55 protein-coding genes and 2 tRNA genes are annotated in these 43,105 nt (G+C 61.3%); 29 read left to right on the top strand and 28 right to left on the bottom strand.

Annotated features, from left to right (window positions below; all coding sequences use genetic code 11):
* Positions 1-123 precede the first annotated feature (123 nt).
* The gene (locus tag EGH25_RS11425) at positions 124-1,266 is read left to right on the top strand and encodes an acyl-CoA dehydrogenase family protein (RefSeq protein ID WP_266088687.1); all 1,143 of its coding nucleotides are present in this window, start codon (positions 124-126) and stop codon (positions 1,264-1,266) included.
* A 13-nt stretch (positions 1,267-1,279) separates the two neighbouring features.
* On the opposite strand, the gene EGH25_RS11420 is transcribed toward EGH25_RS11425, so the two are convergent.
* Both EGH25_RS11420 and EGH25_RS11415 read right to left on the bottom strand, forming a co-directional pair.
* On the bottom strand, positions 1,280-1,621 hold the full coding sequence (locus EGH25_RS11420; RefSeq protein WP_266088685.1) for a hypothetical protein: 342 nt from the start codon (positions 1,619-1,621) through the stop codon (positions 1,280-1,282).
* Complete coding sequence (locus EGH25_RS11415) at positions 1,621-2,517, bottom strand: HFX_2341 family transcriptional regulator domain-containing protein (protein ID WP_266088683.1); 897 nt, start codon at positions 2,515-2,517, stop codon at positions 1,621-1,623. Before EGH25_RS11415 ends, EGH25_RS11420 begins: the two co-directional genes overlap by 1 nt.
* A 96-nt stretch (positions 2,518-2,613) precedes the next feature.
* On the opposite strand from EGH25_RS11415, the gene EGH25_RS11410 reads away from it, so the two are divergent.
* Positions 2,614-3,093, top strand: coding sequence for an SRPBCC family protein (locus EGH25_RS11410; protein WP_266088681.1), 480 nt, complete (start codon positions 2,614-2,616; stop codon positions 3,091-3,093).
* Here EGH25_RS11410 and EGH25_RS11405 read toward each other — a convergent pair.
* Genes EGH25_RS11405 through EGH25_RS11395 form a run of 3 tightly spaced genes read right to left on the bottom strand, consistent with a single transcriptional unit; the run spans position 3,082 to position 5,659 of the window.
* A complete protein-coding gene (locus EGH25_RS11405; protein WP_266088679.1) occupies positions 3,082-4,320 on the bottom strand; it encodes an FAD-dependent oxidoreductase in 1,239 nt (412 codons plus the stop codon). The genes EGH25_RS11410 and EGH25_RS11405 overlap by 12 nt on opposite strands.
* Positions 4,320-4,973, bottom strand: a complete 654-nt coding sequence (gene ribB, locus EGH25_RS11400) for a 3,4-dihydroxy-2-butanone-4-phosphate synthase (protein ID WP_266088677.1) — start codon at positions 4,971-4,973, stop codon at positions 4,320-4,322. The genes EGH25_RS11405 and ribB overlap by 1 nt, the downstream gene beginning before the upstream one ends.
* Positions 4,970-5,659 carry a DUF120 domain-containing protein gene (locus EGH25_RS11395; protein ID WP_266088675.1) on the bottom strand — a complete coding sequence of 230 codons (690 nt, stop codon included), beginning with the start codon at positions 5,657-5,659 and terminating at the stop codon, positions 4,970-4,972. The genes ribB and EGH25_RS11395 overlap by 4 nt, the downstream gene beginning before the upstream one ends.
* 87 nt (positions 5,660-5,746) lie before the next feature.
* Here EGH25_RS11395 and EGH25_RS11390 point away from each other — a divergent pair.
* Both EGH25_RS11390 and EGH25_RS11385 read left to right on the top strand, forming a co-directional pair.
* Positions 5,747-5,821: transfer RNA gene (locus tag EGH25_RS11390), tRNA-Lys, on the top strand.
* 153 nt (positions 5,822-5,974) lie between these two features.
* Positions 5,975-7,690, top strand: a complete 1,716-nt coding sequence (locus EGH25_RS11385) for an acyl-CoA dehydrogenase family protein (RefSeq protein WP_266088673.1) — start codon at positions 5,975-5,977, stop codon at positions 7,688-7,690.
* On the opposite strand, the gene EGH25_RS11380 is transcribed toward EGH25_RS11385, so the two are convergent.
* Genes EGH25_RS11380 through EGH25_RS11365 form a run of 4 tightly spaced genes read right to left on the bottom strand, consistent with a single transcriptional unit; the run spans position 7,685 to position 10,039 of the window.
* Positions 7,685-7,897 (bottom strand): KEOPS complex subunit Pcc1, encoded by a 213-nt coding sequence (locus tag EGH25_RS11380; protein WP_266088671.1) that lies wholly within the window; start codon positions 7,895-7,897, stop codon positions 7,685-7,687. The two genes, EGH25_RS11385 and EGH25_RS11380, sit on opposite strands and share 6 nt — an antisense overlap.
* Positions 7,894-9,003: a DHH family phosphoesterase gene (locus EGH25_RS11375; RefSeq protein WP_266088669.1), complete on the bottom strand. Its 1,110-nt coding sequence runs from the start codon at positions 9,001-9,003 to the stop codon at positions 7,894-7,896. Before EGH25_RS11375 ends, EGH25_RS11380 begins: the two co-directional genes overlap by 4 nt.
* 3 nt (positions 9,004-9,006) lie before the next feature.
* Complete coding sequence (locus EGH25_RS11370; RefSeq protein ID WP_266088667.1) at positions 9,007-9,471, bottom strand: 30S ribosomal protein S15; 465 nt, start codon at positions 9,469-9,471, stop codon at positions 9,007-9,009.
* A 25-nt stretch (positions 9,472-9,496) separates the two neighbouring features.
* Positions 9,497-10,039, bottom strand: coding sequence for an XTP/dITP diphosphatase (locus tag EGH25_RS11365; protein ID WP_266088665.1), 543 nt, complete (start codon positions 10,037-10,039; stop codon positions 9,497-9,499).
* 64 nt (positions 10,040-10,103) lie between these two features.
* Here EGH25_RS11365 and EGH25_RS11360 point away from each other — a divergent pair, with 64 nt between their 5' ends.
* The 4 genes from EGH25_RS11360 (at position 10,104) to EGH25_RS11345 (ending at position 14,345) form a co-directional block, all read left to right on the top strand.
* Positions 10,104-10,385 (top strand): ribonuclease P protein component 4, encoded by a 282-nt coding sequence (locus tag EGH25_RS11360; protein WP_266088663.1) that lies wholly within the window; start codon positions 10,104-10,106, stop codon positions 10,383-10,385.
* A 65-nt stretch (positions 10,386-10,450) separates the two neighbouring features.
* The gene (locus EGH25_RS11355; RefSeq protein WP_266088661.1) at positions 10,451-12,502 is read left to right on the top strand and encodes a thioredoxin domain-containing protein; all 2,052 of its coding nucleotides are present in this window, start codon (positions 10,451-10,453) and stop codon (positions 12,500-12,502) included.
* Between the two features lie 31 nt (positions 12,503-12,533).
* The gene (locus EGH25_RS11350) at positions 12,534-13,121 is read left to right on the top strand and encodes a NifU family protein (protein ID WP_266088659.1); all 588 of its coding nucleotides are present in this window, start codon (positions 12,534-12,536) and stop codon (positions 13,119-13,121) included.
* Between the two features lie 36 nt (positions 13,122-13,157).
* Positions 13,158-14,345, top strand: coding sequence for a HEAT repeat domain-containing protein (locus EGH25_RS11345; RefSeq protein ID WP_266088657.1), 1,188 nt, complete (start codon positions 13,158-13,160; stop codon positions 14,343-14,345).
* Between the two features lie 73 nt (positions 14,346-14,418).
* Here the strand turns inward: EGH25_RS11345 and EGH25_RS11340 are convergent.
* A tRNA-Leu gene (locus EGH25_RS11340) sits at positions 14,419-14,503 on the bottom strand.
* A 55-nt stretch (positions 14,504-14,558) separates the two neighbouring features.
* Positions 14,559-14,975 carry a DUF4870 domain-containing protein gene (locus tag EGH25_RS11335; RefSeq protein WP_266088655.1) on the bottom strand — a complete coding sequence of 139 codons (417 nt, stop codon included), beginning with the start codon at positions 14,973-14,975 and terminating at the stop codon, positions 14,559-14,561.
* Positions 14,976-15,065: 90 nt separating this feature from the next.
* Between EGH25_RS11335 and EGH25_RS11330 the strand changes: the two genes are divergently transcribed.
* Positions 15,066-15,224 (top strand): hypothetical protein, encoded by a 159-nt coding sequence (locus EGH25_RS11330; RefSeq protein WP_266088653.1) that lies wholly within the window; start codon positions 15,066-15,068, stop codon positions 15,222-15,224.
* Between the two features lie 7 nt (positions 15,225-15,231).
* Here the strand turns inward: EGH25_RS11330 and purF are convergent, their stop codons facing one another.
* Genes purF through EGH25_RS11315 form a run of 3 tightly spaced genes read right to left on the bottom strand, consistent with a single transcriptional unit; the run spans position 15,232 to position 17,519 of the window.
* Positions 15,232-16,638, bottom strand: coding sequence for an amidophosphoribosyltransferase (purF, locus tag EGH25_RS11325; RefSeq protein WP_266088651.1), 1,407 nt, complete (start codon positions 16,636-16,638; stop codon positions 15,232-15,234).
* A 9-nt stretch (positions 16,639-16,647) separates the two neighbouring features.
* Positions 16,648-16,824 (bottom strand): 50S ribosomal protein L37e, encoded by a 177-nt coding sequence (locus tag EGH25_RS11320; protein WP_266088649.1) that lies wholly within the window; start codon positions 16,822-16,824, stop codon positions 16,648-16,650.
* 59 nt (positions 16,825-16,883) lie between these two features.
* The gene (locus tag EGH25_RS11315) at positions 16,884-17,519 is read right to left on the bottom strand and encodes an IS6 family transposase (protein ID WP_266088647.1); all 636 of its coding nucleotides are present in this window, start codon (positions 17,517-17,519) and stop codon (positions 16,884-16,886) included.
* Positions 17,520-17,628: 109 nt separating this feature from the next.
* On the opposite strand from EGH25_RS11315, the gene EGH25_RS11310 reads away from it, so the two are divergent.
* Together EGH25_RS11310 and EGH25_RS11305 are read left to right on the top strand one after the other, a co-directional pair.
* Positions 17,629-18,108 (top strand): RNA-binding protein, encoded by a 480-nt coding sequence (locus EGH25_RS11310; protein ID WP_266088645.1) that lies wholly within the window; start codon positions 17,629-17,631, stop codon positions 18,106-18,108.
* Positions 18,109-18,164: 56 nt separating this feature from the next.
* Entirely contained in the window at positions 18,165-18,527 is a 363-nt protein-coding gene (locus EGH25_RS11305; RefSeq protein ID WP_266088643.1) for a cell division protein SepF, read from the top strand.
* Between the two features lie 18 nt (positions 18,528-18,545).
* Here the strand turns inward: EGH25_RS11305 and EGH25_RS11300 are convergent, their stop codons facing one another.
* Both EGH25_RS11300 and EGH25_RS12380 read right to left on the bottom strand, forming a co-directional pair.
* Positions 18,546-18,872, bottom strand: a complete 327-nt coding sequence (locus tag EGH25_RS11300) for a YccF domain-containing protein (RefSeq protein WP_476729816.1) — start codon at positions 18,870-18,872, stop codon at positions 18,546-18,548.
* Entirely contained in the window at positions 18,754-19,161 is a 408-nt protein-coding gene (locus EGH25_RS12380) for a DUF8138 family protein (RefSeq protein ID WP_476729815.1), read from the bottom strand. Before EGH25_RS12380 ends, EGH25_RS11300 begins: the two co-directional genes overlap by 119 nt.
* Here EGH25_RS12380 and EGH25_RS11295 point away from each other — a divergent pair.
* Genes EGH25_RS11295 through EGH25_RS11275 form a run of 5 tightly spaced genes read left to right on the top strand, consistent with a single transcriptional unit; the run spans position 19,058 to position 23,272 of the window.
* On the top strand, positions 19,058-19,528 hold the full coding sequence (locus EGH25_RS11295) for a multiprotein bridging factor aMBF1 (RefSeq protein WP_476729814.1): 471 nt from the start codon (positions 19,058-19,060) through the stop codon (positions 19,526-19,528). The two genes, EGH25_RS12380 and EGH25_RS11295, sit on opposite strands and share 104 nt — an antisense overlap.
* A complete protein-coding gene (gene tpiA, locus EGH25_RS11290; RefSeq protein ID WP_266088638.1) occupies positions 19,528-20,175 on the top strand; it encodes a triose-phosphate isomerase in 648 nt (215 codons plus the stop codon). Before EGH25_RS11295 ends, tpiA begins: the two co-directional genes overlap by 1 nt.
* 54 nt (positions 20,176-20,229) lie before the next feature.
* Positions 20,230-21,114 (top strand): aspartate carbamoyltransferase, encoded by an 885-nt coding sequence (gene pyrB / locus EGH25_RS11285; protein ID WP_266088636.1) that lies wholly within the window; start codon positions 20,230-20,232, stop codon positions 21,112-21,114.
* Entirely contained in the window at positions 21,115-21,564 is a 450-nt protein-coding gene (gene pyrI, locus EGH25_RS11280) for an aspartate carbamoyltransferase regulatory subunit (protein WP_266088634.1), read from the top strand.
* Between the two features lie 49 nt (positions 21,565-21,613).
* On the top strand, positions 21,614-23,272 hold the full coding sequence (locus tag EGH25_RS11275; RefSeq protein WP_266088632.1) for a COG1361 S-layer family protein: 1,659 nt from the start codon (positions 21,614-21,616) through the stop codon (positions 23,270-23,272).
* Here the strand turns inward: EGH25_RS11275 and EGH25_RS11270 are convergent.
* Entirely contained in the window at positions 23,259-23,474 is a 216-nt protein-coding gene (locus tag EGH25_RS11270) for a hypothetical protein (protein ID WP_266088630.1), read from the bottom strand. The genes EGH25_RS11275 and EGH25_RS11270 overlap by 14 nt on opposite strands.
* A gap of 36 nt (positions 23,475-23,510) precedes the next feature.
* A complete protein-coding gene (locus EGH25_RS11265) occupies positions 23,511-24,203 on the bottom strand; it encodes a YqjF family protein (protein ID WP_266088689.1) in 693 nt (230 codons plus the stop codon).
* 81 nt (positions 24,204-24,284) lie between these two features.
* On the opposite strand from EGH25_RS11265, the gene EGH25_RS11260 reads away from it, so the two are divergent.
* From EGH25_RS11260 to EGH25_RS11250, 3 genes are all read left to right on the top strand, one after another.
* Entirely contained in the window at positions 24,285-25,001 is a 717-nt protein-coding gene (locus EGH25_RS11260) for a hypothetical protein (protein ID WP_266088628.1), read from the top strand.
* A gap of 146 nt (positions 25,002-25,147) precedes the next feature.
* The gene (locus EGH25_RS11255) at positions 25,148-26,719 is read left to right on the top strand and encodes a GTPBP1 family GTP-binding protein (protein ID WP_266088626.1); all 1,572 of its coding nucleotides are present in this window, start codon (positions 25,148-25,150) and stop codon (positions 26,717-26,719) included.
* Between the two features lie 54 nt (positions 26,720-26,773).
* On the top strand, positions 26,774-26,911 hold the full coding sequence (locus EGH25_RS11250; RefSeq protein WP_266088624.1) for a hypothetical protein: 138 nt from the start codon (positions 26,774-26,776) through the stop codon (positions 26,909-26,911).
* Here EGH25_RS11250 and EGH25_RS11245 read toward each other — a convergent pair whose 3' ends face one another.
* From EGH25_RS11245 to EGH25_RS11210, 8 genes are all read right to left on the bottom strand, one after another.
* Positions 26,912-28,096 (bottom strand): CBS domain-containing protein, encoded by a 1,185-nt coding sequence (locus EGH25_RS11245; protein WP_266088622.1) that lies wholly within the window; start codon positions 28,094-28,096, stop codon positions 26,912-26,914. It abuts the gene before it with no gap.
* A gap of 48 nt (positions 28,097-28,144) precedes the next feature.
* Positions 28,145-28,990, bottom strand: coding sequence for a CPBP family intramembrane glutamic endopeptidase (locus tag EGH25_RS11240; protein ID WP_266088620.1), 846 nt, complete (start codon positions 28,988-28,990; stop codon positions 28,145-28,147).
* A 94-nt stretch (positions 28,991-29,084) separates the two neighbouring features.
* Positions 29,085-30,323 (bottom strand): glucose-6-phosphate isomerase, encoded by a 1,239-nt coding sequence (locus EGH25_RS11235; protein WP_266088618.1) that lies wholly within the window; start codon positions 30,321-30,323, stop codon positions 29,085-29,087.
* On the bottom strand, positions 30,320-31,291 hold the full coding sequence (locus tag EGH25_RS11230) for a homoserine dehydrogenase (RefSeq protein WP_266088616.1): 972 nt from the start codon (positions 31,289-31,291) through the stop codon (positions 30,320-30,322). The genes EGH25_RS11235 and EGH25_RS11230 overlap by 4 nt, the downstream gene beginning before the upstream one ends.
* Positions 31,292-31,792, bottom strand: coding sequence for an amino acid-binding protein (locus tag EGH25_RS11225; RefSeq protein ID WP_266088614.1), 501 nt, complete (start codon positions 31,790-31,792; stop codon positions 31,292-31,294).
* A 49-nt stretch (positions 31,793-31,841) separates the two neighbouring features.
* Positions 31,842-32,546: a DNA repair and recombination protein RadB gene (gene radB / locus EGH25_RS11220; protein ID WP_266088612.1), complete on the bottom strand. Its 705-nt coding sequence runs from the start codon at positions 32,544-32,546 to the stop codon at positions 31,842-31,844.
* Entirely contained in the window at positions 32,543-33,160 is a 618-nt protein-coding gene (locus EGH25_RS11215) for an orotate phosphoribosyltransferase-like protein (RefSeq protein WP_266088610.1), read from the bottom strand. The genes radB and EGH25_RS11215 overlap by 4 nt, the downstream gene beginning before the upstream one ends.
* 44 nt (positions 33,161-33,204) lie before the next feature.
* Positions 33,205-33,813: a cyclase family protein gene (locus EGH25_RS11210; RefSeq protein WP_266088608.1), complete on the bottom strand. Its 609-nt coding sequence runs from the start codon at positions 33,811-33,813 to the stop codon at positions 33,205-33,207.
* Positions 33,814-33,901: 88 nt separating this feature from the next.
* Here EGH25_RS11210 and EGH25_RS11205 point away from each other — a divergent pair, with 88 nt between their 5' ends.
* Both EGH25_RS11205 and cofC read left to right on the top strand, forming a co-directional pair.
* Positions 33,902-34,900: a PLP-dependent cysteine synthase family protein gene (locus EGH25_RS11205; RefSeq protein WP_266088606.1), complete on the top strand. Its 999-nt coding sequence runs from the start codon at positions 33,902-33,904 to the stop codon at positions 34,898-34,900.
* The gene (cofC, locus tag EGH25_RS11200) at positions 34,897-35,526 is read left to right on the top strand and encodes a 2-phospho-L-lactate guanylyltransferase (protein ID WP_266088604.1); all 630 of its coding nucleotides are present in this window, start codon (positions 34,897-34,899) and stop codon (positions 35,524-35,526) included. Before EGH25_RS11205 ends, cofC begins: the two co-directional genes overlap by 4 nt.
* Positions 35,527-35,565: 39 nt before the next feature.
* On the opposite strand, the gene EGH25_RS11195 is transcribed toward cofC, so the two are convergent.
* The gene (locus EGH25_RS11195; RefSeq protein ID WP_266088602.1) at positions 35,566-36,120 is read right to left on the bottom strand and encodes a UbiX family flavin prenyltransferase; all 555 of its coding nucleotides are present in this window, start codon (positions 36,118-36,120) and stop codon (positions 35,566-35,568) included.
* A 58-nt stretch (positions 36,121-36,178) separates the two neighbouring features.
* Between EGH25_RS11195 and cofG the strand changes: the two genes are divergently transcribed.
* The 4 genes from cofG to EGH25_RS11175 all read left to right on the top strand — a co-directional run bounded on the left by cofG (position 36,179) and on the right by EGH25_RS11175 (position 39,405).
* Positions 36,179-37,222 carry a 7,8-didemethyl-8-hydroxy-5-deazariboflavin synthase subunit CofG gene (cofG, locus tag EGH25_RS11190; protein WP_266088600.1) on the top strand — a complete coding sequence of 348 codons (1,044 nt, stop codon included), beginning with the start codon at positions 36,179-36,181 and terminating at the stop codon, positions 37,220-37,222.
* A gap of 22 nt (positions 37,223-37,244) precedes the next feature.
* Positions 37,245-37,562: a 2Fe-2S iron-sulfur cluster-binding protein gene (locus tag EGH25_RS11185; RefSeq protein ID WP_266088598.1), complete on the top strand. Its 318-nt coding sequence runs from the start codon at positions 37,245-37,247 to the stop codon at positions 37,560-37,562.
* On the top strand, positions 37,562-38,632 hold the full coding sequence (locus EGH25_RS11180) for a DHH family phosphoesterase (RefSeq protein WP_266088596.1): 1,071 nt from the start codon (positions 37,562-37,564) through the stop codon (positions 38,630-38,632). The genes EGH25_RS11185 and EGH25_RS11180 overlap by 1 nt, the downstream gene beginning before the upstream one ends.
* A gap of 251 nt (positions 38,633-38,883) precedes the next feature.
* On the top strand, positions 38,884-39,405 hold the full coding sequence (locus tag EGH25_RS11175) for a hypothetical protein (RefSeq protein WP_266088594.1): 522 nt from the start codon (positions 38,884-38,886) through the stop codon (positions 39,403-39,405).
* Here EGH25_RS11175 and EGH25_RS11170 read toward each other — a convergent pair.
* Complete coding sequence (locus EGH25_RS11170) at positions 39,402-40,355, bottom strand: DNA-methyltransferase (protein WP_266088592.1); 954 nt, start codon at positions 40,353-40,355, stop codon at positions 39,402-39,404. The two genes, EGH25_RS11175 and EGH25_RS11170, sit on opposite strands and share 4 nt — an antisense overlap.
* 119 nt (positions 40,356-40,474) lie before the next feature.
* Between EGH25_RS11170 and EGH25_RS11165 the strand changes: the two genes are divergently transcribed.
* The 4 genes from EGH25_RS11165 (at position 40,475) to EGH25_RS11150 (ending at position 43,096) form a co-directional block, all read left to right on the top strand.
* Entirely contained in the window at positions 40,475-40,750 is a 276-nt protein-coding gene (locus tag EGH25_RS11165; protein ID WP_266088590.1) for a helix-turn-helix domain-containing protein, read from the top strand.
* Positions 40,751-40,805: 55 nt separating this feature from the next.
* Positions 40,806-41,609: an acetoacetate decarboxylase family protein gene (locus EGH25_RS11160; RefSeq protein WP_266088588.1), complete on the top strand. Its 804-nt coding sequence runs from the start codon at positions 40,806-40,808 to the stop codon at positions 41,607-41,609.
* Positions 41,597-42,877 (top strand): acyl-CoA dehydrogenase family protein, encoded by a 1,281-nt coding sequence (locus EGH25_RS12180; RefSeq protein WP_266088586.1) that lies wholly within the window; start codon positions 41,597-41,599, stop codon positions 42,875-42,877. The genes EGH25_RS11160 and EGH25_RS12180 overlap by 13 nt, the downstream gene beginning before the upstream one ends.
* Before the next feature lie 66 nt (positions 42,878-42,943).
* Positions 42,944-43,096: a hypothetical protein gene (locus EGH25_RS11150; RefSeq protein WP_266088584.1), complete on the top strand. Its 153-nt coding sequence runs from the start codon at positions 42,944-42,946 to the stop codon at positions 43,094-43,096.
* Positions 43,097-43,105: the final 9 nt, after the last annotated feature.

Below are 43,105 nucleotides of genomic sequence, written 5' to 3'. Positions count from 1 at the left end.
ACGCTCACGCTCAAACAGCCGACGACTGGCTTAGGTCGTTCAGCTTCGCTTGGAATATGCTTATCTGAACACTACCATGATGACAGGCACAACCCATTTGCGGTTCGTCCACGCATACAGACTATGGTCGACTTTTCGCTCAACGAAGAACAGCGTATGATACGCGACTCGGCGCGCGAGTTTGCGGAGAACGAGGTCAGACCGCGCGCCCGTGAGGCGGAGGAAAGCGGGGACTGGCCCAGAGATGTCTGGGAGAAAGCCGTCGAGACGGGGTTCGTGGGCGCTGAGATACCTGAGGAATACGGCGGCGCGGGCATGGGAAGCGTCGAGAGATGCATCATGTGCGAGGAGGTCGCGCGCGTCGACGCGGGTATGCTCGCCGCCATAGGGACGGAGTTCGGCTCGCGTATGGTAGCCGAGTACGGAACGGAGGAGCAGAAGGAACGTATACTGCCGGGCATCACGAGCGGCGAACTCATCGGGGCTATGGCGAACACGGAGCCGGCGCACGGAAGCGACGCCGCGAGCATAGAGACGAGCGCGACGAAGGAGGGTGACGGGTACGTAATCGACGGCGTCAAGACGTTCGTTACGAACGCACCTATCGCCGACTACGCGCTCACGATGTGCCGTACGGGCGACGACGACAGCGGACACTCGGGTATCTCGGCGTTCATCGTGGAGACCGACCGCGACGGCTGGAGCATAGATACGGAGTTCGAAAAGACGGGCTGGAACGCCTCGCCGACGGCGCAGGTGCGTTACGACAACGTCCGTGTGCCCGAAGAAAACCTCGTCGGACACGAGAACTACGGCTTCTACCAGCTTATGGAGTTCTTCGAGAAAGAGCGCGTCGGTATAGCGGCACAGGCGCTGGGTATAGCACAGGGATGTCTCGACGAGTCGACCGACCGTGTCGAGGAACGCGAGCAGTTCGACAGAAAGCTTTCGAAGTTTCAGGCGGTACAGCACAAGGTCGCGGATATGGCTGTCAAGGTTGAGAACGCGCGCCGTCTCACGTACGACGCCGCGTCGCGCCTCGATCAGGGTGAGAAGCCGACCAAGCTCGCATCCATGGCGAAGCTGTACGCGAGTGAAGCCGCGGAGGAGGTGGCGAGCGACGCCGTACAGGTACACGGCGGCTACGGCTGGACGCGTGACGCCCCTGTCGAGCGCCAGTACAGGCATACTAAGATCTACCAGATAGGCGAGGGGACGAGCGAGATACAGCGCAACATCATAGCGGGTGAGCTACTCGATCTTTAGGTTCGTACGATCCCTAACCGTGTGACGCCTCTTCCTCTTCGCGGCGCAGATGGGCGCGGTAGACCACCGCCGCACCTACAAGCCCTAGAAACGGTGTTTCGGGTACCGCGTTGACACCGCCGACGTACACCGCGTATAACATCCATCCAACAGAGACGTATACCGTAGCTAACGAACCCCCTTTCGAAGCGGTCTTCCGCGCAACGACCGACGTACCCGCGGAGAGGAAGGCGACGGCTACCGCTGTACGAACCAAGCTCGAAAACACGCCTGCTTCGCCCAGAACGAGCGTTGTAGCCCCCTGAGAGATTATGAGCATTCCGCCCGCGAGCCGTTCGAAGTTAGACGACGGCATCAGAGGGTGCCACCGCCTTCGTCATTCGTGCTACCGTCATGCGCTCTGACCCACAGCCTACCGAGATGTGACAGACGCGTCTCGTGGCTCCTACCGCTCTCCGTCTGCTCGACGTACCCCTTTTCGTGGAGCGAACGTACGTCGTAGATAACCTTCGACCGGAGCGAGTCGGTGTTTTCGCGTCCGGTGTGCTCGGCGACGACATCGGCGAGTTCGCTCACCGAGTCTACCACGCCGGTGTCGGCGAGGACGCGGAGTAGTGTACGTTCGAACCCTTTTAGCTCCGCGGGCGGTGTGATAGGCATCTCTATGACGTGCGAACCGTTAAATTCGCGCGCCCCGACCGTCGTACCGCGTTCCTCGAACTCGCGGAGGAGTTCGTTCGCGCGCGAGTAACGTTCGTCGAGTTCGCGCTCCGCGGCGTCGGTAAGCCCTTCGTCCTTGAGACGCCGCATGAGACGGACGAGTTCGTCAACCTCCTCGGCGAGTTCTGTTTCTAGGTACCGCTCAGGAGCTGTGTAGTAGGCGAGTATGCTACCGCGCGCCTCCTCGTCCTCGACGACGACGTGCTGTGCGGCGTTCGTGAACGCGAAAGAGACGGGGCGCGGCATGGCGCTGACGTTGACACGTACCTCGTTGCCGTCGTCGCGTTCGTCGCGCAGGACGCCGTAAGCGGTGGCGAAAACGCCGTCGTAGTCGTACACGTCGTCTACCTTGACCGTCGTCGTCTCGGCGTCGAAAAGAGACGCGAACTCCTCGCGTAGCTTACGTGCCACGTCTGATGAGCCACGCGAGCCTTCGAGAAGAACGGCGCGGTCGACATCGACCTTGTCGCGGACGAGAGGCGCGATAAGACGGTCGTAGTCGAATCCGACGGGTACGACGTGTGTCTTCATCGTTCTTGGGTGAACGTCCGTAACGTAAAACCTTCCGGACGTGGCTCCGAAGACCGACGCCGACGGAGTTTTGAGGAGCGCGACCGTACCTTCACCATGTCTACGTTCACGTACGAAAGCCGTGTCGATGCGCCTCTTGACGAAGTCTGGGAGTTCCACTCCACGACGGACGGTCTCGTAGAACTCACGCCGGGATGGATGAACCTCACCGTCGAGGAGACACGGGATCCTGACGGAAAGCCGAACCCCGACGTTCTCGAAAAGGGCGCGGAGGTCGATGTCTCGGTGAAGCCTCTCGGCGTCCTGCCGCGCGTGACGTGGCGCTCAGTCATACTCGAACGCGACCGCGACGACGGACGTGCGTACTTCGTCGACAGGATGGAGAACGGACCGTTCAAGAGCTGGGAGCACACCCACGGTTTCGAGGGGGACGGTGACGGTACCGTCGTACGTGACACCGTCGAGTACGCGTTGCCTCTCTGGATGCTCGGACGCGCGGGTTCACCCGCCTTCCGTCTGAACGCGCGTCTAATGTTCCGTTACAGGCACCGACGGACGCGCGAACTACTCGGATGAACCGACGGCTTCTGCGGCGCGCCGTCCGCTCAGCATAGCGCCGTTTATGGACGAGTCCTCGGTGTAGTCGCCCGCGAGTAGGACGTTACCCTCGGGAGCTTCGTTCGACGGTAACGAGGCGCGAAACCCCGGCGGTTGGTCGAACTGGGCGAACCCGATCGTGTCGACGTGTACGCGTTCGGCTTCGGTGTCGAAGCCCCACCGTCCAAGAGCGGCACTCATCCCTTCGTCGAGCGCTCCCGTGTCGTCACGCGTTCCGAGCCACGTCGCGCTTACCATCGGCGTACCCTGCGGCGCGTGCTCCGGCGCTATCTCCGAAACGGGCGCTATATGGCTCGGTTCGCCGTCGCGTCTGTCGGCGTTGAGAACGAGCTTCATTCCTACGTCGAGAGGCTCGTCGAGGACGTAGTAAGCCGTCGTGCACCCCCTACCACCGTCGGGTGTCGGGACGCCCGTGAGACGTTCCGCCGTCTGCGGGTCGGTGGCGACGACAGCGGTGTCGTACTCTTCCGAACCGCCCGACTCAACACCGACGGCGTCGCCCTTCGCCGTGACCTCCTCGACGCGCGTGCCCGTCACGAAACGCGCGCCCGCGTCACGCGCATCGTCGGCAAGCTGGTGGGTTATCGCCCCCATTCCCTGAGCAGGTACGACGGTACGTCCGCGCGACAGGCACGAGAACGTGAACTCGAAGACCGACGAAGAGGTTTCGAGCGAACGGTCGAGCGTTATACCCCCGTAGAAAGGCTCCGCGAAACGTTCGATGAAATGTGACGAGAAGCCGCGGTCGCGGAGGTACTCACGTACTGTCTCGTCCTCGCCACCGAAGAGTTCGTCGCGTGACCTCCGGCTTAGGGTAGTACGGAGACGCAGGACGCGTAGCTTGTCCGCGAACGTGGCGTCGTTGCTGAGCAGGGAGGCGACGGCGTCGCGCGGCGCACGGAGTGGATCGGCGAGCGTCGACAAGCCGTCGTCGGACGCTATACGCGCGCCGGGTGAGTAGTCGCGGAGGTCGAGTGCGTCGTAGTCGAGGTAACGGCGCGCCTCCGGGTAGGCGGTGAAAAGAACCTGAAAGCCGCGGTCGAAGACGTAGCCGTCGCTGTCTGTCGAACGGACGCGTCCGCCCACCTCGTCACGTCTCTCGTACACCGTAACGTCGTGTTCGGGCGCGAGTTCGACCGCCGTCGTCAGACCCGCGAGACCCGCGCCTACGATCGCTACGCGCATCAGTGAACCAGACGCGCGAAGCCTTCGCCGGTAAGGAACGCGAGGTCGTTCTCGTCGGCGTACCTGCGCGCGTCGTCGACCGTCATGGCGTCGCCCGTCTCGTCGTCGAGCATCTCACAGACCACCGTCGCGGGTACCTCCCCGGCTTCGTCGGCGAGCGCGAGGCTCATCTCCGTATGCCCCTGTCTACCGTCGAGCAGATCGTCGTGTCCACGTAGCACCGCGACGTGTCCGGGTGCGCGGAACTCCGACGGGAAGTCAAAGACACCGCCCGCGAGAACCGTCTCGACGGCGTCGGCGATACGGCGTACGGTCTTCGCGCGGTCGTTGTCGGTCACACCCGTACGCGTCGAACGGTGGTTTACCCATGTCGAGAACGACGACCGGTCGTCGTATCCGAGGTCGGCGTCGACGAGACGTTCGTCGCCCGCCTTTGCGAGCTTGTCGCTCATGTATCCGAGACCGAGTCGGCGTGCGGCGTCGGGATGGACGGCGACGCATACCAAGCCGCCCGCGTCGTTACGTAGACGGGCGACCTTGTCGTGCGTAACCTCGCCCGCCAAGTAGACCATGTCGACCTCGTTCTCCCGATCCTCAAAGTCGTGTACCAGAACCGGCTTTCCGTCGCGGAGGTCTTCGAGCGCCTCGGTCATTCGAGGGTCACCTCAACGCTCACCTCGTCGCCGTAGTCGATACCGAGCTCGTCACGTAGCTTCACGGGCGCGATGAGTTCGAGCGTGTCGTCGGGGTAGTGCGAACGGTGCGGACGTATGACGTGTCCGTCTACACCTTCGACAGAAGCCTCGTAACAAGTCACGGCTCCGAAGGTGCGATCCTCGTTCTCCCACTCGTCTATCGGTATACCGTCGGCGTTTTCGAGAGCCGAACGTCTACGTATACTCTCATCGTCAAGCGACAGGTTGAGCGTTCCCGCAAAAGGCTCGTATCCGAGACGGTCGACGAACTGCTCCACGTACCCGTCGAGTGATATGTAGTACTTCCCTTCGCCCATACCGCTTACCACCTCACCGACGAGTTCGACCGTCTCCGTACCTTCGAAGATACGCCGGTAGTCGTCGTACTCGCGCCGCAGAACCGTCTCACCGTCGCCCGTTACCTCGATCCACTGACCGTCGGAAAGCATCTCGCGTTCTATAAGACCGTCCTCCTCAAGCGCTTGGAGGCGACGCGACGCCGTCTGATCGCTCGTATCCATACGTTCCGCGAGCGCGCTACACGAGACCTTTGCGCCCGCCTCGACACCGCCTTCAAGACCCAGAATCTTGAGCGCTGTAAGCTCGTCGGGTTCGGCGCGCGCGGCGCTTTCCAGTTCTGTCATGTATAACGAAATTGGAACGCGCGCCATATCAGTCTTTTCGTACGAACCACAACGTATATACCCGCTCCGGAACCCAGAAACCGTAGAGGGCCGGTAGCTTAGTCCGGTTAAAGCACCTGGCTCTTAACCAGGTGACCGGGGGTTCAAATCCCCCCCGGCCCGTGGAGCGACGAGCGAAGTGAGGAGTGAACCGGCAGGGAGGTATTTGAATCAGAGAACGGAGTGACCGTGGTTCAAATCCCCCCGGCCCGTGGTGGATAGCTTTCCGACGTTTGTCTAAGTCAGATACATTAGTGAGCGACACGAAAAGCCGTTATGCTCAGTTACTCGGAGCACGACGAAGGTAGGGGCATGAACTACTGGGAGGTCGATCCGGCTCTGCGCGACGAAGTACAACGTGTCTACACCGACGACGAGTACCGCTGGGCGGAGGAACGTCTTTCACGGTTCGGTGAACTCGTCGGCGAACGGGTCGCCGACAACTCGGACACTATCGACGACAGCCCACCGTCGCTCGAAACCTACGACAGGTACGGCGATATCGTCAACCGCGTCGGCTACCATCCGGCTCAGAAGGAGAACGACCGTACCGCGTACGAGAACGGTGCCGTCGCCGACTCCTTCGACGCTCCGGACGGACGCGGTGAGCCTATGCCTCTCACACATTCGCTCGCTCACTACTACCTGATCTGTTACTGCGACATAGGTCTCGCGTGCTCCGTGTCGATGACAGGCGGTGCGGCTCTCGTCCTTGAACAGTGTGACGACGAAGGAAGGCACGACGGCGTCTTTGGGGATCTGACCGCGCGCGACCTCGGTGAACTCCGGCAGGGCGCTATGTTCCTTACCGAAGAGCAAGGGGGTAGCGACGTTGGCGCGAACGAGACGATCGCAGAGCCGACCGGGGAAGAAGGTGTCTACGAACTCACGGGTGAGAAATGGTTCTGCTCCAACATCGATGCGGGCGCGGCGCTCGTTCTCGCACGCCGTCCCGACGCACCCGAAGGCACCGACGGTCTGTCGCTGTTCGTGCTCAAACAGGACGACGAACTCCGTGAAAGCGGCGACGTCTACTACCGCCGTCTCAAGGACAAGTTAGGGACGAAGAGCGTACCGACCGGTGAGGTTGAGCTACGTGGCGCACGCGCCCGTCTCGTCGGCGAACCCGAACGCGGCTTCAGGTATATGACGGAGATGCTCAACTACGAACGTCTCACGAACGCCGTCGGAAGCTGTGGCACGATGGCGCGCGCACTCCTCGAATCGAAGGTACACGCCGCCGACCGCGAGGCGTTCGGGAAGCCGATAGAGCGCTATCCGCTCATGAAGAAAGACCTCGTAGACATGACGGTGACGCACGAGACAGCAACGGCTGTTTCGTTCGAGGCGGCGGACGCCCTGAACGCGTACGTACGTGACCAAGACGACGAGGCTTACCGTGCGATGCGTGTACTCGTTCCCGTTGCGAAGTACAGGACGGGCGAGGACGCCGTCGAGATGGCGTCGTACGCCATGGAGGTACTCGGCGGAAACGGCTATGTGGAGGAGTTCGTGACCGAACGTCTTCTACGTGACGTACAGGTCACGCCTATCTGGGAAGGTACGTCTAACATACTCGCACTCGACGTTCTGCGCGGTATGGCGAAGGAGGGCGCGCATACGGATATACTCGACCGTATCGACGGCTATCTCGACGAGGCGGAGCACGAAGCCGTCGCGTCCGTCGCTGAAACCGTCGCCGGAGCGCGCGACGAACTCGAAGAGGTGATGAACGACGTAGCGACGGCGGGTGTCGACAGGGCGCAGTTGCGTGCCAAAGATCTCGCCGACCTCATCTACGACGTATACGCGTCAGCGTTGCTCGTCTCCGAGGCGGAAAGGGATGCGCGTAACGGAGACGGACGTAAGGCTCTCGTCGCGCGCCGTTTCGTCGACCGGAACCTTGGAGACGGTCGGATTACCGACGATACCCCCCTGAAACGGTACGAGGAGATAGCCAAGTACGGTACGGTCGACGTTGAGGAGCTATAACGCGTCGGACAGTTCGTCGGCGACGATGAGGTTACGGAGGTAGTCGTCCGCGGTTGCGCCCGCCGACGCCACGTCGTCGCGTTCGATACGTGTCACGACGTTTCCGTCCTCGACAACCGTCTCCATCTCGTCCGTGTTGTCGGGTGCGACAGCACGCGCGACAGCACGGGCATCCCCGTGTTCGGTTTCGAGTTCTACTGTCGTCATAACGCCTTCCTAACGGCTTGGGCAAACTCCTCGTCACCAACGTCGAACGAAGCGCCTGCGCGTGACGCGTGTCCTCCGCCCGCGCCGCCGACCGTCAGCGCCGCCTCGCGCGCGACACGTTCGCAGTCGAAGCCTTCGGCGCGGAAGGAAGCCTCACCGTCGCCTACGACGACGATATCACCCGTTACCCTGTCAAGGAGAACGTCGGCGACAGCCCCCGTGTCTAACGATCCGTCCACGTACGCGAACGAGGGTGAGCCTTCTTCGATACGGGCACCGCGTACCGTCTCTATGAGGGTGGACTCGAAGGCGCGCCACACCGAACGCGCCTCGTCGATACACGACGCCGGGTCGAGACACGTCGAGAATCCGAGACCGGGCTTTCCGGAGACGGCGCACGTTTCCACGTAACGTGAAAGCTCGTGTAGCCCTACACCCGACGGCATACGGTATACGTCCCCGACGAGGTCGGCGGCTGTTTCGGCGCGGGTTCCCTCGTTCGTCAGCGCGAGAAGCACGACAGCGGTCGGCAGTTCGTCGTCACCCACCGACTCGGCGAAACGGCGCGCCTCGTCAGGACTACCAGACAGACGTGTGAAAGGACGTGTTGAGTAGGTCAGCGCCTCTGCTGCGTCGTTACCGACGAGACGTACCCCCTCGTCTCGTTCGACGCCCGCCGCGAGAGCCTCGTCCACCACGTCCGAAACCTCGCTGAGAGGAACATCGTCACCCATAGCGCCCACGAGCGCCGAGACGGGGTCGCCCGAAGACAGACGCGATGCGACACGGTGCGCGGCTATGCTCGACGACGGCGCGTCCGTGCCGACGACGACGCCGTCGAACGAGCCATGCGGGGGATGGTGGTCTATTACGACACCGTCGTCTATACCGTTGAGGTACTGAGCGCCGAGGTCGCAGAACACGTCGCCGTCGGTCGAAGCTACCTCCGACGGATCGTCGAGTGCCGTAAACCGGTATCCGATGCCCGTCTCCGTGAGAGCCGAACAGATACAAGCCGCGGACGCGACACCGTCGGCGTCAGCATGACCCACGACGCGCACGAAGCCCTTGGAGGCTAAACGGTCGACAGCCTCCTCGACGGACATCCGTCACCCAACGATACGGCGCGCCGTTTCGGGCGAGTAGGAGAACCCTTCGGGTAGCTCGTCGCCGCGGTAGTAGTCGGCGAGCCTCCGTATCTTACTTTCGACGTTCTGGAGCGCGCGTTTGTTCGACGCATCCGTGTTGTGCTCGTCGACGTGGTCGCGGAGACGAAGAGCCTTCTCCATCAGAGCCGTAAGGTCGTCGGGGTACTCCGGTGCGGCGTCTTCTTCCTCAAGTATCTCGGATATCTTCTTACCCGTGACGAGCTTGACGTCGGGTACGGGTTCGCCCTTGACGCCGCTGTCGCGTAGCTCTACACCTATCTCCGCCGCCGTAAGACCTTGCTCGGCGAGTTCGACGACGCGTTCCTCGACTGCATCGGCGTCATCGGCGCTCCACTCCGGCGGTTCATCGGTCACCGGCTTGTCCGAGGCGCTCGATCCGCGCCTCCGTGTATGCATACGTGCCATGTTACGCCGTTCTCGACCGGCGGTTTTAATCCTGTTGGTACCTGTCGGCGAAAGACTCGAACGCACGCCGTCGGTGTGAGACGGCGTTCTTCTCTTCGGGCGACATCTCGGCGAACGTACGTCCTTGGTCGTCGTCCTTGACCTCGAAGACGGGGTCGTAGCCGAATCCGCCGTCGCCACGAGGCTCCTGTGCGATACGTCCCGCTACGGTACCTTCGAACGTCCGTACGTCTTCCCCGTCGTGGTACGCAACGGCGCAGTCGAAACGCGCCGACCTGTCCTCCACGTCTTCGATAGCGCGTAGGACGCCATCGACACCGAGGGTCGAGTAGACGTACGAAGAGTAGGGTCCGGGGAAGCCGCCTACGCCTTCGATGAACAAGCCCGAGTCGTCGACGAAACAAGGCTCACCGAACTCCCCGTATGCGTCGCGGACGCCCTCCTCTGCTATCTCGACGAGCGATCCCGACTGTATCTCGGCGTAATCGTAGTCGACGCGTTCGACGTTCTCACCGAGAATCTCCTCAGCCTCGCGCGCCTTACCGGGGTTGCTCGTTACGAAAAGCATACGTGAGACGTGCGCGCCGACGGTATAAACGAAACGTAATTAGACGGGGCGACAAAGACCGCGTGTGTCGTTAGCCCGCGAACGTATCGAGCGTCTGTTCGAACTCGCCGACGAGGTTCACGGGGATGACCCCGAACGCGCGACGAGATACGTCGAGCGCGCACGCGAGATATCGACGAGCGAACGCGTCCGTATACCGTCGCATCTTAAACGCCGTTTCTGCGGTTCGTGCGGTGCCCATCTCGTTCCGGGCGACAACGCGCGTGTCCGTCTACGTCCCCAAGACGAACACGTCGTCGTGCGGTGTCTCGACTGCGGCGCGACCGAGAGGTACGGCTACGGATAAGCGTGTGACAGTACGCTCATGCGACGAGTGGGACGGTATTTAGGCGTGGAGGACGTACGGTCGGTATGACCAACCGTCTCACCGATCAGAAAAGCCCGTACCTCCAACAGCACGCCGACAACCCCGTCGACTGGCATCCGTGGGACGACCAAGCGTTTGAGGAGGCGCGCGAACGCGACGTTCCTATCTTCCTCAGCATCGGCTACTCAGCCTGCCACTGGTGTCACGTCATGGAGGAGGAGTCGTTCGAGGACGACGGGACGGCGCGTCTTCTGAACGAGGGCTTCGTCCCGATCAAGGTCGACCGCGAGGAACGTCCCGATGTCGACAGCGTCTACCAGAAGGTCTGCCAGATGACGACCGGACGCGGTGGCTGGCCCCTGTCCGCCTTCCTGACGCCCGACCGACGCCCTTTCTTCATCGGCACCTACTTCCCCGACGAACCCCGGCGCGGCACGCCGTCGTTCGACGAGGTTCTGGACTCCGTCACCGAGGCGTGGGAGGACAGACGCGACGAGATCGAGAGCCGCGCAGACGAATGGACGGAGGGTATAGAGCCGTCGGAGACGGGTGTCGGGTCGGCGAGCGACGAACCCGGCGACGACCTCATCGTAACCGCCGCGGGCGCTCTCGTCGACGAAGCCGACCGGACGTACGGCGGATTCGGTGGCGGACAGAAGTTCCCGCATCCGACGCGTCTCGACGTTCTCCTGCGCGCTCACGAACGTACCGACCGGGGCGTCTTCCTCGATGTGGCGACGGAGACGGCGGACGCGTGGGTACGCGGCGGTCTACACGACCACGTCGGCGGCGGTTTTCACAGGTACTGCACCGACGAGGACTGGACGGTGCCGCATTTCGAGAAGATGCTCTACGACAACGCAGAGATAACGCGTCTGCTTCTCGAACTCCACCGGGTTACGGACGACGAACGTTACGCCGACCCCGCGCGTCGCGCGCTCGACTTCCTCGAACGCGAGATGCGCGCGCCCGAAGGCGGCTTCTACTCCACGCTGTCGGCACAGAGCGAACGCGACGGCGAACGCGTCGAGGGCGCTTTCTACGTCTGGACACCCGACGAGGTACGTGACGCCGTCGGAGACGACGCACCGCTGTTCACCGAACGTTACGGCGTCACCGACGAGGGTAACTTTGAGGGGCGGAACGTCCTTACGGCTTCGCGTTCCGTCGAGGAGATTGCCGACGACAGGGACGAGACGGCTGGCGAGGTACGTGAGAGGCTCGAAGACGTACGCGAGAAGGCGCGCGAGGTCAGGGAGGAACGTCCGCGTCCTGACCGCGACGAGAAGATTCTCGCTTCGTGGAACGGTCTCACCGTCTCCGCCCTCGCAAACGGCAGTGTCGTACTTGACGACCGTTACGCCGAACTCGCAGACGACGCCCTGTCGTTCGTACGCGGTACTCTCTGGAACGACGGAAGGCTGTCGCGCCGTTACAAGGACGGCGAGGTGAAGGTCGACGGCTACCTCGACGACTACGCCTTCGTCGCACGCGGCGCGCTCGATCTTTTCGGCGCCACGGGCGACGCCGACGCACTCAGGTTCGCGCTCGAACTCGGAAACGTGATCCTTGACGAGTTCCTCGACGACGGAACCCTGTACTACACGCCTGAGTCGGGTGAGGAACTCGTCACGCGCCCACGCGAAACCACGGATACGTCGACGCCCGCGAGCGCGGGTGTCGCTGTCGACGTTCTCGTCGCACTGTCGTCGTTCGACGGTTCGTTCGAGGAACCGGCGCGCGAAGCCGTCGAAGCCCTCGTCCCTGAAGCCGAGCGCCGTCCCGTCGGACACGGTTCGACGGTTCTCGCCGCAAACCGTCTCGTCGATCCGTCCGAGGTCGTCCCCGTCGACGAACACGGTGCGTGGCGCGACGCACTCGCCGATACGTACACCGCGGGCGGTCTCATCGCCCCGCGTCCGCCCACCGACGAAGCTCTCGCCCATGAGTTCGGTGAACGTTTCGTAGACGCGCCCGTATGGAAAGGACGTGACGCGAGCAGTGACGGCACCGGCTACGTCTGCCGTTCGTTTACGTGTTCTCCGCCTATATCACCCGACGAACTCGAAGAGGAGTTCGCGCGCCTGCGCCCGTGAAGCTTTTAGGCTTCGGCAACGAATCTAATCTATGACGGACGAGATACAGGTAGACGTGACCCGTAAGGCGGAGGACGAGATACGAACCCTCCTCAAAGAACGCGGTATGGACGGACACGGAGTAACCGTCTCCGTCGACTACGCCGACGGTGAGGCGTCCTACGCGTTGGAGTTCTCCGCGTCCGCGGGCACCGACCAGGTAACAGTCGATGACAACGACGTACCCGTCTACGTCGAAAAGGAGTCAGCGGCGGCGGTCGACGGATGCACGCTCGACTACGTCGTGGAGAACGGACGCGCGGGGTTTAGCGTCGAGACGCCGTCGGTCGAGGACAGCGACGAGTACGACGACAGCCTCGAAGGACGTGTCCACGAGTTCCTTGACCGTAACTTCCCCCAGATACAGGGTCACGGAGGGAAGGCGGTCATAGAGGAAATCGACAAGAGCGAGGGTCGTCTCCGTCTCAGCCTCGAAGGCTCTTGCTCCGGATGCGGTATCTCCGACTCGACGATGTCGGCGATACGTAACAAGCTCCCGCGCTCCGTCGACAACGTTGAAACGGTTGAGATCGGCACCGGTGGAGACGGAACCGCGATGGAGATAGAGTCCCCGTTCTAAGGCAAGATACTTGTCACGTCCGACGGTACTCCGATCATGACCAACCCCTTGGAAGATATCGACGGCATCGGATCCACGTACGCCGACCGTCTCCGTGACGCGGGCTTCGAAAACGTCGCCGAACTCTCCGAAGCCGAACCCGGAGAAGTCTCCGAAGCCGCCGAAACGTCCGAGTCGGAAGCCGAGGACTGGATAGAACAGGCTGTCGGGATCGACGGTGAGGGGAGGGAATCGTCACCGGAGGCTGTCGAGGACGGTGATGACGCGGGGGACATGGGGGAAAAAGACGGCTCAGACGGCGAAGATGAGGAAAACGAACCGGAACAGGACGACGGAGCGGAGCAAGAGGACGATGGAGTAGAACAAGATGATGAGGCGGAGCGAGAAGACGAACCGGAGCAGGAAGACGAGACGGAAAAGACTGATGAGACGGGCGACGAAGAAGAGGATCAAGAAACCGAGGACGACGACTCTGAAGAGCCATCGGACGGAGAAGACGACGAGAAAGACGAGGCGGAAGACGACGAAGAAACGGAGGACGAAGAAGAGGAGGAGAAGACCACCAAGGACAGGCTCAAGGAACTCGGCTTCTACGACAACGACTTTACCGAGTTTCCGCCCGAACTCTCAGGTCTAAAACGTTTCAAGGCGGAGAAGAACCCCGAACCCGTAATCGAAGCGTTACGGATACAGGGCTACGACACCGTTTTCATGCGCCTCGAACTTGTAGAGGCGCTCGGACGTATCGGCGACGAATCAGCCGTCGATGTCCTTCTTGACGAGGTCAACGACAACGATACACGTATGGAGGCGATGGACGCCCTCGGACGTATCGGAAGCGAACGGGCGACCGACAAGATACTCGAACTACTCGACCCGGAGAGAAAGCTCCAGCCCCATGTGCGCGCGAAGGCGGCGGAAACAGCGGGACGTATACGCGATCCCGAAGCCGTCGACCTACTCGTCCAGACCCTCGACAGCGACTCCTCGGAGGTACGCGGAACCGCGGCTGAGGCGCTCGCGCGTATAGGAGAAGCTGAGGACGCGAACGTCACCGACAAGCTCGGAACGGTTCTTGAGGAAGAGACGGAGGAGACTGTACGTATGAGCGCCGCGCGCGCCCTGCGGTCGCTCGGTACCGACGATGCCCGCAACGTCCTTGCAGGCTACGAGAACGACAGAAACGAACTCGTCGCAGAGGCGGCATCCGCGGCTCAGTCCTGAGGATTCGGACGCGTCTCGGCTGTCGGAAAGACTGCGTTACTCCTTCGTTCACTCGTAGAACTCGTTCGCTCAGTGCGTGGGAAGGGATTTGAACCCTTGGACGTCTACACGACAGCGCCCTCAACGCTGCGCCGTTGGCCTGGCTTGGCTACCCACGCGCGTCCTGTACTATCCCAACGCGTAAGTTTAAGCTTTCGTATTCGGTGCAGTCGGTTAGACGAATTCGTACGAGAACGGATAGCTGTATGACCTCCTCTCGCTCGCCTCGATAGCCGCCTTGACCACAAAGACGAGGCTCAGCAGTACGATGGCTCCGGTAACCGTCATCAGGCTTCCGGTCACGGCGATGCCCGGGAGTGCTACGAACGCGATACCTACTAGGGTCGAGACAAACACGAGGACGGCGAGCGAGAGGACGGCTAACGTCACCGTAATCTGGAAGTTGAGTGCCTCGCGCGCGTTCGACTCGCCGAACCCACCCTCGTCATCGCCCTTCGTGAGAAGTAGAATGACGAAGGGTCCGAGAACGTTACCCAGAGGAATGACAAGCCCTGCGAACGCCGAGAGATGCGCCACCGTTCCCCATTTTCGCGCTCTCTCTGACACGTCTTCGTTCCTATCGTCTTCCATGTTTCCGCCTTCGGGCGTACCGTTTTATCTCTTTTGCAACCCGAACCGCGCAATCTATATACGGGACGCGTTCGTAACCACGTAATTGGTATGTCACTAAGCTGTACTTGCGGCGGCGAACTCAGTAAGGAGAAGAGCAAAGGGAGACTGAGCAAACAGGAGAAGTTCGTATGCACCGACTGCGGAAAGGAAGGCTGGTACGTCGAACGCCGCGACGGTAAGAGGCTGTTTATCGGCTGTGTCGGCTGAACGCGCCTCAGTCCGCGCCCGCCCTGCTACCGTCCTTCGTACGTTCACACGTCTCGCCCTCTACATCGACGGGGTAAGAACCCGTGACGCATCCGGTACACATCTCGCCTCGCGGCATGTCGAGCGCCTCCGAGATGTCGTCAACGTTCAGGTATTCGAGAGAGTCCGCGCCTATCTCATCGCGTATCTCGTCCACGTCCTTGTCGCTCGCCATGAGTTCGTCGCGCGACGCCATGTCGATACCGAGGTAGCACGGTGCGACGATAGGCGGTGAGCCGACGCGGAAATGCACCTCCGACGCGCCGCTTTCGCGCAGAAGCTTTACGAGCTGGCGCGACGTCGTGCCGCGCACTATCGAGTCGTCTATGAGCGTCACGCTCTTCCCCTCGATGTTCGAGTCCATCGTGTTGAGCTTGAGACGTACAGCCGTCTCGCGCGCGTCCTGTGTCGGCATTATGAACGTACGTCCGACGTACCTGTTCTTCATCAGCGCCTCCGAGTATTCGAGGTCGCCCGCCTCTGCGTACCCGCTTGCGAAGGCGCGTCCTGAGTCCGGAACCGGCGAGACTATATCCGTCTCGACGCCGTGGTTCTCGTACAGCAGACGTCCCATCTCGCGCCGCGCGTCGTAGACGAGGCGGTCGTCTATTGTCGAGTCGGGGCGCGAGAAGTAGACGTACTCGAAGAAGCAGTGCGCAGGAACCTCGTCGAAAAGTCGGTGTGATTCGAAACCGCCCCCGTCCTCGTCGAGCACGACGACCTCGCCGGGACGTACGTCGCGTACGAGTTCGCCGTCGAGTACGTCGATAGCCACCGACTCGGACGCGAGTATATAGCCGTCGTCGAGCTTTCCTATGCAGAGAGGACGTACGCCGAGCGGGTCGCGGACGCCCACGACACGGTCGTCGTGCATGAGGGTGAGAGAGTACGCGCCGCGTATACGTTTCATCGTACGCTTGATAGCGTCAAGCAAGCCGTCCTCTACGAGGTTAGACGCGAGTTCGTGAACCATAACCTCCGTGTCGGAGTTGGTCGAGAACGTATGTCCGCGTTCCTCGAACTCGGCGCGTACCTCGTCGGTGTTGACGAGAGTGCCGTTGTGCGCGAGCGCCAACGAACCGCGTTTCGACGTGACAGTGTACGGATGGCACGAACGTTCGTCTATTTCGCCCGCCGTCGGGTAACGCAGATGCCCGATCGATGCACGTCCCGGAAGATGTTCCACGTCATCGTCGTCGAAAACCTCCGCGACGAGACCCAGACCCTTCTCAGAATGTTGCTGGAATCCGTCGTGGGTGACTATACCCGCGCCCTCCTGCCCACGGTGCTGGAGGGCGTACATGGCGTAGTACGTCGGGAGCGCGGCGTCGCCTTCTTCGAGACTTATACCGACGACGCCGCATTTCTCCTCCATCTGTTCTGTCTAACTGTCGCCTGCTTTATTCTCCCAGCTATACGACCGTTGCTCCGAGGACTTGCCGAATCCGCAGTTGGAGCAACGTTTCTTCGTCGTGTGGTAGCTCTTCTCCCCACAACGTCTACATTTCACGTGTGTCTTCTTCTGCCTCTTGCCCTTGCTCGGTGTTCCGGTTCCAACCATCGTGTTCCCAGAGACGTTTCCCCTACCTATAACCGTTTTGTCTCCGAACCCGGTAGTGTTCAGATAAGCATATTCCAAGCGAAGCTGAACGACTTAAGCCAGTCGTCGGCTGTTCGGAGGTGAGCGTTGCTGAAGGAGTTGGAGAAGGCATTGGTACGGCGTTTTACTTCTCTGAAGACACGTTCTACGGAGTTCCGATTTCCATGTTTCGTCACCTGAAATCGGAGTGAGTGGTACCGACAGGCATCATGAAGAGAAGGTAGACCATCAACGAGAAACAGGCTCTCGTCTAGGTCATGTTTCTCGATGAGTTCCAGCGTAAAATCTTTCGCTGTATAGTGGTTTCTTGTTGGTTGAAGCTTGGTGTGGAGAACATCGTTAGTGTCGGGATCGACAGCCATATACAGCCAGTACAAGTCATCGTTGAGTCGAATCACGGTTTCGTCTACCGCAACTTGATTCGGGGCTATGTCGTCGTCAGGCTGTAAATCTGCCTTATGCACCCAGTTATGGACGGTCGAACGTACGCGCTCGACACCCAAACTTTCGAGGATAGCGACGGTATTCGATAGCGATAAGCCAGCCAAATGCATCTGAATACCGAGCTTCATAGCAAACTTGGGTGTCGCTTCTCGTTCCACAAAACCTAACTCAATCGCGTCTATATCCCTATCGAGGCGTGCGTTTTTGGACATGAACACTCAGAAAACGTCACGCCTCTATCTTCATTCATTCCTTATCTGAACACCGCCCCGAACCCCGCCGGACGGAACGTTTAACCACCTGCGTCTACCCGTCGCGTGTATGGAGATACGTTCCCGGCACCATCTGCGCGACGACGAAGCCGACGAGGTACGGCACGGTATACGCGACGCTCTCGGCGTCGCACCCTCGGAAGGCGCTAGCATAGAGGAGGCGGAGGTTGACGACGGACCCGACCTGTACCTCGTCGACGGCGAACCTCTCGTCGTACGTATCGACGGTGAATACTTCGTGACCGTACAGGGCGCTCTCGCACTCGAACCCGACGAGGCGCTCGTCACCGTTGACGCGGGCGCTGTCGAGTTCGTCACCAACGGCGCTGACGTTATGCGACCCGGGGTCGTCGAGGCGGACACCGGGATCCGGAAGGGCGATCTCGTCGTCGTCGTCGAGGAGAACCACGGAAAGCCGCTCGCGGTCGGGCACGCGCTCGCCGACGGCGACGGTATGACGGGGGACGAAGGACGTGTCGTGGAGTCCGTCTACCACGTCGGCGACGAACTCTGGGGGTTCGAGCCTTAGGACGCACGACGTACGTCTGACGAAGAGTTATTAGTCGGAACGGAGACGTTTCCGGCATGAGCATAGTAGAGAAAATTCTGGGACAGGGGAACCGGCGGACAGCCGACGAGTACGAGGAACTCGACCTCGAAAAGTATGAGGACGAGGTCGCAAGCCCGGAGGTACGCCGGCACGTACATATAGCTGAACTCCGGGGACAGGAAGGCGTCATGGATGTCAAGGATCTCGTCTACGACGGGGACATAGTCCTCGCCGACATATCGCATTTCGCGTCGAACGACAAACGTTTCGAGAGCCTCATGGAGGAGTTCCGTAAGGTTGCCGACGAGGTTGGCGGCGACATCGTCCAGAAAGGCGACGATCAGGTTATCATAACTCCGGGGAGTATCGCCGTCAGCCGCGAGAAGATTACGCGGTAAGACGGAACGGTCGTCCGCTCATATCCTGTACAGCGATGTCACGTACGGTAGCGACGAGTACATCGTAACCGCAATAGGGAAGCCGATAACCGAGGCGGTGAAGAACGCCGCGACGGTTATCCATAGAAGGCTTAGCCACCATCCGATGAGGACGAAGTAGACGGCGCGTACGGGCAGCGATGCCTGCGCCTCACCGCCGTTCATCTCGACGCGTTCGTCCGTCTGCTTAAGCGACGCAACGAAAGGCGCGTAGTTTATAAGCTTTACACCGACGGGCAGTAGGACGACGGTCACGTTGCAGAGCCACGCGACGTAAAGCAGGAGCGGCGTCGCCCAGATACCCACGAGTACGAACCAGACGGCGCGGATAAGCAGGTTTACCACGGCTGGTATCTCTGTTTCGCGGCTTAAACCGTTTTCCGTCCCCGACGAACAGCCGAAACCACTTTACGCGTCTGCGTCGTTTGTACCGACGGTGAACAATCTTGCAGTGTGAGATGTGCGGTGCCGATACCGACGACCCGACGACGATACAGACCGAGGGTACACAGCTTGAGGTATGCTCGAACTGTACGGAGTTCGGTACCGTTCTGCACGACGAGGAGCGCGAGAAGACCAACGAATCCTCCGGCACCGGAGCCTCCGACTCAGCCGGTGGCGGAGGGAAGACCAAACAGTCGCCACCCTCTTCGGGCGGCGGACCGTCGCACGACCCTCTCGACGAGATGGGGACGCTCGCGCCCGACTACGACAGCCGTGTACGTAACGCGCGCGAGAACACGGGTACGACACAGGAGGAACTCGCCGACGAACTCAACGAGAAGCTCAGCCTCATACGTAAGATAGAGCGCGGCGAGATGCGCCCCGACGAGGATGTACGTACGAAGCTCGAATCCGAACTCGGCGTCTCGCTCACAGAGGAGGTGAGCGGCGAGGACTGGGACTCCGAAGGCTCGTCGGGCGGTTACACCGTCGGCGACATAATCGAGCGTAAGGACTGATGTTCCTCCTCGTCAACCTCAAGACGTACGAGGCGGGGACAGGAGACGCCGCCGTGCGTGTCGCCGAAGCGGCGCGCGACGTTGCCGACGAGACGGGTGTGCGTGTCGCCGTCGCCCCACAGGCGGTCGACCTGCGCGCCGTCGCAGAGACGGGTGTCGAGACGTTCGCGCAGGGCGTTGACGGTATCGGATACGGAAGCAGTACGGGCGCGATACATCCCGGCGCGATCGCGCGCGCCGGTGCGACGGGGACGCTCCTCAACCATTCGGAGCGCCGTCTACGTCTCGCCGGTATCGATGACGCCCTGAACGCCGCACGCGACGTGTCGCTCGAAACCGTCGTCTGCGCCAACAACCCTGCACAGTCCGCCGCGGTTGCGGCGCTTGAACCCGACGCTGTCGCCGTCGAACCGCCGGAGCTAATCGGTACGGGAACGCCTGTAAGCAAGGCTGACCCCGATATAATCACCGACACGGTCGACCGTGTCTCTGAGGTCAGCGACACACCCGTTCTCTGCGGCGCGGGGATAACGTCGGGTGACGACGTTGAGTCGGCGCTCGAACTCGGCGCGGAGGGCGTTCTCGTTGCGAGCGGCGTCGTCAAGTCCGAGTCGCCACGCGATGCGATGCTCGATCTCGTAACCTGAGACGCGAACACAGGGTTTTTTATCGCGGCGTGCCTCCCACCGACGGATAGAGATATGGATATCATAGACACCAAGAGTATGTCGAAGGACGACATACTCCGGCTTCTTGACCGCGCCTCTACGATCGGACCGTCGGACGCGCTCAGCGGACGCGTGCTCGGTCTGCTGTTCTTCGAGCCTTCGACACGGACGCGTATGAGCTTCGACGCCGCGGTGAAACGTCTCGGCGGCGACACCGTCGACATGGGGAGTGTCGACTCTTCGAGCGTCCAGAAGGGCGAGACGCTCGCCGATACCGTGCGTGTCGTAGAGGGCTACGCCGACGCCCTCGTCCTACGCCATCCGCGTGAGGGCGCTCCCCGACTCGCATCTCAGTTTGTGGACGTTCCTGTCATAAACGCCGGCGACGGTGCCGGACACCATCCGACACAGACTCTTCTCGACCTGTATACAGTACGTGAGAACGTCGACGCGTCGCTCGGCGACCTACACGTCGGTATCATGGGTGATCTCAAGTACGGACGGACGGTTCACTCGCTCGCGCTCGCGCTGGCTAAGTTCGGCGCGCGTGTAACGTTCGTCTCGCCCCCGTCGCTCCGTGTACCCGAAAACGTACGTACAGAACTCGAACGCGCGGGCGTGGAGTTCGACGAGGTGGAGGTTATCGACGGTATTGTAGGCTCCCTCGATGTCCTGTACGCGACACGTATACAGAAGGAGCGTTTCCCTGATGAGAAGGAGTACGAGAAGGTAGCGGGCGAGTACCGCGTTACGACCGAGACGCTCGAATCCGCGCGCGACGACCTCGTTCTCATGCATCCTCTTCCGCGCGTCGACGAGATAGCGCCGGGCGTCGACGAGACGGAGCACGCCCACTACTTCGAACAGGCGCACAACGGCGTGCCGGTGCGCATGGCTGTACTCGACACGGTGATGTAGATGGAGGAGCTAAAGATACGTCCCATACGGAACGGTACGGTCGTCGACCACATACCGCGGGGACAGGCGTTGAACGTCCTGCGTGTCCTCGGAGTCGATTCGTCGACGCGCGACGTCGTTAGCGTCGCCATGAACGTCCCCAGCGACGCGATGGGACGTAAGGATATCGTCAAGGTCGAGGATACGGAGATAGACTCGACAGAGGCGGACGTCATAGCTCTCATCGCGCCCGATGCGACCGTAAACGTCGTACGTGACTACGAGGTGCGTGAGAAGTATCAGGTATCGATGCCCGACGAGATACGCGGTGTCCTGTCGTGCCCCAACCCCAACTGTATCACCAACTCGCGCGAACCCGTCGAGACCGTCTTCGACGTACGTGACGGCGAGATGCGTTGCGACTTCTGCGGAACCGTCCTCGGTGACGAGATAGCCGACCATCTTGTCTGACCGGCGTCTAAGACGAAGACCTTTTGTTGTTTTGAGGACAGTGGTAGGCATGAATAACCGTCTCGTTCTGGCGTCCCTGCTCGTAATGTCGCTCTTCGTTCTACCCGCTGTCTCGGCTCAGTCGATCAGCCAAGGTACCGATACTGCTCAGGTCACCGGAAACCCTGAGATAGAACTCGCGGCTTCCGACAACCGTATACAGACGGGGACGACACAGACGGTTACCGTACAGGTCGCAAACAGCGGCGATATCACACGCGCGGGACCGAGCGATCTTGAACGACGCGTGACGACGGCGCGTAACGTCCGTTTCGAGATCGATAACAGCCGCCTGCCCGACGGGCTGGAGATACGTTCGGGACCCGTTCTCGTGGGTTCGGTTCCCGAAGGCGGTGCCGAACCGATACGCTTCACCTTCGATATCAGCGACGAACTCGACGCGGGGACGTACCGCGTTCCTGTCACGGTTAGCTACGACTACACGCGGCTTGCGGAGCGCACCTCCGGCGGTCAGACGCGGTACAGCGACTTCTCTACCGACGAGGTGGAGTACGTAACGCTCGTCGTCGAGGACGACGCGCGTTTCTCCGTCGAAGCCGTCCGATCCGAGGTTATAGCGGGTGACAGCGCCGACTACGTTCTGCGTGTTGAGAACACGGGCGTGAAGACGGCGCGTAACCCGCGCGTAACCCTAACCGCCGACGAGACGGGCGTCTTCTTCGGCGGGTTAGAGACGAGACAGCCGACCAAGACGGTTAGCATAGCCGACAGCCTCGCGTCGGGCGAGGCTACGCGCGTCTCCGTCACCGCGGGCGCTGGTTCTGACGTTACATCAGCCTCGTACCCCGTCGACGCTACGGTTAGGTACGAGTCACCCGGCGGTGTAACGCACGAGTCGCCCGCTACGACGGTCAGCCTCGCCGTCGGTAACGAACAGGGCTTCGGCGTCAGCCAGGTGGAAAGCGGTCTACGCGTAGCCGAGGACGGCGACCTCACGGGCGTTATACGGAACAAGGGACCGCGGAACGTCTCTAACGCCGTCGTTGTCTTCGACCCCGAAACAGACAACGTCAACCCTCGCCGGACGGAGTACGCGGTCGGCAACCTGTCGGTCGGTGAGTCCGCGGGGTTCAGCTACCGTGTCGCGGTTAACGGTGAGGCGGACGGCGGACCGCGCCGTTCGTCGGTCTTCGTTGAGTACAGGGATGTTGAGGACGATAGACGTACCAGCCAGCCGGTCGATGTCCTGTACGAGGTCGCCCCCGAACGCGACGAGTTCGATCTACGTTCGGATATATCGATCCCCGCAGGCTCATCAACCGTCGCGGAGATCGAGGTAACCAACGTCAAGGGCGAAACCCTGCGTAACATACAAGCCAGAATGTTCACCGACGACCCGCTCGACAACGGCGGCGACGAGTCGTACGTCCAGAGCCTCGAACCCGGTGAGACGACGACTGTCTCCTTCGATCTGTCGGTCTCAGGCGGTGCGACGCCCAAGACGTACGCGGCGACAGTCGACTTCAGGTACGAGGACTCCCAAAACGAGTCACAGATATCCGACACCTACCGGGTTCCCGTCGAGGCTACGGCTTCGAGCGGCGGCGGAGGAGGGGGTCTGCCCGTTCTACCCGTGGTGATAGTACTCGGCGTCGCGGGTGTCGCATGGTGGAAACGCGACGCGGTACGTGACCTTATAGGTCGTTGACGAGTCTGAGAAGCTTCTTCCTGTCCTTCTCAGGTATCTCGGCGTACTGAACCGCCTCGCGCACCGTCTCGTGGTCGCTCCGCATCTTGCGCGCGAGGTTGAGCATGGCGTCTTCGTCCGGGTTCTCCTCTATCTTACGTTTCAGCTCGTTCATCTCGCTCTCCAGCCTTTCGATAGCGTCCTTTCCCTCTGTGTGTGTCATGCCTCGGCGTAAGGTGCGCTCGCGTATAAGCCTGCGTCAGACGCTCGACATACGGCGAGGAACCGACGCAGTCACGTCGATGCCTTCGCCGTACAGAAGATGGGGATCGCCGTCGGGCTTTCCGAACCCGTTCGCGTCAAACAGTGTGTTGGTTCTGAACTCGGCGTCGGCGTCGTACAGCCTCCACCGTGGATGGGATATCTCGCCGCGTACAACGCCATCGCCGGAGGCGACGAAGAAGGCGTAACGCTCCGTCAGGAACTCGGCGAGCGAACCTTCGTCGACTACGAACCCCTCTCCCTTCGGACTGTACGTTGCGTCAAACTCCGCGGACGGGGCGCGCGGATCCCTCCGTGACGAGCCGAAACGTATCTCGCCGTCCCCGGTATCGACATCCGTCTTAGCCCTGTAGTACGGCAGGTCGTAGCCGAGGCGCGCACCCGTGACGCCGAGTATATCGTCGGCGTCGAGGCTGAAGAAGTAGACGCCGCGCTCGCCGCCGACACGGACGTAGGTGCGTAGGTTGAGTTCGGCGAAGTCGAGACCGAGACACCGTGGCGTTCCGCGCGGACGTATGTTACGCATGACGAAAGGCACGACACCGAGCCATGCGGCGCCGTCGTAGGTATCAACCTCGAAGCCTCCGGGTAGGTTCGCTTCGACGGTACCGGGTTCGACCCTCCAGTGTGCGAACAGCAGATCCTCCCACCGCATCGAGAGAACGTTCATGCCGGCGTTACGTTCCGCGCACGTATCGTAGTTCCGTTCCGGCGTCAAGCCTAAGTCGGCGAGGTGCGTATCGGTTCCAAGTTGCACGAATACGACTACGAGTACGAGACGGAAGACGGTGTTCTCCGTCTGGGGGCTTACAGGAACGCGTTCAACGCGTACGTCCGGTGGAGGCTTGAGGTACACGACGGCGAAGACGAGGTCAACCGCTCAGGCGAACTCGGCGGTCTAACACGTGACGGTATGCTCGTCCTCGACATACAGGGATACGTCAGGTCGAACGGCGACGCCGAGACGGTCGCACTCCCCGACGAGGCGGTTGAAGATCTCCGCGACGACCTCTCGGAGATACGTGAGGAGATAGGCGACGAGATGACCGACGACGAGCGCGAGGCTTTTGAGGACGACAAGAAGGTCATACTCAGGGCGCGCGAGATACTCGAAGACGAAGGGACGCCCTCCGTCGACGAAACCGACGAGTACGTCTTCGTTCCCGAAACCGACGGTGACGAGGACGGTGACGAGGTTACACTCCGCGCCAAGCCGCGCGACGGTGTCGCTGAGGTCGCTGTCGAGACACGCGCGGTCGAGGGGTACGCCCCCAAGTACGACCTCGGTTCGGGGGTTCTTTCGCTACCTGCCGACGACTGGGGGATCGCGCGTGAAATACAGGTTCCCGAGGACGTTGCCGAGCCTCTGCTCGACGACCTGATGGAGCTACAGGAAGGGCTAAACGAACGGAAGGAGGCTTACCACGATGCTGTCCGTCGTGCGCGCGATGAGGTTCTCGACGGATAGCTCTCGACGGGTAACACTCAACGGGTAGCTTCCGACGGACATCCCTCAATAGACATTTCCGACGGACAGCCGCCCGAACCGACGGAAAGCTTTTGTCGTAACGGCGTCAAGTAAGACTGCGGTGAGAAACGAAAGGAAACACACGTATGCCGCCTTCTGAACTCCTCGAAATCGTCGAAGGCGGAGAGCGCGAAAACATCGAGTTCAAGGAGCGTCTCGAACCTGAGACGCATCTCGAACGCGGTAGGTTGGAGTCTCTCGCCTCCCAGATGCGTCACCGTGTCTTAACGGGCGACGGCGTCGCCGTCTACGTCGTTGGCGTCACCGACGACGGAGGGCTGAAGGGCGTGTCGGAGGAAACGTACGACGAAACCGTCGATGTTCTTTCTACGGTTGCGTCCGAGGCGGACGCCGTCGTGCGCGACGTGGAGACGCACGAACTCGAAGGCGGACGTGTCGGAGTCGTAACCGTCGGCGACGCGCGCGACGAGACGGAGCATATCGTCGTCGGTACGGCGGGGCATGTCGACCACGGGAAGAGCACCCTTGTAGGCACACTCGTCACCGGAAGCGCCGACGACGGCGACGGCGGTACCCGCGCCTACCTCGACGTTCAGCCTCATGAGATAGAGCGCGGTCTGTCCGCAGACCTGTCGTACGGCGTCTACGGGTTCGAGGACGGCGAACCCGTACGTATGAACAACCCTCTCTCCAAACGCGAGAAGTCGGATCTCGTCGGAAGCGCCGATAGACTCGTCAGCTTCGTCGACACCGTGGGACACGAACCGTGGCTACGTACGACGATACGTGGTATCGTGGGGCAGAAGCTCGACTACGGTCTCGTCGCCGTCGCCGCTGACGACGGACCCACACGTGTCACGCGTGAGCATCTCGGCGTCCTCCTCGCCACCGACCTTCCTACGATGGTCGCCATCACCAAGATCGATGCCGTTACGGACGAACGCGCCGAAGAGGTCGAGAAGGAGGTCGCACAGCTCCTGCGTAACGTAGGTAAGGTACCGTACAGCGTAGCCAACAACGGCATCGACGCGGCTGTCGAACGTCTCCCTGAGGGCGTCGTCGTGCCCGTTCTACGTACGAGCGCCGTTACGCTTGAAGGATTCGACACCGTTGATGAGATGCTGTCGCGTCTCCCCAAGACACACGACGGCGCAGGCGACTGCTTCGAGATGTACGTCGACAGGACGTACAACGTCACGGGCGTCGGCACCGTGGCAAGCGGCACCGTAAAGAACGGCACCGTTGAGGCGGGCGACACCGTCTACCTCGGACCCACTCCCGACGGTTCGTTCCGCGAGGTCGAGGTACGTTCGATAGAGATGCACTACCACCGCGTCGACCGCGCCGAACCCGGTAACATCGTCGGTATCGCTCTCAAGAACGTCGACGACGAGGACGTGGAGCGCGGTATGTTGCTCGCCTCCGAACCGCGCGAAAGCGTACGTGAGTTCCGCGCCGAGGTCATGGTGCTAAACCATCCCACACGTATACGTTCGGGGTACGAGCCTGTCGTACATCTCGAAACCGCCTCGGAGGCGGCGGTCTTCGAACCCCAAAACGGAAACGTCCTTCCGGGTGAAACCGACGACGTACGCGTCCGTTTCAAGTTCCGCCCGTACGCCGTTGAGGAAGGTCAGCGTTTCGTCTTCCGCGAAGGGAGAAGCAAGGGCGTCGGTACCGTAAAGGAGATACTGTAGGCGGATTGACGGAGTAGGATCGGATTTATTACGCCCCGGCGCGTCGGTTAAGACATGATAGGCGAAGAGATACGAACCAACGCCGACGCGCCGATACGGGAACCGTCGAAGACAGCCTACCTCTTCCTCTCCGTCGTCGTCCTCCTCATCTGGGTTGGAGGCTCCGTTGTCTCGTCGTCGCTATCCGTGTAGCTACAGGTAGCCGCCCATCTCCTTGAACATACGTTCGGCGTCCCTGTCCTGCCGGCTAACACCCTTCGATTCGAGGACACGGCGTTCGAGCTTGTCGCGTGCGATACGTAGTGCGTTCTTGGGACCGTAGCCCTCGCCCTTTACGACGAACTGTCCCTTGTTGGTGTAGATGACGACGCGCGCGAGTATCAAAGGACTGCCCCGCATCTTCTCCTTGTGGCGTTTGAGATGGACGTGTGCGTGAAGCACCTGCATCTCGGCGTACTTGTCGGCGACCTCCTCGACCATCTCGGCGACATCGTCCGCCGACATGGGTTCGAGGAACTCGACGTTCGAGATCTGAACGTCCATATGCGATTCGTCCGTCCATGTCAACGAACGTAGGACGTCCGTCTTGGTGATTATCCCCGAGGGACCGCCGTCTTCGCCCACGACGATCAGCGACGAGAAGTCGCGGTTGAGCATACGTTCGGTCGCCTCGTCGAGCGGTTCGTCCGCTGTCGTCGTCTCGACGGGCGAGTTCATAACGTCCTCCGCGGGTATGTCGAGCATCCTGTCGGCGTCGCCGTGGCGCGGACCGAAGCCGCCTTGTACACCGCCGCTGGAGTCCCTGCTCTTGCCCGTTCCACCGCCGCCCTTGTCGCGCCTCTCCTCACGTACGCTGAAACCGAGTATGTCGTACAGAGAGACGATGCCTTCGAGACCACCGTCGACGACCGGCACGCGCGAAACCGCGTTCTCACGGAATATATTGATTATACGTCCGACCGTTGTGGAGGGCGTGACGGTTATGAGATCCTGCGTGTAGACATCCTCCACAGACAGGACGTTCAGTTGCGAGTTAACGTTGCGGAGGAGGTCGTTTGCGGTTACTACGCCTACCACGTCGTTACCCTCCTCAACCGGGAGAAACTTGAAGTCGCTCTCGACCATGAGGCGCGCCGTCTCGCGCACGTCCTCGCGCCGACCGACGCGCGGCGGGTTGCCGACGAGAGAGTCCGCCTTCTCGTCAGGGTTGACGTGTGACGAGATGAGCATCCTGCGCGTTACGACGCCTCTGTATCCGTCGCCTTCGACAACCACGGCTTCTTCACCCGACTCCTGGAAGAAGCCCTTTATTTTGGAAGCCCTTGCGTCGGGTTCGAACGTCTTGTACTCCGTCGAAACTACTTCTTCTATGTCCATTGGAACACCTTTCACGAAACTTGTCGCCGTATAGTAAGTCCCTTTCGGTCAGAGGACGGCGGTCGCCTGTTCGAGTTCATCGGCGTACTGCGTCCCTATGTACGTGATACCGAACAGGACTGCGTTGTAGAATCCGTGTGCAACGATAGGGACGGCGAGGTTGTCGGTCTTCTCGTACACAGCGCCGAGTATGATAGCGAGGCTGAAAAGGACGCCGAGTGTTATAGCAAGCTGGTTCAGACCCGCGCTGAGACCGCCGTACGACGGCACGTGTACCGCCGAGAACACAACGCTTGCGACGACGACACCCCCGCGTGTGCCGAACGACTCGGTTAGCTTCGTCTGTATTACGCCGCGGAAAAGAAGCTCCTCGCACGGTCCTATGACGAGGAGCGCGAGCGGTACCATGTAGAGCGCGAGACGCGGATCCGACTCTATCTGCTGTGTCGTCGCATGATCCGCCGCCTGTTGACCCAGTGATTCGATGACGACGGTCACGGCGACCACGGCGGCTAACATGGCGAAGATGCTACCGAATGCGATACCCAGATGTTTGAGCGACGGCTTCCGTAGACGGACGTAGCCGAAGCCACGGTCGGTGATCCACAGGAAGGCGACCGCGGTTCCCGCGAGACCGCCTATCTGCAGGGGTAGCATGAGCACGATGTTTCTCGCAGTATCCGAAAGACCGAGGTCTGCGACCGCCACCACGGATATTACGATGACTGTGGCGACGAGTCCGACGCCCATGCCGCCGACGGCGAGTCCGACGGCTATCCCGAGATCCCCGAGCTTCTCCCTTCTTTCGTCCGTCAGAAAACCCTCCCTCTTCGGAGACCGTACCGCGTCCGTCTCCGTCCCGTCGTACCCGTCGGGGTTCTCGTCGTCTACCATACTGAACTCCGGGGCGATTGTGTCGTTGTACCGTCCACCTGTCTCTTTATCATCATAGCGACGACGCTGAAATGCGTCTTGTCTAAGATTGCCCCTATACCCGCAAAAGGGTTTCCTTAACCGAACCGACGACCTCACGCTCTTCGGCGCAGGAGTCGTCGCCGAGGGCACCGCGCGCCGCGCGTTTCCCCCATTCGACACCGGGCTGGTCGAACGGGTTGACGCCCGCAAGCCTTCCTGCGACGACGGTCGCTATCTCGTACGTGTACAGGAGTTCGCCAACCTCCTCCGGCGTCACGCCGTCGAGTTCGACACGTACGTTCGGCACGTCGTCGCGCACGAGGGATGCCCGTGTAGCGTCGAGTTCGGCGGAGCGGAGTTCGTCGAGCGAAACACCGTTGAGGTAGCCCTCGTCCTCGACGACGAAGCCGTCTTCGCTCCCACCGGGGTCGACGAACGTAACGAGCTTGTCCCCCGGACCGTCGACGAGTAGCTGGAGGAGCGAGTGCTGATCGGTCGCACCGACCGCACGCACCGGCGTCTGTCCGGTTCCGTCCTTGCCGAGCGACTCCGCCCATATCTGGACGTACCAGTCGGCGAAGGTTTCGAGCCTCTCGGCGTAGGGCATCATCACCGACGCGCGTACGCCGCCTTCGCCGAGGAGATGGTTCGTCGCTCCTAGGGCGCGTCCTGCGTCGTCGAGTACGCCCGCGTCCCGTTCCACCGCCCCATCTTCGCCGCCCCGGACGACCGACTCGACATCGACACCCGCGAAAGCCGCGGGCAGAAGACCGACCGTAGAGAGCGCCGAGTAACGTCCGGGAACGTCTGCGAAGGTGAATGTTGCGCGCGTATCGGCATCCCGGAGAGGTGAAGCTTCGCCGGTTGTAACGACGGTGTTCTCGGACGGCTCTACGCCCGCCTCGCGTAACGCGTCACGTACGACGGCGTAGTTAGCAACCGTCTCGGCTGTACGTCCGCTCTTCGACACGACGCTGAAGACGGTGTCCCTCAGGGGAACACTGTCGAGGAGGCGCGCCAGAGCGTCGGGGTCGACGTTGTCGACAAAGTAGACCGGCGCGTCGGGGGCGAGTGCGTCGACAACCGTCGCACCACCGAGTGAGCTACCCCCGATGCCTATGTTAACGAAAGCATCGAACCTCTCGGCGAGACGAGCGCCCGCCTCGGCTATCTCTCCGGCGTCCGTGCGTTCGGGGAGACGCGCGACGTTCTCCGGCACGTCGACCTCGTCCGCGCCGCTCTCGGCGACTTTGTCGCGTGTAAGACCGCCGTCGACGCGTTCTTCGAGGACGTTCGACAGATCTACGTTCACGACTTCCTCACGACGGCTGTGAGGTCGCTCACGAGTGCGCTTGCCGTCTCCGAACTCCCCGCGCCGTGTCCCGTTACGGTCACCTCGCCCGCGAGATCCGCATCGAAGGATACGACGTTGAGCGTCCCACCCACGTCGAGTGCGTGCCCTTCGGGTACGAGACGCGGCGCGACGCTGAGCGCGTCCTCCGAAACCTCACCGACTAACTTGACGACGTGTCCCGACTCGCGCGCGAGACGTAGCGAGTCGGGGGTTACCTCCGTGATACCGTCTACGTCAACGTCGTCGAGGGTTCTTTCACCCTCGAAAAGGACGTTCGAAAGTATGACGCATTTGAGCGCCGTGTCGATACCTTCGACATCGAAAGTCGGGTCGGACTCTGCGATACCCATGTCCTGAGCCTCGCCGAGGACGTGCTCGTAGGTCAGACCCTCTTCAAGCATACGTGTGAGTATGAAGTTGCAGGTTCCGTTGAGTATACCGCGTACCCCTGAAACGTCGTCGCCCGCGAGCGACTCGCGTACGGTGTTTATCGTCGGTATAGCTCCCCCGACGGCACCCTCCATACGTACCTCGACGCCCGCCTCGTCGGCTTTCTCCATGAGTTCGGCGTACCGCATAGCCAACGGTCCCTTGTTCGACGTTACGACGTGCGCCCCGTTGTCTATCGCCGTCATCATGTAACCGAACGCGGGTTCGGCGTCGCCGAGCGTCGTCGGGCTTGCCTCCACAAGCACGTCGTACTCGGCTTCTTCGAGAGCGCCGACCGTATCCTCGCCGTCGCCGACGACGCCTTCGTCTTCCTTACGTTTCTTGACCGAGGCGAGATCCAAGCCGTCTCCGTCTACCGCGACGGACGACGAGTCAGCGACAAGAACCACGTCAACGTCTACGGGCGCACCGCCGAGGACGGCGTCGGCGAACCCGCGTCCCACGGCACCGAATCCGACAAGGGCTACACGTACCACTCAGACCACCCCTATGGGTTGCATCTTGACGAGTTCCTTCCGGTCGCAGACACCGTCTATCGCCTCGACAGCCTGTTCAAGCTTCTCCTCACACGTCGCGTTGACGACGATACGCGCGCTCGAGGTTTCGTCGGCGTCGTCGGGCATCGCGAGCGAGAAGTCGACGATCTTGACGCCCTCGTCCTCGACGCTCTTTATAGTATCCGTGACATCCGTGCGGACGATATGCCCTACGAGTACCACGGTCATCGACTCGTGGAACTTCTCCTCACCGAACTTGGCGACACGTATGCCCATCTCCTGAAGGCTGTCGAGAACGTCCTGAAGACGCTCCTCTACGACCTCAAACGTTATCTCGACAGGGAGTGTCCCGCGCGGCGTAACCTCACCGCGCTGGTGCGTCACGCTCACTATGTTACCACCGTTGTCGGCGACGGGCTGGAGGGAGTTCAGAAGTTCCCCCGGTTCGTCGCTTAGCTCCAGCGTCATCGTAACAATCATTCTTTGGTGCGGAATGCCGCCGCGTCCATATATCGTTTTATGTATGGTCTTAGACGTCCTCGACGCCTGATCCCGTAATAACGAACTCGGCGTCGACACCTGCGGGCTTAGACGGATGTTTCTCGACGGTCGCCTTCCTCCTGTCGCTGACCGCAGACCTTTCGAGACGGAGGATTATCTTCGTCCAGTGCTCCATCGCGCGTCCGCCGAGCGGCGCTACGTCGTCTGTCGTGCTTTCGACCGCCGTGTAGATCTGGTTCGTGAGCACGACCGCCATACCGTAACGCCGCGCCATCCCGGTTAGCTGTGTAACCTGTCTCGTAAGCCTCCGTAGGGCGGACTCCTCGTCGCCGTCGTCGCGCTCGACGCGGTAGAGACCCGTCGCCGAATCGAGAACCACGAGATCCGTTTCCGCGGCGAGGTCTTCGACGTCGCGCACCGCAACCGCCTGTTCGTCGAAGCCGTAGACATCCTTGATTATGAACTCGTGCGCGCGTTCCTCTATACCGTCGCCGCCTATCTGGCGCAGACGGTCGAGGCTCAGACCTTCGGTGTCGATGTATGCGACTCCTCCGCCGTTCTCGACCGTCTCGACGGCTGTCTGCATACAGATATTCGTCTTACCCGCGCTCGGCTCGCCGTAGACCTGTGAGACGGCACCGCGCGGAAAGCCGCCGCCGAGGAGTTCGTCGAGAGCACCGCATCCCGTCGATAGGCGCGCGTCGTCGTCCGTACCGTGTTGGCGTCCTTTCATTCTACCCGGACGACCCCGACGAGCGAGTTTACCTCGACGCCGTCTATCGATGTCTTACCCGACTTGTTCGCAAGAACCGCGGCGGATACGGGCGTGCCGCCGTTCTCCTCCACGAAACGCACGGCTTCGGTCATCGTACGCCCCGTCGTGACGACGTCGTCGACGACGACGCACCGCGCACCGTCGACGCCGGCGAAGTTCCTGCTGAAGGAGCCGCTAAGCTCGTCGTAGTCGTCCTCACCCCATTTCTGCTTACGTGGCGTGTACTCGGCGAGGCGTGCGTCGAACTTCTCGGCAACGAGCGTTGCGAGCGGAACCCCTGCCTTGGCTATACCGACGACGGCGTCGGGTTCCTCGTTGAGATCCTCGGCGATAAGCTCCTTCATCGCCTCCGCGACGAGCGAGAGACGGCGCGAGCTACTACCGACCGCGGACCAGTCGAGATGTATGTCACCCGGTGCTTCGTCGCCCTCATCCGTCCCCGTGGACGAATGCGTCAGGAGCCAGTTAGCCGTCTCGCGCGAGACGTTTAGCTCGTCGGCGATCTCGCCGCTCTTGAGACCGCGCTCCTTGAGTTCGTGCGCGCTCTCCATCAGGTCGTCGACCTTCTTCATGGACGACGTACGGCGGGAGCGGTTTTGTAGCTTGCGCCTGTGGCTCAGTCGACGACGCCGGCAACCCTACACGGAGCGCCGTCGCCGTCGACGATCTTAAGCGGAAGGGCACAGCACCGAAAGCTCTCACCCGTTACAGCGCCGAGGTTGGTGAGGTTTTCGAGTAGGAGGACACCGTTGCTCAGAAGCATCTCATGTACGGGATACGGCGGTTCGTCGGGCGAAGGCGAGTCGATGCCCAGAATCCCAATCTCCGAACCGACAACCTCGTTAGCCGTCTCCTCCGACACGACGGGGAAGCCGTCGTGGTACCTCTGACCGTACCCCTCGGAATGTCCCGTTCTGAAAAGAAGTATCTCGGTATCCTCAGCTAAACAGCTCAGATCGGTCTCTATAACCTCCTGACCACGTACGTCGACCACGACGGCTTCGCCGACGAAGCTCTCAGGCGGATAGTCGTCGAGGGTTCTGCCTCCTTCGATCATATGCGCGGGCGCATCGATATGAGTACCGACGTGTGAACCGAACGCGAGGCGTTTGACCGCGTAGCCGTCGTCGTCTACGGTTGCTGTATCCTTCACCTCCGTGTCGGGGTCGTCAGGATACGTCGGCGTCCCCTCGTCCAGCGGCATCGTAAGATCTACGGTTTCCATGCCTGACGTAGACGCGGCGCTCCCGAAAAGATACCGGCGGACGACGCCGAACAGATGCTGTTTTATGAGCCGACAACGTCGTTTCCGTATGGAGGTAGACGAGGACGAGATAGGCGACACGCCCCTGATACGTCTCGAAGGGGTCGGTGAACCCGACGGCGCGAGTATCTACGCCAAGGTCGAGTGGTTCAATCTCTATTCAACGCCGTACGGCGGCGGGTCGGTCAAGTCCCGCCCTGCGCTCTACATGATAGACGAGGCGGAGCGGTCGGGCGAACTCACGGAGGACAAGACGGTTATCGAACCCACGAGCGGTAACACGGGTAGCGAGGTCGCGAAGATAGCACGGAACCGCGGCTACGACGTTACCATCGTCATGCCCGACAACGCGGGTGAGGGGAAGGTAAAGACGGTCGAGGAGACAGGGGCGACGGTCGAGTTCGTCGACGCCATGGAGGGCTACGACGCTGTCATAGAGCGCGCCGACGAGATACTCGCGTCCGACCCCGACGCCTACTACAAGCCCGACCAGTACTCGAACCCCGCCAACCCGCGTTCGCACGAGGAGACGACGGGCGTCGAGATACTCGAGCAAGCGCCCGACGTGACAGGGTTCGTCGCGGGTGTCGGAACCGGCGGGACGATCACGGGCGTCGGGCGGGCGCTTTCGGGGGAAGCGCGCACAGTCGCCGTCGAACCCGACTCGGCGATGCACGCGATCGACGGTCTCAAGTTCATGCGTGAGGGCGAGCATATCGTACCGGATATCTACGACGGCTCCGTCTTCGATGACAAGCTCTACATATCCACCGACGACGCCTACGACAACGCGCGTACGCTTAAGGAACGTTACGACGACGAGGATCCTGAGGTCGTCCATCCCGGCGCACACGACGAGGAAACCTTACGCGACGTTATGCGTGTCAACCAAGACTTCCTCACCGGCACGTCATCGGGATGTAACCTCGAAGCCGCTATACGTCTCGCCGAGTCGTACGACGACCCGTCCGAGGCGCGTATCGTCACGGTGTTCTGCGACCGCGGCGACAAGTACACGAACAACCTCTGGCGCGACTACTTCGCGTGAAGACGTACGTCCCTTTCTGCCCCGACGAGCCTAAGACGCGTCTCTCAGACGTGATGACCGAACAGGAACGCGTCGGCTTCGTCTACGCCTGTCTCGCCGATGTATGCGATTCCGTCGACACGGCTGGCGCGGAACCCGTCGTTCTCACGACCCAATCGCTCGACGGACGCGCCGGTGTCGCCGATAGATACCAAACCGTCGTGCGTGACGAACCGCTTACGCCCGTCGTAAACGCGGTTCTGACCGACGAAAAGAAGCCCGTCGCTGTCGTCGTCGCCGACCTACCTCTTGTAACGCCCGACGCCCTCCGTCGTCTGTACGAACCCGATGCAGGTTTCGTCGTCGTACCCGGACGCGGCGGGGGTACGAACGCCTTCGTGACGCGCGAAGACGGCTTCCGCGTCGACTACCACGGAACCTCCTTCGTCGACCACGTCGAACGCGCACGTAAACTCGGCTGTTCGGTTGAGGTCGTCGACTCGTTCCGTCTTTCGACCGACGCCGACGAACCCGTTGACCTCGTCGAGTCTCTGCTACACGGCGACGGAAACGCGGCGGGGTTCGTCGAAGATCGTTTCGAGGTAGCCGAGGACGGAGACGACCGCGTGAGCCTACGCCGACGTTAACCAAGCTGAAAAAGAAAGGTGGAGCGCGAGCCTACGAGGTTAACCCGTCCAACGTTCCATCGCGTCTGTTTCGACGCCGAAGCCGTCGAGTAGCTTTGCCGCGAACACCTCGACGACCTCGTCGACCGTTTCGGGGCGCGTGTAGAAGCCGGGCGAAGCGGGGGCGACGACAGCGCCCGCCTTACGCGCCTCCAGCGCGTTTTCGAGATGCGTCCGCGCCATGGGCGACTCGCGCGGCACGAGAACGAGACGGCGTTCCTCCTTCAGACAGACGTCGGCGACACGTGGCACGAGACCCTCGGCGATCCCGTTTGCGACGTATCCGAGCGTCTTCATAGAGCAAGGGCAGACGAGCATGCCGTCGAAGTCGAACGAACCCGACGCTACCGACGCGCCGACGTTCGTCGGTGAGTGTGCGACGTCGGCGAACCCCTCCACCTCCGCGGGTGTCAGATCCGTCTCGGCGTCGAGTACGCGGCGCGCGCCTCCCGTAACGATCACGTGCGACTCGACGTCCGTATCCACAAGAAGCCGTAATGCGGCGACGCCGTACTGAACGCCGCTCGCGCCCGTGATTCCGACGACGATTTTCATGGACGAAAGAGGCGCGCCGACCGCTAAAGACTTCCGTTCGGGTCACGAACCGTAGACGATGGCTGAGCGCCGCGCCGAATACGCCGACCCCGACGAGGTCGACGCGATCCTGAGCGTCACGCCCGATGAGACACGCGCCCCTGACGAGGTAACCTTTGCGCGTAACGTCTTCCTGCCCCTGTCGACCGCTTGCGTCAACTCGTGCGACTACTGCGCCTTCTACGACGAACGTGGCGAGGCGTCGCTCATGACGCCCGACGAGGTGCGCGAGACGGTCGAACGCGGTGCGCGCGCCGGATGCACCGAGGCGCTGTTCTCCTTCGGCACGCGCGCAGAGACGTATCCTGCGGTACGCGACGAACTCGACAGTATGGGGTACGACGACGCTCTTGACTACCTGTACGACTGCTGTCTTGAAGCACTCGACCACGGTCTTCTGCCACACACGAACGCTGGCGTTATGACGCGTGACGAACTCGGACGCCTCGGCGACGTAAACGCCTCAATGGGTCTTATGCTCGAAACGACTGCGGAGGTCAAGGCGCATGAGGGCTACGCGACGAAGAAGCCCGAACGCCGTCTGCGCGCGATAGCCGACGCGGGACGCGAGGGCGTACCGTACACGACGGGTATACTCGTCGGGATCGGCGAGACGCGCCGCGACCGTGCGGAGTCCCTTCTGGCGATACGTGAACTCCACCGCGAGTACGGGCACGTACAGGAAGTTATAGTACAGAACGTCGTTCCCAACGAACGTTCGGGGTTCGCGCGCCCGTCGACGGGGACGGTACGCGAAACCGTCGCAATGGCGCGTTCTGCGCTCCCCGACGACGTGGAGGTACAGGTACCGCCCAACCTGACCGACGACCTACCGTCGCTCGTACGCGCGGGTGCGGGAGACCTCGGCGGCGTCTCACCCCTGACAGACGACCATATCAACCCTGATTACGACTGGCCTGCGGTCGAGCGCCTGCGTGCGGTCGCCGACGAGGCGGGGTCGGAGCTCGAAGAACGTCTACCCGTCTATCCTCACCACGTCAACGACGGCTGGCTATCGACACGTGTCGAAGAGGTCGTAGACAAAGCACGGAAAGAGTTTTGACCGAAGCAGACATCGGTTCCGTATGACTAAAACTTACACCGTGAGTTTTGTTAGGACGGACGAGACCGTCGAGGTTTCGGCGAACCAGACCGTTCTGAACGCGTGTATCGAGGCGGGTATCGCACACGAGTACTCGTGCCGTGTCGGGACGTGTCTCGCATGCGTCGCACGTCTCGTAGAGGGCGAGGTCGAACAGCCCGGTTCGCGTGGTCTTTCGTCGGACGAAGCCGAGGAGTACGTACTGACGTGTATGGCGCGCCCTGTCTCGGATCTCACGCTCGAACGCGACGCGTACCCGACGACGGTCGAGGACGCCGTGTCCGCGGAGGAAACCGTCTGATGGACGAGTCCCTTTACGCCGACGACGAACTTACGGTTGAGGAACGTTCGCTCCTACCGAGCGAGGGCTTCTTCGTACCCGAGGAACACCGTGAGAGACGGCGCGAGGAGGAGTTCGAGGAGGATGTCGTGGGAAAGTCGACGGTCATGCTCGTCGACGGCGACGCCGACGGTCTCGCCTCCGTCGTCCTCGGCAGAGAGGTCTTCGACGACCTCGGCTGGACGACGGGCTCTCCCAACCATCTCGGCGACGCCTTCGAACGTCTCGCCGAGCATACCGATGAGGGCGCGACGGTCTACGTCGTCGACCTCTGCCCCGACGCAGACGTACCCCTCGAAGGGTTCGAGACGGTCGTCGAAAGCGCCTCTGCCGTACACTGGTACGACCACCACGAATGGGACGACGACGTACGTGAGACGGTCGAAGCGATGGGTGTCGACGTTGTCGTGGGCGAAAGCGACGAGGTCTGTTCCGCGGACGTAACGCTCGAACAGTTCGAGAGCCACGGACACGTCTTCGACGACGCCGTACGCGAACTCGTAGCCGTCACACGCGACCACGACCTCTGGATACGCGACGACCCGCGCTCCGACGACCTCGCCGACCTGAGCGTCTACCTGAGCGCCGACGAGTACGTCGAAGCCGTCGAGGACGGTGTCGAACTCGACGACGAGTACGCCGAGTTCCTCGCGGAGAAACGCGAGGAGAAGAACCGTCTCGTAGAACTCGCCGTCGAACGCGCGACCTTCGAGGATGTCGGCGGCGTCACCGTCGCGCACACGTACGGACGGTGTTCGCAGAACGAGGTCGCCGAGGCGTTACGCGAGGAAGGCGCGGACGCGTCGGTCGTCGTCAAGCCCGAAGGCGGGACGTCGCTACGCGGAACCGACGGGTTCGAACGTTGTCACGAGGTCGCGCGCCTACTCGACGGCGGCGGACATCCGAAGGCGGCGGGATGTAAGCCCGACATCTTCGGTACCGTACTCGACTACGCGCGACACTGGACGACAGACGGCGAGGAGGCGCGCGGTGTGGTTCTGGACGCTTTCGAAGAGTTGTTAGACTCGTAGTTAACGCGTAAGTAGACCGTATTAGTCTACTTATGTGGTCGTCTTCACGCTCTACGCGTGCAACCACCGGAGTTCAACGAAGACCGGTTCAACCCGGACGCGGAACTGCCGTACGGGCTGGAACCGAAGAGGTAGCCGAGGCAGTACGGAGCTTCTACGGGTTCTACGACGACCTGAACCGTTTTCTTCTGGACGAGAACCACGGTCGTATCGAGACGGTACTCAGAGCTAACAACGCTCTTTCCGACTTTGTGGGAAACGTCGTAACCGAGGAGCTGGCAGACGCCAGCGACTCATTGGTAGTGAACCGGAAGCCTGACGCATTTCCCGACCTTCTTCCCGTAGACAGAGACGAATACGCCGACGATGGATACGAGATACATCACGGTGATCACGGGATAGAGACGAAGTGTAGCAAGAGTAGCGGAGGATGGCAGGCACACAACAACGAAGAGGCTTGGTTCATCGTCTTCAGGTACGAGAGAGGTAGCCCCGAAGACGAGGCTGAGGAGATGGATCCGATACGTTTCACGCAGGTTCTCGCCGCTAGCCTTGACGAAGACGACTGGAGCCATTCGGGGCGCGGGGAAGGTTCGCGCCGAACTATCACCTCCTACATAATCGTGTCGGGCATGCATAAGCTCCGGAGCAACCCCGTCTACGAAGACCCCGACGCGATCACGGGTCGGGGAGAGGAGTTGGTAGAGTACAGGAGAAGACACGGTTCGTTTGACTCCGAGTTTGCCGAAAGGAACCCCGAATACCTCGACTAGCTAAAGTCGGAAAGCGAACTCTCTTTTTCACCCGGCGAACCCACATCTTCGCGCTTCTCCATCTCGGTTTCGACCTCGGCTAACCTTGGGACAGCCTCCTCTGCCATCTCCCTGAACGTCGCGTCTATCTCCATACCGACCGCATCGTATCCAACTGCTTCTGCCGCGGCTACCGTCGAGCCTGAACCGATAAACGGGTCTAAGATAGTTCCTTCGCCGAGAGGCAGAGAAGCATGACAAAGCTCTCTCATCAGTCTCTGTGGCTTGAGGTTTGGGTGCGCTCTCGCTTCGTCCCCGTCATCGGGATGTGCCTCTCTGACTATCTCCGTCTCTTCCTTAGGCGTCTTTCCGTTCCCCAGTAGGTCGGTGAACGGACGCGCTTCCGACTCACGACGTAGTCCCCCGGTTTCCCATTCTTCCAAGCTGTCTTGGAGACGACCTTTGAGGGGCTTACGGTAGAGAAGCCAAGGCTCCCAGTAGACTCTGGGCATGGAGGAAACCATGCTGTACTCCTCGTGTGCACCTTTCGGTCGGTCACCTCCTCGGAGTGTCTTGGCTTCGCGCACCAGAACGTCACGTCTTTCGAGACCCGCCTCGTCCAACTGACGCGAAACCTCGTGCATCAACAGCTGGGTGGTAGCGACGAAGATATGACCACCGGGACGCAGGACGCGCTCAACCGACTCACCGAACGTACGAAAAAACTTCCTCAGCTTTTCCTTGTCGTCTTCGCTCAGAACCGTAAACCTCGGTAGAGGTTTTCTCTTGTTTCCGTCTAACTCCGGCGGTATCCTCCAGACGCCGCCCTCTCCGTCACGCATCTTCTCCACGTTTGCGGTCTCGAACTCCACGACACCGTACGGCGGATCAGTCACCACGGCATGGAACCGATTTTCGGGATACCCCTCTAAAAGGTTAAATGCGTTCCCCTTGTGAAGTTCGTAGCTCATCGGTTCTTGTTGCGGGTCATAGCCTCTTATTCTCTACCTTTCTCTAAGCTACGAACACGTAAGTATCTTGAGGTAAAACGTAGGTAAACCAATAACTCTACGTAACCCAGTTAGAGGTAATGGGTAAAATAGAAGAGGACGCTTCGTTCGTGGTTCGCTCCCGTCACCGTGTCAGGGTTCTGAACGTCCTTTCTGAGAGGAACGCGATACCCGCGGGAATCAAGAACGAGACGGGTCAGGAGTACTCACGGATCACCGAAGCCCTGAGTTCTCTGGAGGAACGGGGTCTCGTCAGACTCCTCGTGGACGAAGACACGAAACGCGGACGCCTGTATGGGGTTACTGACAGGGGAGAGGATGTGTACGAGTACCTGAGAGAGAATGGCATGATGTAGTTAGAATAATAACAACAGTCCTAAGACTTTTGTCCCCGGCGTGGCAACACCTACCATGGTCTTACGAGGAGACGAGGAAGGCTTCGCGCCTCCGTTTGACTCATCGCTGTACGGCGCGTCGTTCTCCCCCTCAACGCCCGGTACGGAGTACGCCATAGAGTACGAGGACTGCGACGCGCTCGCCGCGTTCTTCACTCTCGAAGACGGTGCGTCGGAGGACGTACGCGGTATACTGCCCGAAGGCGTCGAGCCGTTTTCGGAGCCCATGCAGGGCGGCGTTCTCGTCGCGCGGTACCCGTTCTCGACCGTCGGCGAGTACAACGAGTTTATCGCGCTCGTTCAGGTCGAGGACACCAACGGCGATATGGCGTACTACATACCGTACATCTACGTAACGAACGACTCGGCGATGGCGGCGGGGCGCGAACTCGCCGGAGCGCCCAAGAAGATCGCCGACATAGGCTTCGACCGCGAGGGAAGTGTCTACGAGGCGACGATGGAACGCCCGAAGGGTAAGAACCTCCTGTCGCTCACCGCGACGCCTGAGCAACGCGCGACGGGGAGCATGGTCGATGCACTCCTTCCGTCGCCTACGCCGCTTCTGTCCGTGCGTCACCTCCCGCCTATCGAGGGCGGCGACGGTCTGACGCAGTTGGTCGAATGGTACGCGGATTTCGAGTTTAAGGAGGACGAAGAAGGACGCAAGATGTGGAACGGTCCCGCGTCGGTGACGTACGAGTCGCATTCGGCGCATGACCCGGTTCACAAGCTTCAGCCCGATACCGTCCTTATGGGGGCGTACGCGAAGTTCTCCATGGAACTCGGTGTAACGGAGGTGCAGAAGGAGTGGGACCTTTAGAGATAGACGCCTCGTACGAGGGGTACGAGTCGGAACTACGCGACGCCGTCCACGAGGTGGCGCGCGACGTCGTCCGTCCCGCGGGGCGTGAAATCGACCGTATGCGACCGGACGAGGTACGCGAACTCGACCACGACAAGGGTGTCTACGCCGACGCGATGGACGCGATGCACGAGGTCGTCCCGCGTAGCGCCTTCCTGCCTGAGGAGTTCGGCGGCGACGGTATGAGCGGACGCGAGTTCCACACCGTCATGGAGGAGTTAGGCTGGGGTTCGTCGGGTATCGCCATGGGGTTCGCGGTCGATATAATGCCGCCTCTGTTCGCAACGCTCTCGTTCGACGACGAACTGCGCGAGTCGTACGTCGAGCCTTTCCTGAGCGGCGAACTCGATCATCAGGGCTGTTGGGGCGTCACCGAACCCGCGCACGGCTCCGAGACGCTTCAGGCGGAGTCCCTCCTCAAGGAGGGTAACGAAGATATCGCGCCGCCGCAGGTCACCGCGCGAAAAGAGGGCGACGGGTACGTTATCAACGGCGCTAAGGCACCGTGGGTCTCTGCCGGACCCCTCGCCACACACTGCGCCCTCCACGTCGACGTCGACGCCTCCGAGGGTAGCCACGGTGGTCTCGCCGTCGTACCTCTCGACGCCGAAGGCGCGGAACGCGGCACGGCGATAGACAAGATGGGACAGCGTGACTGCCCGCAGGGCGACGTCTCCTTCAACGAGGTACGTATCCCCGACCGTAACATGGTACTCGGACCCGACGCGCTCCATCCCGACACGGGATACGTCTCGTTCGATCAGATCCTCTGCGTCACCTCGTGCGGCGTCGCCGCCGTCTCGACGGGTCTCGCACGCGCCGCCTTCGAGGAGGCTCTCGCCTACGCACGCGAACGCGAACAGGGCGGCACGCCCATCGCCGAACACCAGACGGTCAAGAAGAAGCTGTACGACATGTTCGAGAAGGTCGAGACGGCGCGCGCCTACTCACGCCGCGTCTGCGAACACGTCTGGGATCGCACGCTCGAATCCTTCGAGTTCGACGCCTCACACAGGCACGCCGTCGCCGGACAGGTCTACTGCAAACGCACCGCTTTCGAGGTCGCCCACGACGCCGTACAGATACACGGCGGCAACGGGATCACACGCGACTACCCCATCGAGAAGATGTTCCGCGACGCACGCGTAAAGCTCATAGAGGACGGAACCCTCGACGTTCTTGCACTCGAATCCGCCGAAGGGATAATCGACGAGTACAGTATCTAAATGTAAGGGGACGGTGTCATCACACGACACGACCAAGGCGTCTCGCTCCTACTCGGACTCGTTGCCATGGCGATCGCGTGGACGGCGTACGACATCGAAGTACTCCCTTGGCTCCTACTCGTAGGCGCTGTAGTCTCCGGTCTGTACGAGTTCTACAGGCGGGGAAAGGCGAGTGCCTCGGGGCTTGACCCCGAGGGTGAAGCCCGTCAACACGCTTAACTTGCTACA

The sequence above is a fragment of the Halorutilus salinus genome (genome assembly GCF_026242195.1).
GTDB classification, from domain to species: domain Archaea; phylum Halobacteriota; class Halobacteria; order Halobacteriales; family Halorutilaceae; genus Halorutilus; species Halorutilus salinus.
This window is presented reverse-complemented; position numbering and strand designations above follow the sequence as displayed.

Bases quoted from the DNA above. Each gene is read 5' to 3' on its own strand.
- cofG (WP_266088600.1), top strand. From the start codon at position 36,179: ATGGCTGAGCGCCGCGCCGAATACGCCGACCCCGACGAGGTCGACGCG.
- EGH25_RS11225 (WP_266088614.1), bottom strand. From the start codon at position 31,792: ATGATTGTTACGATGACGCTGGAGCTAAGCGACGAACCGGGGGAACTT.
- EGH25_RS11320 (WP_266088649.1), bottom strand. From the start codon at position 16,824: ATGGTTGGAACCGGAACACCGAGCAAGGGCAAGAGGCAGAAGAAGACA.
- ribB (WP_266088677.1), bottom strand. From the start codon at position 4,973: ATGACCGAGGCGCTCGAAGACCTCCGCGACGGAAAGCCGGTTCTGGTA.
- EGH25_RS11205 (WP_266088606.1), top strand. From the start codon at position 33,902: ATGGAGGTAGACGAGGACGAGATAGGCGACACGCCCCTGATACGTCTC.
- EGH25_RS11150 (WP_266088584.1), top strand. From the start codon at position 42,944: ATGGCGATCGCGTGGACGGCGTACGACATCGAAGTACTCCCTTGGCTC.
- pyrB (WP_266088636.1), top strand. From the start codon at position 20,230: ATGGATATCATAGACACCAAGAGTATGTCGAAGGACGACATACTCCGG.
- EGH25_RS11380 (WP_266088671.1), bottom strand. From the start codon at position 7,897: ATGACGACAGTAGAACTCGAAACCGAACACGGGGATGCCCGTGCTGTC.
- EGH25_RS11315 (WP_266088647.1), bottom strand. From the start codon at position 17,519: ATGTCCAAAAACGCACGCCTCGATAGGGATATAGACGCGATTGAGTTA.
- EGH25_RS11265 (WP_266088689.1), bottom strand. From the start codon at position 24,203: ATGAACGTTCTCTCGATGCGGTGGGAGGATCTGCTGTTCGCACACTGG.
- EGH25_RS11415 (WP_266088683.1), bottom strand. From the start codon at position 2,517: ATGAAGACACACGTCGTACCCGTCGGATTCGACTACGACCGTCTTATC.
- EGH25_RS11185 (WP_266088598.1), top strand. From the start codon at position 37,245: ATGACTAAAACTTACACCGTGAGTTTTGTTAGGACGGACGAGACCGTC.
- EGH25_RS11170 (WP_266088592.1), bottom strand. From the start codon at position 40,355: ATGAGCTACGAACTTCACAAGGGGAACGCATTTAACCTTTTAGAGGGG.
- EGH25_RS11350 (WP_266088659.1), top strand. From the start codon at position 12,534: ATGACGGACGAGATACAGGTAGACGTGACCCGTAAGGCGGAGGACGAG.
- EGH25_RS11330 (WP_266088653.1), top strand. From the start codon at position 15,066: ATGTCACTAAGCTGTACTTGCGGCGGCGAACTCAGTAAGGAGAAGAGC.
- EGH25_RS11215 (WP_266088610.1), bottom strand. From the start codon at position 33,160: ATGAAGAAGGTCGACGACCTGATGGAGAGCGCGCACGAACTCAAGGAG.
- EGH25_RS11165 (WP_266088590.1), top strand. From the start codon at position 40,475: ATGGGTAAAATAGAAGAGGACGCTTCGTTCGTGGTTCGCTCCCGTCAC.
- EGH25_RS11160 (WP_266088588.1), top strand. From the start codon at position 40,806: ATGGTCTTACGAGGAGACGAGGAAGGCTTCGCGCCTCCGTTTGACTCA.
- EGH25_RS11210 (WP_266088608.1), bottom strand. From the start codon at position 33,813: ATGGAAACCGTAGATCTTACGATGCCGCTGGACGAGGGGACGCCGACG.
- EGH25_RS11180 (WP_266088596.1), top strand. From the start codon at position 37,562: ATGGACGAGTCCCTTTACGCCGACGACGAACTTACGGTTGAGGAACGT.
- purF (WP_266088651.1), bottom strand. From the start codon at position 16,638: ATGGAGGAGAAATGCGGCGTCGTCGGTATAAGTCTCGAAGAAGGCGAC.
- EGH25_RS11425 (WP_266088687.1), top strand. From the start codon at position 124: ATGGTCGACTTTTCGCTCAACGAAGAACAGCGTATGATACGCGACTCG.
- EGH25_RS11275 (WP_266088632.1), top strand. From the start codon at position 21,614: ATGAATAACCGTCTCGTTCTGGCGTCCCTGCTCGTAATGTCGCTCTTC.
- EGH25_RS11375 (WP_266088669.1), bottom strand. From the start codon at position 9,003: ATGTCCGTCGAGGAGGCTGTCGACCGTTTAGCCTCCAAGGGCTTCGTG.
- EGH25_RS11395 (WP_266088675.1), bottom strand. From the start codon at position 5,659: ATGACAGAACTGGAAAGCGCCGCGCGCGCCGAACCCGACGAGCTTACA.
- EGH25_RS11195 (WP_266088602.1), bottom strand. From the start codon at position 36,120: ATGAAAATCGTCGTCGGAATCACGGGCGCGAGCGGCGTTCAGTACGGC.
- EGH25_RS11405 (WP_266088679.1), bottom strand. From the start codon at position 4,320: ATGCGCGTAGCGATCGTAGGCGCGGGTCTCGCGGGTCTGACGACGGCG.
- EGH25_RS11270 (WP_266088630.1), bottom strand. From the start codon at position 23,474: ATGACACACACAGAGGGAAAGGACGCTATCGAAAGGCTGGAGAGCGAG.
- EGH25_RS11305 (WP_266088643.1), top strand. From the start codon at position 18,165: ATGAGCATAGTAGAGAAAATTCTGGGACAGGGGAACCGGCGGACAGCC.
- pyrI (WP_266088634.1), top strand. From the start codon at position 21,115: ATGGAGGAGCTAAAGATACGTCCCATACGGAACGGTACGGTCGTCGAC.
- EGH25_RS11410 (WP_266088681.1), top strand. From the start codon at position 2,614: ATGTCTACGTTCACGTACGAAAGCCGTGTCGATGCGCCTCTTGACGAA.
- EGH25_RS11335 (WP_266088655.1), bottom strand. From the start codon at position 14,975: ATGGAAGACGATAGGAACGAAGACGTGTCAGAGAGAGCGCGAAAATGG.
- radB (WP_266088612.1), bottom strand. From the start codon at position 32,546: ATGAAAGGACGCCAACACGGTACGGACGACGACGCGCGCCTATCGACG.
- EGH25_RS11370 (WP_266088667.1), bottom strand. From the start codon at position 9,471: ATGGCACGTATGCATACACGGAGGCGCGGATCGAGCGCCTCGGACAAG.
- EGH25_RS11245 (WP_266088622.1), bottom strand. From the start codon at position 28,096: ATGGACATAGAAGAAGTAGTTTCGACGGAGTACAAGACGTTCGAACCC.
- EGH25_RS11385 (WP_266088673.1), top strand. From the start codon at position 5,975: ATGCTCAGTTACTCGGAGCACGACGAAGGTAGGGGCATGAACTACTGG.
- EGH25_RS11250 (WP_266088624.1), top strand. From the start codon at position 26,774: ATGATAGGCGAAGAGATACGAACCAACGCCGACGCGCCGATACGGGAA.
- EGH25_RS11420 (WP_266088685.1), bottom strand. From the start codon at position 1,621: ATGCCGTCGTCTAACTTCGAACGGCTCGCGGGCGGAATGCTCATAATC.
- EGH25_RS11255 (WP_266088626.1), top strand. From the start codon at position 25,148: ATGCCGCCTTCTGAACTCCTCGAAATCGTCGAAGGCGGAGAGCGCGAA.
- EGH25_RS11240 (WP_266088620.1), bottom strand. From the start codon at position 28,990: ATGGTAGACGACGAGAACCCCGACGGGTACGACGGGACGGAGACGGAC.
- tpiA (WP_266088638.1), top strand. From the start codon at position 19,528: ATGTTCCTCCTCGTCAACCTCAAGACGTACGAGGCGGGGACAGGAGAC.
- EGH25_RS11365 (WP_266088665.1), bottom strand. From the start codon at position 10,039: ATGCTTTTCGTAACGAGCAACCCCGGTAAGGCGCGCGAGGCTGAGGAG.
- EGH25_RS11355 (WP_266088661.1), top strand. From the start codon at position 10,451: ATGACCAACCGTCTCACCGATCAGAAAAGCCCGTACCTCCAACAGCAC.
- EGH25_RS11310 (WP_266088645.1), top strand. From the start codon at position 17,629: ATGGAGATACGTTCCCGGCACCATCTGCGCGACGACGAAGCCGACGAG.
- EGH25_RS11345 (WP_266088657.1), top strand. From the start codon at position 13,158: ATGACCAACCCCTTGGAAGATATCGACGGCATCGGATCCACGTACGCC.